General features: G+C 30.3%; 49 protein-coding genes, 2 tRNA genes and 1 other annotated feature (1 of these 52 running past the window's edge). Of the genes, 7 read left to right on the plus strand and 44 right to left on the minus strand.

Features of this window, described 5'->3' with window-relative positions:
• Positions 1–391: 391 nt before the first annotated feature.
• Together T434_RS0102985 and T434_RS0102990 are read right to left on the minus strand one after the other, a co-directional pair.
• On the minus strand, positions 392–1,549 hold the full coding sequence (locus T434_RS0102985) for a site-2 protease family protein (RefSeq protein ID WP_026399835.1): 1,158 nt from the start codon (positions 1,547–1,549) through the stop codon (positions 392–394).
• Entirely contained in the window at positions 1,539–2,231 is a 693-nt protein-coding gene (locus T434_RS0102990; RefSeq protein WP_026399836.1) for an SOS response-associated peptidase, read from the minus strand. Before T434_RS0102990 ends, T434_RS0102985 begins: the two co-directional genes overlap by 11 nt.
• Positions 2,232–2,424: 193 nt before the next feature.
• On the opposite strand from T434_RS0102990, the gene T434_RS0102995 reads away from it, so the two are divergent.
• The 4 genes from T434_RS0102995 (at position 2,425) to T434_RS0103010 (ending at position 5,065) form a co-directional block, all read left to right on the plus strand.
• Positions 2,425–3,702 (plus strand): Y-family DNA polymerase, encoded by a 1,278-nt coding sequence (locus T434_RS0102995; RefSeq protein ID WP_026399837.1) that lies wholly within the window; start codon positions 2,425–2,427, stop codon positions 3,700–3,702.
• On the plus strand, positions 3,695–4,024 hold the full coding sequence (locus tag T434_RS0103000; RefSeq protein ID WP_026399838.1) for a YolD-like family protein: 330 nt from the start codon (positions 3,695–3,697) through the stop codon (positions 4,022–4,024). Before T434_RS0102995 ends, T434_RS0103000 begins: the two co-directional genes overlap by 8 nt.
• A gap of 69 nt (positions 4,025–4,093) precedes the next feature.
• Positions 4,094–4,168: transfer RNA gene (locus T434_RS0103005), tRNA-Gly, on the plus strand.
• Between the two features lie 339 nt (positions 4,169–4,507).
• Positions 4,508–5,065, plus strand: coding sequence for a DNA-3-methyladenine glycosylase I (locus tag T434_RS0103010; protein WP_210997111.1), 558 nt, complete (start codon positions 4,508–4,510; stop codon positions 5,063–5,065).
• A gap of 125 nt (positions 5,066–5,190) precedes the next feature.
• On the opposite strand, the gene T434_RS06745 is transcribed toward T434_RS0103010, so the two are convergent.
• The 37 genes from T434_RS06745 to T434_RS0103195 all read right to left on the minus strand — a co-directional run bounded on the left by T434_RS06745 (position 5,191) and on the right by T434_RS0103195 (position 51,106).
• Positions 5,191–5,883, minus strand: coding sequence for an LrgB family protein (locus T434_RS06745; RefSeq protein WP_162150666.1), 693 nt, complete (start codon positions 5,881–5,883; stop codon positions 5,191–5,193).
• A complete protein-coding gene (locus tag T434_RS0103020) occupies positions 5,876–6,220 on the minus strand; it encodes a CidA/LrgA family protein (protein ID WP_026399840.1) in 345 nt (114 codons plus the stop codon). Before T434_RS0103020 ends, T434_RS06745 begins: the two co-directional genes overlap by 8 nt.
• A gap of 98 nt (positions 6,221–6,318) precedes the next feature.
• Positions 6,319–7,068 carry an amino acid ABC transporter ATP-binding protein gene (locus T434_RS0103025; RefSeq protein ID WP_026399841.1) on the minus strand — a complete coding sequence of 250 codons (750 nt, stop codon included), beginning with the start codon at positions 7,066–7,068 and terminating at the stop codon, positions 6,319–6,321.
• On the minus strand, positions 7,055–7,732 hold the full coding sequence (locus T434_RS0103030) for an amino acid ABC transporter permease (protein ID WP_026399842.1): 678 nt from the start codon (positions 7,730–7,732) through the stop codon (positions 7,055–7,057). The genes T434_RS0103025 and T434_RS0103030 overlap by 14 nt, the downstream gene beginning before the upstream one ends.
• Positions 7,732–8,532: a transporter substrate-binding domain-containing protein gene (locus T434_RS0103035; RefSeq protein WP_026399843.1), complete on the minus strand. Its 801-nt coding sequence runs from the start codon at positions 8,530–8,532 to the stop codon at positions 7,732–7,734. The genes T434_RS0103030 and T434_RS0103035 overlap by 1 nt, the downstream gene beginning before the upstream one ends.
• 49 nt (positions 8,533–8,581) lie before the next feature.
• Positions 8,582–8,800, minus strand: a binding site (T-box leader).
• Positions 8,801–8,867: 67 nt separating this feature from the next.
• Positions 8,868–9,380: a phosphatidylglycerophosphatase A family protein gene (locus tag T434_RS0103040; RefSeq protein ID WP_051614348.1), complete on the minus strand. Its 513-nt coding sequence runs from the start codon at positions 9,378–9,380 to the stop codon at positions 8,868–8,870.
• A gap of 14 nt (positions 9,381–9,394) precedes the next feature.
• Positions 9,395–10,069, minus strand: coding sequence for a glycerophosphodiester phosphodiesterase family protein (locus T434_RS0103045; RefSeq protein WP_084301058.1), 675 nt, complete (start codon positions 10,067–10,069; stop codon positions 9,395–9,397).
• A complete protein-coding gene (locus T434_RS06750) occupies positions 10,066–10,644 on the minus strand; it encodes a DUF402 domain-containing protein (protein WP_245588317.1) in 579 nt (192 codons plus the stop codon). The genes T434_RS0103045 and T434_RS06750 overlap by 4 nt, the downstream gene beginning before the upstream one ends.
• Before the next feature lie 105 nt (positions 10,645–10,749).
• Positions 10,750–11,598, minus strand: a complete 849-nt coding sequence (locus T434_RS0103055) for a PIG-L deacetylase family protein (RefSeq protein WP_026399846.1) — start codon at positions 11,596–11,598, stop codon at positions 10,750–10,752.
• Between the two features lie 30 nt (positions 11,599–11,628).
• Entirely contained in the window at positions 11,629–12,996 is a 1,368-nt protein-coding gene (locus T434_RS0103060) for an ROK family protein (protein WP_156934084.1), read from the minus strand.
• Positions 12,997–13,017: 21 nt separating this feature from the next.
• The gene (gene nagB / locus T434_RS0103065; protein WP_026399848.1) at positions 13,018–13,740 is read right to left on the minus strand and encodes a glucosamine-6-phosphate deaminase; all 723 of its coding nucleotides are present in this window, start codon (positions 13,738–13,740) and stop codon (positions 13,018–13,020) included.
• 2 nt (positions 13,741–13,742) lie between these two features.
• On the minus strand, positions 13,743–14,219 hold the full coding sequence (locus T434_RS0103070) for a GNAT family N-acetyltransferase (protein WP_026399849.1): 477 nt from the start codon (positions 14,217–14,219) through the stop codon (positions 13,743–13,745).
• Between the two features lie 2 nt (positions 14,220–14,221).
• Complete coding sequence (murQ, locus tag T434_RS0103075; RefSeq protein WP_026399850.1) at positions 14,222–15,136, minus strand: N-acetylmuramic acid 6-phosphate etherase; 915 nt, start codon at positions 15,134–15,136, stop codon at positions 14,222–14,224.
• Positions 15,137–15,139: 3 nt separating this feature from the next.
• The gene (locus T434_RS0103080; protein WP_026399851.1) at positions 15,140–16,030 is read right to left on the minus strand and encodes a BadF/BadG/BcrA/BcrD ATPase family protein; all 891 of its coding nucleotides are present in this window, start codon (positions 16,028–16,030) and stop codon (positions 15,140–15,142) included.
• Positions 16,023–17,597 carry a beta-N-acetylhexosaminidase gene (nagZ, locus tag T434_RS0103085; protein ID WP_026399852.1) on the minus strand — a complete coding sequence of 525 codons (1,575 nt, stop codon included), beginning with the start codon at positions 17,595–17,597 and terminating at the stop codon, positions 16,023–16,025. Before nagZ ends, T434_RS0103080 begins: the two co-directional genes overlap by 8 nt.
• Complete coding sequence (locus T434_RS0103090; protein ID WP_026399853.1) at positions 17,590–18,717, minus strand: exo-beta-N-acetylmuramidase NamZ family protein; 1,128 nt, start codon at positions 18,715–18,717, stop codon at positions 17,590–17,592. The genes nagZ and T434_RS0103090 overlap by 8 nt, the downstream gene beginning before the upstream one ends.
• Complete coding sequence (locus T434_RS0103095; RefSeq protein ID WP_162150667.1) at positions 18,714–19,361, minus strand: DUF624 domain-containing protein; 648 nt, start codon at positions 19,359–19,361, stop codon at positions 18,714–18,716. Before T434_RS0103095 ends, T434_RS0103090 begins: the two co-directional genes overlap by 4 nt.
• A complete protein-coding gene (locus tag T434_RS06755; protein ID WP_035358236.1) occupies positions 19,358–20,356 on the minus strand; it encodes a carbohydrate ABC transporter permease in 999 nt (332 codons plus the stop codon). Before T434_RS06755 ends, T434_RS0103095 begins: the two co-directional genes overlap by 4 nt.
• On the minus strand, positions 20,346–21,284 hold the full coding sequence (locus T434_RS0103105; RefSeq protein ID WP_035358216.1) for a carbohydrate ABC transporter permease: 939 nt from the start codon (positions 21,282–21,284) through the stop codon (positions 20,346–20,348). Before T434_RS0103105 ends, T434_RS06755 begins: the two co-directional genes overlap by 11 nt.
• Positions 21,281–23,857, minus strand: coding sequence for a DUF5696 domain-containing protein (locus T434_RS0103110; RefSeq protein WP_162150668.1), 2,577 nt, complete (start codon positions 23,855–23,857; stop codon positions 21,281–21,283). The genes T434_RS0103105 and T434_RS0103110 overlap by 4 nt, the downstream gene beginning before the upstream one ends.
• Positions 23,854–24,495, minus strand: a complete 642-nt coding sequence (locus T434_RS06760; protein WP_162150669.1) for a YIP1 family protein — start codon at positions 24,493–24,495, stop codon at positions 23,854–23,856. The genes T434_RS0103110 and T434_RS06760 overlap by 4 nt, the downstream gene beginning before the upstream one ends.
• Positions 24,488–26,674, minus strand: coding sequence for a hypothetical protein (locus T434_RS0103120; RefSeq protein WP_162150670.1), 2,187 nt, complete (start codon positions 26,672–26,674; stop codon positions 24,488–24,490). The genes T434_RS06760 and T434_RS0103120 overlap by 8 nt, the downstream gene beginning before the upstream one ends.
• Before the next feature lie 12 nt (positions 26,675–26,686).
• Positions 26,687–27,574 (minus strand): carbohydrate ABC transporter permease, encoded by an 888-nt coding sequence (locus T434_RS0103125; RefSeq protein WP_026399858.1) that lies wholly within the window; start codon positions 27,572–27,574, stop codon positions 26,687–26,689.
• A 1-nt stretch (position 27,575) separates the two neighbouring features.
• A complete protein-coding gene (locus tag T434_RS0103130; protein ID WP_026399859.1) occupies positions 27,576–28,502 on the minus strand; it encodes a carbohydrate ABC transporter permease in 927 nt (308 codons plus the stop codon).
• A gap of 11 nt (positions 28,503–28,513) precedes the next feature.
• Complete coding sequence (locus T434_RS06765; protein WP_162150671.1) at positions 28,514–31,426, minus strand: extracellular solute-binding protein; 2,913 nt, start codon at positions 31,424–31,426, stop codon at positions 28,514–28,516.
• 97 nt (positions 31,427–31,523) lie between these two features.
• A complete protein-coding gene (locus T434_RS0103140) occupies positions 31,524–33,134 on the minus strand; it encodes an immunoglobulin-like domain-containing protein (RefSeq protein WP_026399860.1) in 1,611 nt (536 codons plus the stop codon).
• A gap of 172 nt (positions 33,135–33,306) precedes the next feature.
• Positions 33,307–35,748 carry a hypothetical protein gene (locus tag T434_RS0103145; RefSeq protein ID WP_026399861.1) on the minus strand — a complete coding sequence of 814 codons (2,442 nt, stop codon included), beginning with the start codon at positions 35,746–35,748 and terminating at the stop codon, positions 33,307–33,309.
• A 146-nt stretch (positions 35,749–35,894) separates the two neighbouring features.
• Entirely contained in the window at positions 35,895–38,906 is a 3,012-nt protein-coding gene (locus tag T434_RS0103150) for an N-acetylmuramoyl-L-alanine amidase (RefSeq protein WP_026399862.1), read from the minus strand.
• 22 nt (positions 38,907–38,928) lie between these two features.
• A complete protein-coding gene (locus T434_RS0103155; protein ID WP_026399863.1) occupies positions 38,929–42,150 on the minus strand; it encodes a family 10 glycosylhydrolase in 3,222 nt (1,073 codons plus the stop codon).
• Complete coding sequence (locus T434_RS06770; RefSeq protein WP_162150672.1) at positions 42,147–43,367, minus strand: glycoside hydrolase family 10-like protein; 1,221 nt, start codon at positions 43,365–43,367, stop codon at positions 42,147–42,149. The genes T434_RS0103155 and T434_RS06770 overlap by 4 nt, the downstream gene beginning before the upstream one ends.
• Positions 43,357–44,502, minus strand: a complete 1,146-nt coding sequence (gene anmK / locus T434_RS0103165; RefSeq protein ID WP_051614352.1) for an anhydro-N-acetylmuramic acid kinase AnmK — start codon at positions 44,500–44,502, stop codon at positions 43,357–43,359. Before anmK ends, T434_RS06770 begins: the two co-directional genes overlap by 11 nt.
• 144 nt (positions 44,503–44,646) lie before the next feature.
• On the minus strand, positions 44,647–45,492 hold the full coding sequence (locus T434_RS0103170) for a MurR/RpiR family transcriptional regulator (protein WP_026399865.1): 846 nt from the start codon (positions 45,490–45,492) through the stop codon (positions 44,647–44,649).
• A gap of 223 nt (positions 45,493–45,715) precedes the next feature.
• Entirely contained in the window at positions 45,716–47,278 is a 1,563-nt protein-coding gene (locus T434_RS0103175) for a phosphodiester glycosidase family protein (RefSeq protein ID WP_026399866.1), read from the minus strand.
• Positions 47,279–47,292: 14 nt separating this feature from the next.
• Positions 47,293–48,069, minus strand: a complete 777-nt coding sequence (locus T434_RS0103180; RefSeq protein ID WP_026399867.1) for an InlB B-repeat-containing protein — start codon at positions 48,067–48,069, stop codon at positions 47,293–47,295.
• A gap of 131 nt (positions 48,070–48,200) precedes the next feature.
• Positions 48,201–49,415 (minus strand): L-serine ammonia-lyase, encoded by a 1,215-nt coding sequence (locus T434_RS0103185; protein WP_026399868.1) that lies wholly within the window; start codon positions 49,413–49,415, stop codon positions 48,201–48,203.
• Between the two features lie 13 nt (positions 49,416–49,428).
• Complete coding sequence (locus tag T434_RS0103190; protein WP_026399869.1) at positions 49,429–50,403, minus strand: GNAT family N-acetyltransferase; 975 nt, start codon at positions 50,401–50,403, stop codon at positions 49,429–49,431.
• A 10-nt stretch (positions 50,404–50,413) separates the two neighbouring features.
• The gene (locus tag T434_RS0103195) at positions 50,414–51,106 is read right to left on the minus strand and encodes a PIG-L deacetylase family protein (protein ID WP_026399870.1); all 693 of its coding nucleotides are present in this window, start codon (positions 51,104–51,106) and stop codon (positions 50,414–50,416) included.
• Positions 51,107–51,271: 165 nt separating this feature from the next.
• Between T434_RS0103195 and T434_RS0103200 the strand changes: the two genes are divergently transcribed.
• Complete coding sequence (locus tag T434_RS0103200; protein ID WP_035358220.1) at positions 51,272–52,015, plus strand: hypothetical protein; 744 nt, start codon at positions 51,272–51,274, stop codon at positions 52,013–52,015.
• A gap of 78 nt (positions 52,016–52,093) precedes the next feature.
• On the plus strand, positions 52,094–52,993 hold the full coding sequence (locus tag T434_RS0103205; RefSeq protein ID WP_035358221.1) for a LysR family transcriptional regulator: 900 nt from the start codon (positions 52,094–52,096) through the stop codon (positions 52,991–52,993).
• Positions 52,994–53,190: 197 nt separating this feature from the next.
• On the opposite strand, the gene T434_RS0103215 is transcribed toward T434_RS0103205, so the two are convergent.
• Positions 53,191–53,276 (minus strand) — tRNA-Leu (locus tag T434_RS0103215).
• 87 nt (positions 53,277–53,363) lie between these two features.
• On the minus strand, positions 53,364–55,043 hold the full coding sequence (locus tag T434_RS0103220; RefSeq protein WP_026399874.1) for a DAK2 domain-containing protein: 1,680 nt from the start codon (positions 55,041–55,043) through the stop codon (positions 53,364–53,366).
• Positions 55,044–55,340: 297 nt separating this feature from the next.
• On the opposite strand from T434_RS0103220, the gene rpmB reads away from it, so the two are divergent.
• Positions 55,341–55,529 carry a 50S ribosomal protein L28 gene (gene rpmB / locus T434_RS0103225; protein WP_026399875.1) on the plus strand — a complete coding sequence of 63 codons (189 nt, stop codon included), beginning with the start codon at positions 55,341–55,343 and terminating at the stop codon, positions 55,527–55,529.
• 42 nt (positions 55,530–55,571) lie between these two features.
• On the opposite strand, the gene T434_RS0103230 is transcribed toward rpmB, so the two are convergent.
• The 3 genes in view from T434_RS0103230 to rsgA are tightly spaced (at most 11 nt apart) and all read right to left on the minus strand, a layout consistent with a single transcriptional unit that may run on beyond the window.
• On the minus strand, positions 55,572–56,177 hold the full coding sequence (locus T434_RS0103230) for a thiamine diphosphokinase (protein WP_026399876.1): 606 nt from the start codon (positions 56,175–56,177) through the stop codon (positions 55,572–55,574).
• Positions 56,174–56,806: a ribulose-phosphate 3-epimerase gene (rpe, locus tag T434_RS0103235; protein ID WP_162150673.1), complete on the minus strand. Its 633-nt coding sequence runs from the start codon at positions 56,804–56,806 to the stop codon at positions 56,174–56,176. The genes T434_RS0103230 and rpe overlap by 4 nt, the downstream gene beginning before the upstream one ends.
• Positions 56,807–56,817: 11 nt before the next feature.
• Positions 56,818–57,671, minus strand: partial view of a ribosome small subunit-dependent GTPase A gene (gene rsgA, locus T434_RS0103240; protein ID WP_026399878.1) — the 3' portion only. Its footprint extends 100 nt past the window's final position; only the last 854 of its 954 coding nucleotides appear in the window; the start codon falls outside the window, past its right edge — the gene reads right to left on this strand; its stop codon occupies positions 56,818–56,820.

Consider the following 57,671-nt stretch of genomic DNA (forward strand, 5'->3'; position numbering starts at 1 on the left):
TCTTGACATATTAAACATTGAATATGATCTTTTTTTAATCTGATGTCAATAATCAATTTTCCATCTTTTCTATGAGTTTCAAGATGTTCAATTCTATTTTTGATTGATTCTAAGAATAATAGTTGTATAATATTATCATGCATGGGGCCTCCTTATAATTTACGTTACAGCTAACTACAATTATAAGACAGCTCCTTTATTTTTAAACAATAAAATCCACCTATAACATATATGGAGGTAGACCTCCCAATAAGTTATTGGGTATCGTAAACCTCCATATATGTTATATACCTAAATAAAAAAGTACTTTGACAAAAATCAAAGTACTTTTTTCATGTTATTAAGCTTTTCTATTGCCCTATTTTTTAAAAATTACTACATCTAAACAGTTTTATATTTTAAATATCGGTTTGATTTTTTCTTTAATTTCAAGTGGTTTATATACAAAATATAAACTATTTGAATAATTATTTTGGGGATTACTGAAAAAATCAGTTTCATCACTAATACCCAATAAATGATTGGTTAATTTTTCATAATAAGTCTTAATTTTTTCTTGAACTTTATAATTTGTATTTTGTATGCGATTTAACATACGATTTTTAGAATCTGTATCATTCATGGATTCATAAAAATATAAAAAATAATATGCCATTATCATTCCATCTTCGTCATTCTTAAGTTGGTTTTCTATTTGATTGAATCGACTATTAATTGCAGTTGATCCAATTCTTCCTTCAAATGCTACCTCTTCTATATACGAAGATAACAATGATAAATATTGTTTTTTATAATAATTTTTAGGATGTGATAAGGCATCGATTAATTGCGGCCAAAAATAATCTATACTTTCTTTATCATGTTCGATAAGTGTAACCGATTGAATTAAATAAGAAAGTCTAAATAACATATCTTCTTCAATTTTTCTTGCTGCAACAAAGTCTCCATAAACACCCTGAAACTCTAATTTACTCGACTTAATAGCAAGATACGTAATTATGCTTGTAATAACCATTAAAGTGAATAAAATGCCATTTAATTCATAAAAATTAAACTGTAGAAAAACGATCCACAATAATACGATAACTACACAATAAATATAAGATGCTTTAGGACCATTTAATAAAACTTTTTTGAAAATTTGTACAATTTTTGTTTCATCTTCTATATTTCTTATTTTCATCTTATCCGGTATGACAATACCACCTAACATTAATAAAAATCTAGGTATAAACTTAATTCTAAATCCTCTTTCTGTACGTACTAATCCAAATGCTAAAACATAGATTGCTTTAACAGGGATACCATAATAAACTAATGTAAAAAAATGTCCTAACTCATGAAACATAATTGCTAAAAATAAACCTATAAATACAAGTAATAAATGTATATACCAAGGTATACTAAAAACACCTTTAAAAAAATGTTCCCATACACCTTTTTGTATTAGATACGTGTTTATAAAGCCAAATAATAATGACACGAAAATAAAAATAGATATCGTGATAATTCTTTTTTTCATGTTTCTTTTTTTATTTTTATTCTTCATATATAACTCCAATATCTTTTATAGCATCTTCTTCTTGATAAAGTGGTGAATTTATTTTTTTGGTAACACGATGCATCATCATTTTTTGACTTTCATATGGTTTTAGAATATCATATAAAATTTTTTCATTCTTTTCTCTTGGATTTAACCATGTTTTTTCTGTTTCATCTGTTAAAATCACAGGCATTCGATGATGAATCTCTTTAATCAAATCGTTAGCTTCAGTTGTAAGTATACCGACTGTATGAATTTTTGTTCCATCTGATTTAATATATGTATTCCAAATACTTGCCATTTTAAAAATTTTCTTTTCTTTTAGCATAATACGTCGTGGAAAATCATTTTTTTGATTTTGATTCCATTCATAGAAACTATCAGCTAAAATAACACATCTTTGCTGAAGTGCTACTTTTTTAAACATTTCTTTTTCAAATATCGTTTCAGACTTAATATTAATAAGACTAAATGACTCATCGTTTTTTACAAAGGAAGGAATAAATCCCCATCTAAGTTCACCAATTCGATATTTACTACCATCATGAAGTAGTGATATCACTTCTGTTCCAGGTGCAACATTATATCTAGGCAAACTAAATGACTTTATATCTTCAATTGCATAGTTTTCTTTAACATAATTTTCCAATTCTTCAAATGTTAAATTTACTGTAAAGCGACCGCACATTATCATCACTTCCTTTTGTAAATATTTTATCATGTAAATGCTTAATTCATAAAAATGAATGATAAAACGATAATTAAGCGATTATAAAATATAGTCTTCAAAATGATAGTTTTTCAGTCTTTATTTTCAATTTTTTTCTCATTGAAATTCCTAATTTCTTGTTATAAAATGAGTGCACTAAAGGAGGGTATTTATGGATTTAAAATCGTATCAATTGCATAAAGAAATTTTATGTATCGACTTAAAATCTTTTTACGCATCCGTTGAATGTGTATTAAGAAACTTAGATCCATTTACAACACCTTTAGTTGTCGCTGATCAAACACGTGGTAAAGGTGGATTATGTTTGGCAATTACACCATATCTTAAATCTTTAGGTATACCATCACGTGTTCGTATTTTTGATATTCCAAAAGAAATTTCTGGAAACTTAATTTATGCAAAACCTCGCATGAAAACATATATGGAATATTCATTAAAAGTTATACAAATCTACTTAAAATATGTTTCTTATGATGATTTATATGTTTATTCCATTGATGAAGCATTCTTAGACTTAACGCCATATAAAAATATTTATAAGACTTCTGCTTATCATATTGGTAAAAGAATATTAGATGATATTTATGAAGAATTAGGATTATATGCTGCTTGTGGTGTTGGTCCTAATATGCTTATGGCTAAACTTGCCTTAGATATAGAAGCAAAGCACCAAAAAGGTTTTATTGCTGAATGGAATTATGATGATATTCCTCAAAAATTATGGCCAATTTCGCCTCTTTCAAAGATGTGGGGTATTGGACATCGTATGGAGCAAAATCTTAATCAATTAGGTATTTTTACAATTAAAGATTTAGCAGAATTCCCTGTTGATCGTCTAAAAAAACGTTTGGGTGTAATAGGTGAAGAACTTTGGTATCATGCACATGGCATTGATATGTCCATTTTGCAGCAAAAAAATCGTTTAAGAAAATTAAATAAATCTTTAGGACAGTCTCAAGTTTTATTTCAAGATTATTATCCACCAGATATTTTCATTATCATGCAAGAAATGGTTGATGAAGTGACAAGACGATTAAGAATTCATAAAAAAGAAGCTAAAACTATTCATTTATCCATCGGATACTCTAAAACAACTGGTGGTGGTTTTTCTAGACAAGTCACATTAGATTATCCAACACATTCAGAATATCAAATTTTTAAAACTTGTTTAGAAATTTTTGAACAATTTTACGAAAATGAAGCTATACGAACGATTGGCATTTCATTATCAGGTTTAGTTACTACTTCTTTTAAACAATTGTCTATTTTTGAAAATGAAGAAATGCTTGTTAAAGAAGAAAAACTGATGCATACAATCGATGAAATTAAAAATCGATTTGGAAAAAATAGTTTAAATCGTGGATCTTCACTTGAAGAAAAATCAACAATTAGACTTAGAAATACTTACGTAGGAGGGCACCATGAATAATTATCATGATCGCGGTATTATTAAATGGTTACCTTTTGATGGCTTAGCAGGTTTTCATGATATGTTATCTGAAATGCTTTTTAACATGAATAAAGCTTCTATGCCACAACTTCTTGAAGATCGGTTAGAGGATTTAAATAGAACGCTTCAAGAAGCAATTGAAACTCAAAAAGAACTTTATGTGAAATATTTTGATAATGGTCAATTTAAAGATGATTTAATTTCAATAAAATCCATCGATCCTATCAAGAAAATCATTATTTCTCGTTATAAAAAACAATATCATTTGAGTCAGATTATTGACTTAAAATTGATTGATTAAAAAAGTAAAAAAATTGTATATAAACGCTTGACATCATATTGGTTATTTGTTATCATAATAAAGCATGATGTCGGCGTCGTATAATGGTTATTACACGTGCTTGCCAAGCATGAGACGGGGGTCCGATTCCCCTCGCCGGCTCCAGTTAGATATAAACCCTCAATTGATACATTCGATTGAGGTTTTTTTATGTTTATATACAAAATATATCTATTCAAATGTTAAGGCGTTTATTAACTTTGGTCGCTATTAAAAATTAGTCTATCCGCTATTGACATAGAAATTTTAATATTTTCTTCTATATTAACGCTAAGATCGTTCCATTTTTTAATTAAGCAGATTTAATTCCATATTTTTTCAAAAAAAGATTGTAGCGATAAGAACTAAATTATTTTTAAATATGTCGCTACTTTTTTATTATAAATTGACTTATAGTATATTTACATGGTAACATGGCTTATTAGAAAAAGGGGGGTTGGCAAAATGTCTAAATGTTCTTGGGCACTATCTAGTAAAAAATATGAAGATTATCACGATTTTGAATGGGGAATTCCAACACATGATGAACATCGTTTATTTGAAATGCTAATTTTAGAAGGACAACAGGCTGGCCTAAGCTGGATTACAATTCTTAATAAACGTGAACTTTTAAATGAAGCTTACTATAATTTTGATCCATATAAACTGGCAAGTTTAACTGAAAATGATATTGAAAAATATCTAAATGATTCACGTGTGATTAAAAACCGATTAAAGATTGAAGCTGTTATCAATAATGCAAAATGTTATTTAAAACTTAAAGAAAAATATGAAAGTTTAGATAAGTTCTTATGGTCTTATGTTGATTTTAAACCTATTGATAATCAGTTGAAGTCTCTAAGTGAGGCTCCTACTAAAACAGCTTTATCTGAAAAAATAAGTCAAGATTTAAAAGCTTTGGGTTTTAAGTTTGTTGGTCCAACAATTATATACTCTTATCTTCAAGCAATCGGTATTGTTAACGACCACTTAATTTCATGTCCATTTCATGAGCATAAATGAAAAAAGAAGGCAAAAGTGCCTTCTTTTTCGTTTTTTAGATGTATAAAATAGATGGTGTAATCTATATGCCTATCAATTAGGTGGTGGTAGTACACCATCTTTTTTATAGAGCCGTACTTTTTAATTCATTTTATAAAAAACTTAATAATTTCAAGCGTTAAAGGTGCTGTTGCAACTGTAATTAATCCTGTTAAAACTAACGATAATGTTGATAAAGAACCATCTAAATCACTATATTCTAATGCTTTTGATGTTCCAAGAACATGTCCACTAGATCCCAATGCTAATCCTCTAGCAATCGGATTATCGATTTTAAATATTTTAAAGATAATTGGTCCTAACATTGCTGCAATAATACCTGTTAATATAACGATTGCAACAGTTAAATATTTGATACCACCAAGTGATTCAGAAATACCGATTGCGATAGCTGTTGTAACACTTTTTGGAATGAATGTTGCAGCTAATACATCAGATAACCCTAATACAATACTTAAAATTCCAATACTTAATGCATGTCCTACAACACCTACTAAAATTGTAATTAAAACAATTTTCCAATGTTTTTTTAATACATCTAAATTCTCATATAAAGGTACAGCTAAAGATACAGTTGCGGGTCCTATTAAAAATGTTATAAATGATGTTTCTTCTTTATATGATTCGTAAGGTATTTCACCTACGAGTAAAATAATCATTATAACTATACTTGTTAATAATAAAGGATTTAAAATAGTTAATTTAAATTTATGTTGTATACATGAAAATACAATAAATATTCCTAATGTAAGTGTCATATAAATTAGCATATTACTCATCTTTAACCCCTCCTTTTGCAGTTAATGCTGTAAGGATTAAAGTAACTATTGTTGAAACTAATAAGACAACACATATTTCAATAAAATATGTTCTAACAATATCAAAATATTCAATTAATCCAACACATAATGGGACAAATAGAAATGACATATTTTTTTGTAAATAGCATGTTAAATCTTTAATGTGTTCGACTTTTAAAACTTTTGTCCATAGTGCCAAAAATAGTAAAATCAATCCAATTAAACTTCCTGAAATACTAAAAGGAAGAATCATTGCGATTGCTTCTCCTAAAAGTGTAAAAAATATTAATATAAAAAGTTGTAGCATAATCTTCATGATGTAACCCTCGATTAAATATACCGAAACTATTATATGAGATTTTAATGCTTTTTGCACTCATATTTATAATAAATTAAAGAAAAACCATTTTATGGTTAAAAATGGTTAATCACTCGATTTAAGAAGTCTTTAGTTCGTTCATTTTTAGGATTTTCAAAAATTTCTTCTGGTGTTCCATATTCAATGATTTTACCTCTATCTAAGACAATAATTTCATCAGCAAATGCCTTTGCGAAACTCATCTCATGTGTAACAATGATCATGTTCATACCTGAATTCACTAAATCTTTCATAACCTTTAAAACTTCACCAATCATTTCAGGGTCTAATGCCGATGTAGGTTCATCAAAAAGAATAACATCGGGTGATATACTTAAAGATCTAGCAATTGCAATTCTTTGTTTTTGTCCACCGGATAATTGATTAGGATATTGATTAATTTTATCAAGTAATCCTACTTTTTCTAATAAATTTTTTGAAATTTTTGTTGCTTCTTCTTCACTACGATTTAAAACTTTAATTTGAGGTAAATTAATGTTTTCTAAAACACTTAAATGGGGGAAAAGGTGGAAGTTTTGAAATACCATACCAATTTTTCTTCTGTAGTCTGTTAAATCGAATTTTTTATCTAAAATAGAATGTCCTAAATACTTTATTTCTCCGATATTAGGGCGTTCCATCAAATTCAACATTCTAAGTAAAGTTGATTTACCAGATCCACTTGGACCAATAAACACTGTAACACCTTTTTTAATGTTTAAGTTGATATCAACTAAAGCCCGAGTACCATCACCAAATGTTTTATATAAATTTTTAATTTCAAATAGGATATTAGCGTCCATCATGGCGTCTCATCCTTTCTTCTATTTTACTCATTAATAGTGATGTGGAATATGTAAGTACAAAGTATAATATCGCAGTTACAATATATACTTCTTTAATTGCATATGTACCAACCTTAACAATACTTGCAGCATACATTAATTCGGCAATACCCAAATATGTAAAGATAGATGTTTCTTTAATAAGTGATGCAAACTCGTTTCCAAGCGATGGAATCATTTGCTTAATTGCTTGTGGTAATATAATATGTCTAAATGTTTGACCATTGGTTAAACCTAAACTTAACGCTGCTTCTTTTTGACCTTTATCAACTGCTAAAATACCTCCTCTAAGTATTTCAGCCATGTATGCGCTAGAATTAATAACTAATCCAATAACGCCTGGAATAAAACTTGATATATCTATACCTAAGACTAATTTAACTGGAAGTTTTACAATTGAATATATTAATAAAACTTGTACTAAAAGTGGTGTTCCACGAATAAATTCAACATATGCAGTTCCTAAAAATCTAAAAATTTTAATTTTAGATAGACGCATAAATGCCGGTATAAACGATAATATAGCACCTAATATAATACTTAAAATAGCGAGTAATAAAGTCAGTAATAGACCTTTTAATAGTACACCAAGATAATAAGCATCAAATAAAAATGAGAAATCCATTATTGTTCAATTAAGAAACTTTCGATAATTTGATTTAACTCGCCAGAATCTTTTAATGTTTGAATTACTTCATTAACAATATTAAGTAGCACATTATTATTTTTTGAAACAGCAACAGCCATACCACCATCTGATTCGCCAATACCATAGTCCTTAATGATAAAACCTTCATTTTTACTAATGAAACCTAATCCTACTGGTTCTTCTAATACAACTGCGTCTAAAATGCCTTCTTTAAGATTAAAGAATAAATCATTCACGCTTACTAAGAATTGTTTTTGCACATTTGTAAATACTTCTTCGACTAATTTTTGTTGAATAGATCCTAATTGTGCACCAATACGAATATTTGATTGATTTAATGCATCAACTGAACTAAAAACATCTTCTTTAGCTTGATTAATAACAACAATTTGTCTTGCTTCATAATAAAGTTCTGAAAATGAAACTTTTTTAGCACGTTCTTCGTTTGGTGTTAATGCAGATATAACAAAGTCAACTCTATTTTCGGTTAAATCATCGATTAAAAAGTCAAAATTACGATGAATAACTCTTAAATTCTTTCCTAATTTTTGAGCAATCTTTTTACCAATCTCAATGTCGATACCCACAACTTGAGTTTTATTATTACTGTCATTAGTTAGATACTCATATGGCGCATAGTCTGCTGATGTACCCATTGTAATAAATTCTTTATATGAATCATCGATGATGATTTCAAATACGTTACTTTCTGTGTCACATGCATTTAAACTTAATGCTGTAACAACCATAAAAATAATTGATAATATTTTTTTCATGTTCTTTCTCCTTTAATTTTTCCATAAAAAAAAGCCTTAAGATAAAAATCTTAAGGACGAATAAATAATCCGTGGTACCACCTTATATTCTATAGCTCTATACTATAGCACTCATTACCTTTAACGCAGGTATACGTTTAAATCTAAGGCATATGCGTTCGATTTAACACTCCAAAATGCGTTCATACACGAACTTTACTGATTTTCACCCGCCATCAGCTCTCTAAAAAAGTTAAAATGTATTACTACTTTTTTTCATCGTTTGGGAATGATTATATGCCTTTTTAGATTAAATGAAAAGCCTTTTTTTTATTTCACAAAATTTTACAAATTTACTATAAACTTTCTGCGTATTTATGTGCAACACTACTTGCTGCTGCAGCTGCGATTGCTCCAACAATGTCATCTAAAAATGTATGGCAATGACCATCATTTGATACCTTGTTATCAAGTTTTTTCATAATACCTGGTTTATTTTTATCAACATATCCAAAATTTGTTAAACCAATTGAACCATATACATTAACAATCGATAAAGCCAATATTTCATCGACTCCAAATAATCCATAATCTTTCATTAAGATGGTTTGAAGTGGTTCAGAGATTTTACCTTCTTCTGCAAGCATATCAAGTTCTATACCAACTAAAATGGCATGTTGTGCTTCACGTTTTTTAATGACTCTTTCAACATGTTCCATACAAATTTCTAATGTTAAATTTGATAAATATGGTGCTTGAAGTGAGTATGTTATTTCTGCAATATCTATTAACTCAACACCTCTATTTTTTAAACGTTCTACAATTAATTCATAACGTTTTTCATCGTATAATTGATTATTTTCTGACATTTTTTATCCTCCTATTATATGTCTTGTGTGAAATCTTTATCTGTTGTAAAGCATCGAACCCCTAATTGATGTAATTTTGAAACTAACTTTATATCATTCACTGTCCAAACATTTAATTCAATTTGATGTGTAAGTATTTTTTTCATTGTTTCTTCATTGATTGCTTGATAGTGAAGAGAAAAACCAATATTAAACTTTAAAACAAACTCAAAATTATCGTCTGTTACTTTATCATCCAATAATAACATAGGTATTTTTGGATCTAGTTCTCTTAGTGAACTTAGATTTTCACGATGAAACGAAATAACCGTGAAGTTACTAAATTGATTCTCTTTATAATAATGATAGAATGATGCAATTTCTTTAACATTCATGTATTCTTTAAGTTCAATAAATAAATGTTTATTGGTTAATTTTGCCAATTCAACAAGACTTATGAGTTTAACAACCCCAAGTTTTTTTAAAACATCATAATCCGTATACTTAATTTCATGTGAAACACCATAAATACGATCCGTTGTCTTATCATGATGACAAACAAATACATCATCACTTGTCAAATGAATATCCGTTTCAATGCCAAATATATTTTCAATCTTTGATGCTGCGATAAAAGATTCCATCGTATTTTCTGTAAATTTACTTGATAAACCACGATGCATAATCCACTTGATGCCTTTATGATTCATTTTTCTTGCCTATCCTTTTTTTGACCTTTCATTTCTTGATGATAATTAAATATTTTCTTAAATTTTTCATAATAATCCATGACATATTTTTCATCAAAAGGTGCTTTTTTAGTTTCTATCCAATGTGTCAATTTTTTTAATGCATAATTAACAATTTCTTTGACTTCTTCTGGATAATCAAATTTAATTGAGTTTGATTCATACTCTTTTTGATCTAAAATATAATGCTTACCGTTTGGATAGATCTTAATATCTAAATCATAGTCAATATATTTAATGGCTTCACCGTCATATATATACGGACTAGAAATATTACAGTAATAATGGATACCATCGTTTTTTAACATCGCGATAATATTAAACCACTCATTGGGAAAGAAAAAACAAATTGCAGGTTCTTTAGTATACCAAGAACGTCCATCTTTTTCAATGACTTTCGTTTTTTGGTTACCAGTAGCCAAATGTAAAAAACCATCTTCTATGACAAAAGATGTAATCCATACACGATGAAGCGACCCATCATGTTTATAACTATGTATTTCTATTTTTTTACCATTTTTAAGTTTTATCATCATAAATCTATCCTTTAAATAAATTATAACACATAGAAAATATAGGTTAAATGAATATATCTTGAAAGGCATAAAAAAAACCACTCTCTTTAGAAAGTGGTTTAAATATTAGAGCATACGAGTAATTTTATTTTGTACGTCTTTTTTGAAACGATCGATTGCATCAGAGATGAATTGTGCAACATCTAAGTTATCATCTTCAATTAATGGTGTTAAATCCATACCATAAATAACACTGTCAGCTGCATCAACAGCATGTGCAACTGCATAAGTAGCATTTGCATAGCGACGACCTGCTGTTGCTAAATCATAACGTTTAGCACCATCAATTTGTGAATCAAAAATTTCAATTAATGCATTTGCTAAATGTGGATTTCCAGAAACATTAAATGCAACCTTTTCATCGTCATTTAACCAGTCAAGATCACGCCATACTTCACAGCCATAAACTGCTTTTGGACGTAACTCTTTTGGCATCATACGTAGCGCTTTAATAACTTTTGTAACAACACCAATGTGTGTATCGTGCTTGTCAGCAAGGTTGTGCGTATATAAAACTTTAGGTTGAGCGTCCATTAACATTTTATACATTTCTAATACAACTTCTTGATTGTCTTTATCTTTAGTTTCTGCTGAAGTTGCATTAATGAACCCTTGAAGACCATATTCACCGATTACTGCTGCTTTTTGTTGTTCTAAGACACGAACTTGAGTCATTTCAGCATCAGTATAATTTTTATATTTTCCACCACGTGATGATCCTGAACCGTTTGTTACAACGACACCAAAGAACCATTGATCAGGATTCTTAAAACACTTTAAGATACCGTCATAAGCGGCAATTTCGATGTCATCATGGTGAGCCATGATAGCCATATGTGTAGTACGTTTGATAGCTTCTTCTAATGGAACGTTATCTGGAACAAAAAACTTAGTTTTTTCGTTATATTTTTGCATTTTAATTCACTCTTTCTTTTTATTAAATTATTATTTGACTAATTTTGGTAAGCTTGCAGCTGCAACTGATTGACCGACACGACGTGTTTTCTCATCTGGTGTAAATAAATTCATTTTCTTTCCTAATTCAGGGAATTCTTTCATTAAAGTTTCTTTTGCTACTTTAACAATAATATCTCCACCTACACCACTTAATACGCGTCCTAGTAATAAGACTTCTTCAACATCATAAAACTCTGAATAATACGCTAATCCAAATCCTAAATATGTACCAATTGTTGTATAGATATCTTGATAAATTTCTGAATTTGGATCTAAGTTTTGAACAACTTTTAATCGTTCAGCGAGTGGCATTGCATCATCGAATGTGATGCCACATTTTTCTGCTAAACGAATTACAGCATCTTGTGAGAAATATTTATTACCTGTGCCTACATCACCACTCCATTCATCAATAGGACCTTCACTTTGGAAGTCCACTGGGACGAATGCAAGCTCATTCAACCATCCTGTGATATTACCTTTTGAGTTAATATAACCCACAGCTTCACTTGTACCCATCGCAATACCTAATAATTTTGTTTTATTTAGGCTCATTGCACCTGCTAATGCAGTAACATCACCATCATTAGCTACTTCAATAGGTACACCATATTCATTAGCAATATCAATGTATATATTTTTAATGTGTTTATCAAATTCATCGTCTGGAACTTGTATAAATAATGAAGCAACTTTCGCTTGATTCTTAATATAAATACCTGCACTTGAAACACCAATTGCATCTAAACGAGGCATTTGATTTTTAGCTGTTTCGATTGCTTCACGAATATATTTTTTATGATATTCAGGATTGCTGTTTAATTTTGGATGCCATACAATTTCAGTTGAAAAAATTGGATTTCCATCTATGACAGCTGAAACTTTCATATCTGAACCACCAGCGTCAAATCCAATTCGATAACCTTCAAGATTACGTCCGATTGGTTGATCGTTAGACTTTAATGCAGGCTTTTGAGTTGCATGAAGAACTTCAAATTTCTGATCATAAACACGACCCATAAATTTTGAATCAAATACTCGAATGCCATCTTCATAGATGTCTTTAATCGCTTCATAAATCGTTTTAGATCCTACGATGATAACTTTATATCCACCATAAATCCAAAGAAGTGATTTGACTAATCTTTCAATATAGAAGAGATTTTCATTTAAATGCTCTTCTCCTTTAAAGATGAAAGTATCATAACTTTCATTAAATCCGTCTTCTCTTTCTACAACAATAGAAATTGGCTCAGCTTTGCCACTTTCTAAAACACGTTTTTTAAAATCTTTAAAAAAGAGTATTGCTGGAGAAAAATTTGGATCAAGTTTTAGTGGAAACTTTGGAATAAACATTGACATTACCTCATTTCATTATTATAGTCTTGATGCAGCGTCTTTATCAATATAAACAGTTACGTTTGGATGACGTTGTAATACAGATGCAGGAACATTTTCGCTAATATTTCCTTTAATCATTTCATAGACTGCATCTTTTTTATTTGAACCTGTTGCAATAACAATAATTTCTTTAGCATTCATGATTTCGCTAATTCCCATTGTAATTGCATGTGTTGGAACTTCATCTAAAGAATTAAATAATCTTGAATTATCAATTCTAGTTTTTTCATCAAGTTTAACAACATGTGTTTTTGTATCAAATGGTGTATTTGGTTCATTAAAACCAATATGTCCATTAGAACCAATACCTAATAATTGAATATCTACTTGATTTTGTTTTAATAATTCTTGATATTCTTTTTTAGCTGTTTCATGATCTGGATTATCACCACTTGGGATAAAACAATTATTTTGATTAATATCAATATGATTGAATAATTGATTTCTCATGAAGTAATAATAACTTTGATGATGGTTTTTTTCTAAACCTAAATATTCATCAAGGTTAAATGCTTTAACACCTTTAAAAGAAACTAATCCTTTTTTATATGCTTCAATTAAGCGATCATATAAAGGAATTGGTGTTGTACCTGTTGCTAAACCTAAATTTAAATTAGGATTTTTATTTAATCTTTCAATATAATAATTTGAAACTTCATCATATAATTTCTCTTTTGTATCAAAAACATGTACTTTCATGATTATTCATACTTCCCTCTAATTAATCTGTCGTATACATTACCTTTAAGGTCAATACGAATTGCTTGGCATGATTTTTCATAAAATGGAATTACCTTATCGTTAACACCGCCAATGATTGCGTAACCATAACCTTCATAATACATCGCTTCTAAAGCATGTAGCAATAAAGCTTTACCTATATTTTGACCACGAATTGATTCATCAACACCAATTGGTCCAAAATATCCTTTAGCTGTTGCATCATATGCAGCAAAACCAATAATATTGTTATCTTTAACTGCGATAAATACTTTGGGTGTTGTTTGATATAATGCACCTTTAATCTCTGATGCCCAACCTTTTGAGAAATGCTTTGTAACAAAATTCACTACAGCATCACTATTTGGTGATAACACACGAACGATTTTTATACTTTCATCCTTAGCGTATTTATCACTATAATCTAAGTTGTATAAAGATACTAATAAATCTTGCATGATTATCCTCCAAATTTCATTGAGTTTCTTAATGCTTCTCGAATATTTCCATTATATTGATTTAAAATCTTGTTGATTTCATTTACATCTTCAATTTTGGATATAATCGCAAAAATCGCATGTTTTACAGATTTATATTTTGCAATATATTTTTCAGCAACTTCTTGATCAACACCTGTAACTTCAACAACAATATTAACCGCTCTTGATTCTAATTTTTTATTTGACATTTGAACGTCAATCATTAAGTTTTCATATACTTTACCGAGCTTAACCATTGCTGTTGTTGAAATCATATTTAAAATAAGCTTTTGTGCTGTTCCTGATTTCATACGTGTTGAACCTGTTAATGGTTCTGGTCCTGTAATTGCTTCAATAGGATAATCTGCAATTTGTGAAATCACTGCATTTTCTGATGTTGTAATACTTGCAGTTTTTGCACCAATTGATTTAGCAAATTTTAATCCACCTACAACATAAGGTGTACGACCACTTGCAGCGATACCAATAACAAAATCTTTATTTGAAATATTGAATTTTTCTAAATCTTTTTGAGCGGCTTGATCATCATCTTCGGCACCTTCTACTGCGTGTCTTAATGCATAATCACCACCAGCAATAATGCCTATAACAGTATCTTCTTTTACACCAAATGTAGGAACACATTCAGAAGCATCTAATACACCTAAACGTCCAGATGTACCAGCACCAATATAGAATAGACGACCACCATTTGAAAGACTTTTAGTCACTTCATCAACTACTAATGCAATTTTATCTAAAACTGGTTCGATTGCTAATGGAACTTTTTTATCTTCCTCATTAATCATCTTTAATATTTCAAGTGTTGAACTCACATCCATATTCTTGGTGCGTTTATTTCTTTGTTCTGTACTAATTGACTTGATATCTACCATAATCTAATCCCTTCTATTTTGTAATCGATAAAGCTGATAGCCGCCATATACTGCTTCACGATTACTCATATTCAATTTAAATTTTAATTTCTTTTTTTCTAATATCTTTATGATTTCTTCTTTAACTAAAGGTGCTTTTTCGACAAACCCACCTTTTAAAACTAATATAAATGCTTCATTCATCTTTGATTTTTTATAAGCATTTAATATTTGAGAAGAAATCTTTTTGGCTTCATTTTTTAAAAGTTTCTGGCTATATTTTAGTGATACATAGGAAGATATCAGTGAAGCAAATTCTGCAATTTCAGACTTATTTTTTTGATATATAAATGATAATAATTCTGCTCTATTTGTTGCTTTTGCTTTTTTTAATGCTTCTTTTTGTAATGGATTTAACTTTTTATTTAAATCCAGCGTTTCAAAAATATCTTCAAATAATTTCATAGAAATACTATATGCAGAACCTGTATCACCAAATAAATGCCCATTACCACCAAAGCGATATAAATTATCATCTTTTAATGTGTAAATCATGCTGCCAGTTCCTGCAATCACATGGATTAATGGTGCATCAGATTCTTTATTTGCATATAAACCTAAATATGCATCTGGATATATATGTGTTTTGACTTGAAACTTCGATTCAAAGAATGACTTTAATTCATCAAGTTTTGAAACTGCTGAAAATCCAGCAATTCCCATGTATATATTTGAAACTTTTTCGTTAATTAACTCATGAATAACATCGACTAATACTGATTTAGCATTGTCATAATTTACTGCAAAATTACTTTGTCCAGCAAGGTATTCTTTGATGATGTTTCCTGTATCATCATATAAAACACCTTTTGTCTTGGTACCACCGCTATCAATTGAAATTATATATTTATTCATATTTTATCGGTGAAACCCCTTTTGGGATAAGTTCTCCTTTTAAGTATTCAATAATCACTTCTATAGCATTTGGTGTATATTCATAAAATGCAACATAGTTTTTAATAGCTGGACTATAGTATAAATCATATGGGTTTCTTAAAGCTAATACGTGTAAATCTTTATCTAAAGTAATAAGCTCATTTACAAGTTTAAGTTGGCTTTGATATACATTTCCGTTATATGTTGTAAAAATGATTTGATCAAAGTTTTGAGCTAATTCCATAACTTCAAGTATTTCCACTTCAGTTGGATTTACGGAAATTTCTTTAACCTTTAATGTCGGAATTAGACGTTTAATAGATTGTGACAATAAATTTTTTCCATCTGTATCATCAGCAATTGTGGTTGCTTTTGGCAATGTTGTAATAATTAATGCTTTTTCTTTTAATTTTAATGTTTCTCCTTTAATTAAAGTGACTGCATCTTTAACAACATTTTTAGCCATAACTTTATTTTCTTTATTTTCAATTAATGTCTTAACCTTACTATATGGACGATCTAAATCGATAGGTTGTAATTCTTCTTTAAATTTAAGAATACGTGATACACGTTCATTTAATGTCTCCATAGACATTTCATTTTTTTCTAGTGCTTCTAATATACGATAAACCGCACCGGTTTGATATGGTAAGTCATGACAAATACATACTAAGTTGGCACCCGCATTAACGCTCATTAATGTTGCTTCAACTGCACCATAGTGATCATCAATTGCCTTCATTTCAATACCATCAGTAACAATTAACCCTTCAAATCCCATATCGTTTCTTAACATATCTGTTAATACACGTTTTGATAAAGTCACGGGTAAATTATTTTCTGTTAAATGTGTAAAGTTAATATGAGAACTCATAATTGCTTTAACACCGTTTTTAATCGCTTCAACAAAAGGTTTAAATTCAAACTTTTCTAATTCTTCTTTTGTTTTTTCAACTGTTGGTAATGCTAAATGTGAGTCAACATGTGTATCACCATGTCCAGGAAAATGTTTTGCAGTTGCAATCACATGATTTTGTAATCCTTTAATTGCGGCAATACCATAATCACTCACCATTTGTGGATCATCACTAAAACTTCTTACACCAATGACTGGATTTTTAGGATTGTTATTCACATCCAAAACTGGAGCTAAATCCATATTAATACCTAATGCTAATAATTCTTCTCCCATTTTATCAGCAACTTCATATGCATTTTTAACATCATTTGTTGCTGCTATTGTCATTGCTCCGGGGAAATATGTAGCATCATCATATATACGAGTAACCATTCCACCTTCTTGGTCAATTGATATAAACAGTGGAATACCAATTTCTTTTAATGCAACACGTTGTAAATCTTGGGTGAGCTTATATAATTGTTCTGCGCTTTCGATGTTGCGAGAAAATAGTATAATATTTCCTACTTTATAATCTCTAATCAATGAAACAACTTCATCTGTTACTGTTGTTCCATGAAAACCTGCCATAATTAATTGGCCAATTTTTTCTAAAGTTGTCAAATTTTTGATATTAAGTTTACTCATATAAATGATACCTCTTTGAAATTTCTTTGAATTTTTCAGTGCCTTCTTTAAAATCATTAAATAACTTATCTAATGATTCACCCATTCTTAATTCGTTAGACCCTGTTAATAAGTCAATCATTGGATGCATACCTTCTTTAAATGGTGCTCTAAACTCAAATCCATCGTATTCAGAAATTAATCGTAATAATTGATATCCAAATTGTACTGGTTCAAATGCTTTACGATCTGTAATGAAAATTTCTATTCCACGACATGTTTCACCTTGATGTTTAGAAAAACTTGGTACAAAATATGCTGGACGAACCAAAATACCTGGAACATTTAATGCTCTCACCTTTTCTGTTAAATCTTCAGCATCAACAAAAGGTGCTCCAATTAATTGGAATGGTCTTGTTGTACCTCTTCCTTCAGAAACATTTGTTCCTTCAAAAATACATGTACCTGCATATGCAAAAACACTATTTAAAGTTGGCAAGTTTGGTGATGGGGCTAACCAAGGAAGTTTGTAATCATCAAAGTATGAATCTCTCTTATAATCTTCCATTGGTATAACAGTTAATTTTGCTTGAATACCATAGTATTCATTGAATAATAATGCTAATTCTCCAATTGTTAATCCATAACGTTGTGGAATGTCATAATAACCGACAAATGAACGATAATTAATGTCTAATAAACTACCTTCAATTGTACTTCCTAATGGATTAGGGCGATCAAATACAACAAATTCAATATTATTTTCAGCAGCAGCCATCATAGCATAAGCCATGGTGTAAATATAGGTATAAAATCGAAGACCCACATCTTGCATATCAAATGCTAAGATATCAATATCTTCTAAAAGTTCTTTTGATGGTTTCTTGTTTTTACCATATAAAGAATGTACAGTAAGTTCTAATTTTTCATCAAAATATGAATCTACATGAACACCCGCTTCTTTATCACCGCGAATACCGTGTTCAGGCGCAAAAAGTACTTTTAAGTTGACATGCTTCTTTAATACTTCTGGTGTTAATTCAAGTTTTGAGTTAACACCTGTTGGGTTGGTAATTAAACCAACCCTTTTATTTTCAAAAATATGTAAATATGATGTGAGTCTATCGATTCCTAATTTCATTCTTTTTCCTCTGCTATACTAATGATAAATTGTTTAACTGGTTTAAGTAATAATGCATATAGAACTGTTGGTGCTGATAAACCAACAAAGAAGAATAATACCATAGTTATTGGTGTTAAGAACATAGCAATTGGAATTAATGCAATTAAAATTGCTAATATCGTTCTAAATATATATTTACCACTTAAGAAAAATGCAAATTTAAGCATTAAACTAAAGCTTGTTTTTGGATAAACAACCATTAGTGGTAATGTGAATACAGATACAAATGCAATGAGAATAATTAATATAATCATGACATAATATCCAATAACACTAAAGACATTCGGATTAATTTCTAAATAATCTGAATAAATTGTTAAATTTAGAATACCTAAAAATAACCCAAACGCTAAGAATAATCCCATAGACATTTTATCGCCGAAGTTCTCTTTAAAGGCTTCAAAATAGCCTTTAAAGATTGGAACTTCACGTTTGTCTAAGTAATTGGTATACATTTTATAACCTGCAACAATCGCTGGATATAATGTGACAATAGGTAAAGAACAAATAATCATTAAGAAATTAATTAATATAATTCTTAATATCCAGTCTGAAACTGTATTAAGTTTTTGATAAAATTGATTTTCTTTTTTCTTACTCATCCTACGATACCTGTTCTTTCAATAGATTCAACGAATTGTCTTTGTACGAAAATGTACATAATGAGTAATGGTAACATCATCAGTAGGGCTGCAACGTTTGCAATGGTTGCTAAGAACATTGGGTTACTCCAAATATCTTGACCAATGAGGTTAAGCGCTCCAGTATAGAATAATGCAGCATAAACGTTATCAGCAGCATTTAATAATCGCATCGTTAAAATTGGGAAACTTGCTGTTGAGATTTCAAATATCTTAACAAAGTATGCATCGTTCCATTGCCATACAAATGCGAATAATGAAACTGTAACAATCGCTCCACGAGCATTTGGCAACATAACGTTCCAGAAAATTCTAAATACTGATGCACCATCAACTTGTGCAGCTTCTTCTAATTCTTTAGGAAGTCCTTGGAAGAAACTCTTAAAGATATAAATGAAAATACCACTTCGAATACCCATTCCAAGGCCACTCATTAAATAAATGGATGTTTCTTTACCAACTAAACGAATATCTCTAAAGTAGATATATTGTGCAAGTGATAAAGCTTGTGGTGGGACAACAATTGTTATGATTACAAATAAGAATAAGATATTTGATCCTTTAAATTTAAGTCTTGAGAACGCATAACCAGCTAATGCAGTTGATGCAACTTGTAAAACCATTGATATCGCACTTAATTTAAATGTATTTAATAATGCTTTCCAATAATCAAGTGTAATAACCGCAATTCGAAGGTTTTGCACAGACCAGTTTTTTGGAATCCAAATAACTGTAGGATCGTTTGCATCTTGCGGTGCTCTTAAAGCTAATAAGACTTGTTGGATAATTGGGTATAAAATGACAAAACACAATCCACCTAAAATGATAGCTCTCATTAAACTAAGTGAAAAAGCTTGGAATTTTCGAGTTCTTCTAACTTTAGCCGCTCTTTGAGCATTAACGTTTTTAGGTGATAGTTTTTGGAGTTTTAAATCTGCTTGTATATTAAGATTCATAATGACTGTCTCCAATCTTAAAGATCTTGAATATCAGCACAACAACAGATAATATTGCGAGAATTGCAATTACATAAATCCATGCCATTGCACTTGCTTCACCCCAATATTGAGAACCTTTTAATGTTTCTGCAATAATATTTGATACAGATGAAGTTAAGAATGTATCAATCAATGCATAGACAATAACGGTTAATAAATGTGGCGTGACGTTTGGTAGTGTAATTAACCAAAACTGTTCATAACTTGTTGCGCCTTCAATCTTAGCTGCTTCATATAAATGAGATGGAATTGATTGAATAGCTGCTAAGAATAAGAGAATTGGAACACCTGAATGTGTTAAGATGTCATAAATTCTATCAATTAATCCAACAACAAATGCTACTAAGAAATCTGGTATACCAGCTTGTAATAAGTAGAATTGTAAATCAAAGATTTGTCCAATACCTTGTTGATTCATAATATCGCTAATAGATGAGTTTCCAGCAAGCGCTGATGTGACAGCAGCTGAGTTTAAAATAACTGGAATAAAGAAGATTGAACGAACAATTGCTCTTCCTTTAAATTTCATATTCAATAATACAGCGATAAATAATGAGAATATAAGCAATACTGGAATATTAATTAAAACATCTTGAATCGTATTTACTAATTCAACTTTGAAGGAAGTTGAGCCTGATGTATGACTATTTAATACCCATAAATAGTTTTCAATCCCTTTGTATTCCATTTCAAGGAACCCAACTTGTGGTGTAAGTTTATAAAAACTATAAACTAATGATTCAAAGAACGGAACAATAAAGAATATTACTAACCCAACAATCCAAGGTAATAAGAATACGATTGCCCATAACATTTTTTGGCGTTCATATGTTAACTCGATTTTCTTTTTAGGTTTTTGCTGATTTAATTTGATAGTATCGTTCATATGATCGCCTCCGATACAACATAATAATTCATACTACGTACAGTCACACCATTTACAACAACATCATAACTATTATAATTAATCATAAGTTTTAAACCATTTGAATATGTAACTTGATATACGTTTGGTTGTAACCTTACGTGATCAACTAAATGTCCTTGATGAATTTTTAATTCATTTTGAATCTTTAATTCTGACTCAATTTGATCTAACCAGTTTAAATAATATGTAGACATGTAGTAGTTATAATCTGTGGTGAGTAATTTTTGTGAGTTATCGTAAGTCAATGTATATTTTAAGTTTGACCCTGTTTCAAGAGATTTTAAGAATAAATATTGACTACTACGATTACTTGTTAAGTTAATTGATGTACCACTATAATCAACTAAACCAGATAATATTAAATGGATTAATGGAATTTGATAATCAATTAACGCATATAAAGTTGTTTCAGTTGGTAAATCCTCAATAAAACTTGCATATGGTACAGCATACATTAAAGGATTAGATAATAAAATTTTCTCATCGATATTATTTAAAAAATCAATTTGAATACGTTTAGCATCTTCTTTGTAAAGTGTATTTTCGTAATCATAATGTCCTGCAAGAAGTGAACCGATATATTCTAACTTCAATCCACTCGCATGAACTGAATTACTGAACTTACCATATAGTGTTTCATAATATAAAGGATTTATAACATATTGATTTAAATCAGTTTCAGCATCATATTCAGAATAAGGTAATCTAGATGGATAATGATAACTGAAGTAAAGTGCATGTTTTCCACGAACTCTTAATGCAGTATATCGATTTACATCAATAATTCCTGAATAATTTTTTGTTGTAACAAAATTTGCTTGTTGATAAAATGCAATATTTAATTCTTTTAGATATGATTCAAAATTATTAAATCCTTCAGTTCCACCTAATACATCCGGAATGTTATTCTTATCAAACAATTGATTTGATAAACCTCCATTTGACATACCTAAGTATGAAACTGTAATCCCAGAAATATTTCTTTCTTTTAATGATTCAATAATTTCTTGAGCTTGAGAGAATGTTGTCATTGAATCAAGTGTTTTATAAGGAATTCCTAAGAAAAATTCTTTTCTATCAAATGCACCAATAAGTTCTGTGACTAATTGTGCTTCTTTTGTATTATCACTAGGTGTTAAACCTAAGTTATTAATTAAGTAGTTTCTAAATACATTTGCAATACCAACATAACTATTTTCTTCTGTTTTTAAGAAATGATATTGAATTGTAAAGTCAGTTTGAACAATATCTTTAGTTAACATTGTTACACCATATTTGTTAAAACCACTACCTAAGATAACTGCTTCAACTTCTCTTAATGCAAATGATGGATATACTTTATTATATGAATCCACACGTCCAGATACATCTGCATTAATATATGCTTGAGCGTCTCCTTCTTTAATGATTGCAGCAAACCCAGAATTTTCTTTTACCATACCAAATAATGGTAAACTAATTTTTTCTTGTTGTTCTGACATTTTATATGGTAATAATGATAAATCTTCACCATATAAACGTTTACGATATGTATTTTGTGTAATCTTTCCGTTATTAAATTGAATAACAGCACCAGATCCATCAGGTAATACAATATATCCTTGTGTATCAACACCATCTTTAACAGAAATTGCTGTACCAAAGTATGGGTAAATGCTAATTTCGCCTAATCGACCGTTCTTTTCAACAATTGAATCTCTTAATACTTTAACTTCAATACCCGTATCAAGTAATTGGATTTGAATTGCGATTTCAAAATATACGCGGTCAACTTCTAAGAAAATACCGTATGATTCATTTTCTTCAGTCGCTTGTTCAAGTGTGTAACCATACTTTTCATATAGTACTGAATATAAATCACGTTTTACTCTTAGAGTCATGCTGTCTGTATATTTAGTATCATCAATAAAATATAACTGTCTTTCTGGATCAAACTTATCGTATGCACGACGCTCAAGTAAACTTTTATCTTCAGGGTCGATTGAATCCATAAATTCAGCTGTTAAGTATTTTGGAAAGTATAAATGTGAAATTTCAATACTTCCAATTTCATATAATACTTGAACTGCATCATCTAAATATTTAATCTTAAATGTTCTATGACCTGCTGGGTTTAATACACCTTCAGGGTGACTAATAGAACGTGTATAGTTGTTTTGAGTAGTTACAGATCCAGCATCATTATAGTATGAATAAGATAATGTTGATTTTTGAGTATTTAACGCTGTATTTGTAATATCTGGTTTTGGATCTTGAACATTTGGGTTTGATAACCAAGTTTCACCTGTTAATTTATCAAATACTTCAATATATGATGTTTTTTCATCAATTGATAATATAAAACGTGCGTTTTCTGCAACAACTTTTTTACTGTCTCCCGGTTCGTTAAATCCATCTATAGTGAATTCATTAACGTTTTTGTATGAATAACTTCTAGGAGACATAGGGATTCCTATAGCTAAGAATGCGACGATGGCTACAGTAAAGAATGCAATTAATAATTTTTTATAATGATGTTTAATCCATTTCATCGTCTTAACCCCAATTCTTCAATAATTGCGGCAATAAAGCCTATGAATTGTTGAATTAAATCAAAGAATAGTAATCCAAAGAAAACCATAACCATCATTGATACAGCTGTACATAAGAAACACCATAATGTTTTAAATAAGCCGAATTCATGAATATTTAAAATACCCATAAATAACATCCATCCAGTTAGGAAGTATGCTAAACCCATAATCAGTGTATAAAATGATGATTCTTCTAATGTTAAGTAGTTGGATAAGAAAACTGCTGGAAAACCAATGATAACAATTGGAAATAATGAATAACCAGTCACCAAAAAGATTTCTTTAAAGTTTCCTTTACCTGACATTAATGTTGTAACACTCCAGTTACCAACAACAAATAATCCTAAAATGAGTGCAACTGTAAATATAATTTGGATATTGTTTAAATCTAACGGATTACGATTATTGATAATAAATCCTTCATATTGGAAGGTAATAATATTAAGAAGAGCAAATAATGCCATCATTAATATTGCTACCCACATTTTGCCTTTTTTGCCAGTTTTGAAATCATCAAAACCATCAAATGGATGGAATAATATATAGTTTGGGAATGAAATTAAGTTATAGAAAAAGTATTTAATTTTTTCACTCATCGATGTTCACTCCCTTTTTCTTGATGCGTTTAAATATTGCAAATCCTGTTGGTATAACAACGATTGCTAACATAATCCATCCAAAATTTTGTTTAATGATTGCGTTTCGATAACGTTGAAACGCTTTTGAGTAATAGTATTGGTCATGACCTAGTTTGAAATATTCCATTGCTTTTTCATATTGACCAGTTCTTAAATAATGTTTACCAATACCACGGTAAGCAACTTCATAATTTGTGTTAAGTACTAATACTTCTTCCCAAATGATAGATGCTTGTTCATAGTCGCCATCACCTTCTAAAGCAACAGCTTCATTAACTTTTTTACCAAATTCTGTATGTTCATATACAACAACAGTTTTTAATTTACGGTCAAGAACTAATAAATTGTCATTTAAGTATCCAAGTGCTACACCTTCTGTAAACTTATCAGACTGTGCTCCGTCTTCACCATTAATATATAAAAGGTTTCCTTCATTATCATATGTGAATAATCTTGAGCGTTTTTGATCGATTACAGTGTAAATACCATCCTTATAGTATGCGATATCAACTAATTTACTTGGTCCTTCAATAACATAGTTATTCATATTTTTAACATAGTGAATATCACCTTTAGGAATGTGATATCCGTTTCGTTTTAATACGTCAATACCTTTAGGATTGATATATTGAATCATGTTGTTATCGTTATTAGTTGTAGCATTACTTGTTGTGTATAAGAAGTTATTTTCATCCATAAAGACATTTGTAAAGTCTGTTGGTAAATATCTTGGTAATTTAGCTAATTGTTCTTCTGTCATTAAAGCACGAGTAAATATTTCAATTGGTGTTAATACAAGTGGGTTAACACCAGTATAACGGTTAAATTTACCATCAAATTCTAGTTCAATGACACCTTCATAAATACCTTTTGAAATAACATACATTCTACCTACAGAGTCTGTTGTTATCTTTAAAGGCTCAAATTCTAAGTCAGATTCTGTAAATGTCACATCATCGACTTCATCAAACACATTAATAACTTCGAATTGATGGTTAAGTTTTACGATTCTATAGTTTGAAGTATCTGCAATATAGATTCCTGTATCCTTAACATCAATACCGTTTGGTCTATTAAGTGTTGTATATAAAGGGTTTTCTAAATTTTCAGTATCAAAGTTTTCATGATAACTAAATTGTGTTGAATAATGAATAAGTTCATATCTGTTATTTACAACGATTAATGCGTTAGATTGTGACGTAACAATATAAATGCGATTATCATGAATAACTAAATCCTCTGGTGAAGACATTAACGGAACAGCTGTAACACGGTTTAATTCAACTTTTGTTGCAGTTGTTGAGTTTATAATTTCGTTTTCTGATACTGAATCTAAATCTTTATAATCCGCAAGTGTTTGTGATTCGAAAACATCTATGACTTCTAAATCGTAATTTAGAACAACAATACGATATGTATCTAAATTTTTTGAATCTAGAACATAGATTTTAGATGTATCAGCTTTAATTCTATCTACATTAACTAGTTTCACTGCTTCTGTTAAAGAACCAGTATATGAACTTGCTAATTCAAATTGAGATCCAGCTTTCATAAGATTTTTATTGCTATCTAATAAAGCTAAGAATGATTGATCTTTTGCAAATCTTATTTCGATTTCATCCACAACAATATGTGAAGCTTTTAAAACATTGAATAAATCAATATGAACGTTTTCTTTAATATCAATAATTTGATATGTGAAATTCAATTGAATGATTCGATAAGTTTCATTAGAACCTTCGATTGCTTTTGAGTCAAGTATATAAATACCTTCTTGATTCACAAACACATCTAATGGTGCATTTAGTCTAATTGAAGAAATTTTTTGTTCTGAATCTAATTTGTCTAAGTAGTCTTTAGAAAATGTAAATTCTTGAGTTAAAAATGTAATATTATTTGATGAATTTGTAACTAAGAATGCATTTCTTGATGAAACTACTAAATAGTTTAAACTGTTATATCTATAACCTGATTGTTCATGCAACTCAATTCCAAGTGATTGTTCATTGAAGTGTGTTGAATATGTTAAACCAGGTGCTGAATGTATTACGTCACCGTAATATGAGTAATTATATCGGATTGCTGCTAGTTGAAAAGGTAGCGAAAATAATAATGCAATTGTTGTTAATAATTTCATATAATCTACCTCCTACTTCATACCAGAATGTGAGAATGTCTCAACAATTCTAGATTGAGATAATATGAAGAATGTTACTGGAACAATCATCATAATGAATGATACTGCAGCAATTGTACCTTGACGTTCAATAGAACCTTGAGCAATTTGTTTTAATGCGTATGATAATGGTTTTAATTCTTCTGAGAAAATGTAAATACCACCATCAGCTGTCCATAATCTTTGGAATAAGAGAATAATTAATGTTAACCAAGCTGGTTTAACAAGCGGCATTACAATTTGGAAGAATATACGATATTCACTTGCTCCATCAATCTTTGCTGACTCAATTAATTCAAATGGAACTTGTTCCATAAATTGCTTCATAAGATATAATCCCATTGAAGATGCAATTGCAGGTAAGATTAATGCCCAAGGTGTATCGATTAATCCAAGCCATGAAATCATAATATAGTTTGGTGTAGCTGTTACTTGAGGTGCGAACATTAATGAATATACAACTAAACCAAAGATTAAATTTCTACCTGGGAATTTATATTTTGCAAGAGGATATGCTGCCATTGATGCAATTAAGACGTGCCCCGCAGTACCTAATGCAGTAATTAAAATTGTATTAAAGAAATATCTTGAAAATGGAATCCATGAATTACCTATTAATTCAGATAAATCTCTAAAGTTTTTGAATGTAAAGTTTCTTGGTAATAGTGTAGGTGGGAAAACGAATAATTCATCAAGTGGTTTGAAGGCATTTGATGCAGTCATTATCAATGGATAAGCACTGAAAATACCAAATAAACCAAGTAGTAAGAATAAGAAAATGTCTCCCCAAATACTACGATTAATTCTCTTTCTCTTTTTTATCTTTCGATTAAGAAGGAATTTTTGGACTGCTTGTTGCATATTATTCACCTAACCTTCTTAAGAATTTTCTTACAAGTAGGTTAGCTCCAATCATAATAAAGAATAGTACTGTTGCTATTGCAGATGCATAACCTAACTCGAATTTAATGGAACCATAGTCCATAAGGTGCGTTACAATTGTATGCCCTTCATACTGAACGGATGGGAATCCAAGTAACTGAATGGATACCTCGGCTATGGAAAGGGATGTTGTAATTTGCATAACAGCACCGAATAAAAGTTGCGGCTTCATTGAAGGTATTGTAATATACCATAATTCTTGCCAGCGGTTTTTAATTCCGTCAATTGCACCAGCTTCATATAATGTTCTATCAACACTTTGAAGACCAGCGATAAATGCTAGGAATGAAACTCCTAAGCTTAACCATAATTGAACGATGATTAATACCAATAACATCCAATCTGGATCTTTCAACCAAAGAATTGGACTATTGATCAAACCTAATTCTCTTAAGAATGCATTTGCATATCCTTGAGAATCACCCGAGAAGATTAATAACCAAATTAAGTAAGCATTACCCGAAATACTTGGAGCATAAAATACTAATGTCATAAATGCTCTTAATTTTGGTTTTAATTCATTAATTAACCATGCGAATACGAAAGCCATTAAGTAACTCACAGGACCTGTGACAATAGCTAAAATTAATGTATTTCGAATTGAAATAATGAATATTTCATCTTCCAATAATAATTTCATGTAGTTATCAAAACCAATGAATCTAGGAGCTTCAAGCATATTAAATTGTGTAAAACTAATACCTAAAGACATTAAAACCGGAATAACAGTGAAAAGAGCAAAAAGAATAACATATGGTGCTAAAAGAACATATAAGTGCTTATTTCTTTTCATATCTTCCCACGTAAGTTTGGCTTTTGTCTTAAAATCTAATTTTATTGATTGCATATGTAAACTCCTCAATCTAAGCCAAATTCACGACGTTTTTTAGCTAATTCGTCATTAATCATTTGGACATAATCATAAAGTGCATCTTTAGGATCAGCTGAATTATTGATAACAGATCTAAAGGCATTATCAAGATATCTACCAGTCATATAGCCACCCGGTACTTCAGGAATACCTCTTACCCAATCCCATTGTTCGATGAGTTTATCAAGTTCTTTAATTGTCCATGGTAATTGTTGTAAGGCTTCAATATTAGCTGTTGTGTAACGAGCTGCAGAACCTAAAATTGATTCCATTTCACGACCAAAACGAACTTGAGTTTCAGTTGAAGTCCACCATTGTAAGAATTGCCATGCGGATTCTACTTTCTTTGATTGATTTAAGATAATCGCACTTGTACCTGTTGCAACAGTATCACGACGAATATATGTATCACCATTTTCATCTTGATATTCTGTTCCTGGTATAACCATGAAATCCCATTTACCACGAATTTCAGGAGCGAATACTGCTAAAGTGTTATATGCATTATAGTATGTAATACCAATTGGCATCTGACCACTTCTAAATCTATTAACAAAGTTTGCATCAACTGGGAATGAATAGTCAGAATAGAAACTTGACCATCGCTTAAATATTTCCGGTCCTAATCCTTCGTTAAACCCTGACTCTCTACCATCATTAATATAGAACTCTCCATTTGCTTGGTAAAACATAGATGAGAAAATAGGGTTTGGAGCTAATACTGTTGTACCTACTGATTGTGGTACTGGTAAATAAACTTCTAAGTTATATCTTTGTAATGTTGGGATCATATTTACCAAATCTTCCCATGTATTAGGAGGCGTTAATCCCAATTGGTTGAAGATATCTGTACGGTAGAACATCATTAACCATGTTTGTGTATCTGGTAAAGCATAATAATTCCCATCATAATAGAACGGAACAAATGCTTCTAATTTAAAGCGTTTTGCAACTTCTTCAAATCCTTCTAATGTTGAAATTGGATAAGCAGCACTACGCATTGCATAGTTCACTGGTGTTGCATTGTCTAATCCCAATGCAACGTCCGGTCCTTTACCAGAAAGAGTTGCAGGAAGTAATGATGATTGAGTAACTAACTTTAAGTCAACTTGAATACCATATGTCGGTGCAAAAGATTCATCAATAAGTCTTCTTAAAATATTAGCTTGGTCTTGACCTTGTGTCATCCATACTGTAATTGTATCTGTTACTTCACCTGTATCACGTTTACCAACTTGAGAATAATCAGTTGTAAATGTTGCTAAAAAGGCTCTAAAATCGTACCAAAGGCTTTCAAAAATTGTTGCTGACATGCGTGGTAGTTTCGCCTCTGGTTGATGTAATATAAAGTAATCAATTTCTAAAGGTTGACCTGAAAGTAAAATAACAAGTGTTCCTAAAGATGAAATATTTGATACTAAGTCAGATAAGTTTTTATGAATTTCTCTTGGTTTTTCTAAGAAAAAGTCAAGTAAGTATATCGCTGTATCTAAAATACCTGTTTTTTCACTTCGTGATCCGGAAATTTCAATTAAAGCATTTTTAATAGAAATTAATATTTCTCTTTCTTCTTCAAATCGTTTTAATAAATTAGGAATACGTGTTGTTAATGCATAATCACGATATTGGTCAGGTTCTGGACCTGTATACATAATTATTTCACGATAAATTGTGTTTAAATTGTCAATTGCTTGTTGCAACTCAGAAATTAATTGCCCATAAATACCAAGTGACACTTCCATTTTAATTTCATGAGTTCCTGCTTCAAGATAGAATAAATAAGCTTCTTCATTTGTACCTAATGTTTGAATTCTCCAATCATCAGATTGAACAAATGGATAATTTCTCATTTCTTCAAATGGAAATTCACCGTCAATATAAATATTTCTAAATACGCTCATACCTGTAGCTAATCGTTGTTTTACACGTAAAGAAATTTCATAAAGTCCAGTCTCAGGTACTTCAAAATTCCATACAATGAAATCTCCTGCAGTATCCCAGTTAGAACCACCAATTGTATTTAATTTGATTAAGCTTGGATGTGAAGGGCTTGTTAGGGCGCTAGTTCTATCATTTAAAGCGTAAAGTGTTGGAGAAGTTGTATAACTTGGAGTTTCCGCTTGAATGAATTTTAAATCTTGATTAGCGACTTTATAGTTGTTTTGTTCATAAATTTGTTTTATTTCTTGATATGTAGGTGTCTTTTTAATTGATTCAACTAAGATATATTCAACAACCATTGGTTCTCTATAACTTTCAATTTCAATGGTATTTAATCCCTCTTCTAAATAAAAATAAAAGGGCTCTGTGATATATCCTAAAGAATCTTTTACATATGTCTCACTCCACATTGGTTTTTCCACTTGACTTGGACGAACATCATTTCCAAGAGAGTCTTGATAAATAACTTCGTCACTACCAAAGTATCTATGGAAAACAAGTTGAGATGCTGCTGTAAAAGGAGTTTCCCCATTTATCTTAATCCCTCTTTCAATAGCAGAACTTTTACCTGGATAAGTATAGTATTTTATCAATATATGGTAGAAGCCTTTTTCTTCAATATCAACTTGATATGTAAAAGATCCTGCTTCGTAAGTCAGTAATGACTCAGACACACCATGATAATTGTTTAAGATTTCATAATCCCCTTCAACATTAATGAAATCAAGCGCTGAAATCGTATAACGATATCCCTGCGGGAACAGTTGTTCTTTTGATTCAACGTAATTTCGATAGTTTTGCACATAAGAATCTTCAGAAGATACTCTATTTGATTCAACATTTATCTGTTGATTTAATCTCAACGTGTTAACATTTGTAAACGCAGAAACTGTATCAAATATAATCCATCCAAATAGTGCAATTCCTATCACGATGAGTGTTATATATAATTTCTTCATGTTTCACCTCATGAAAATGGCACAACCTTCCTCCTTAAAAAAGTCGGAAGGTTGCTACCACTAATTTTTGTTTTGATTTATTTTGTGAGCTTAATTTTTATTTATATAGTTCTTCTAGTTTAGCATTGTATGTAGGTAAGATAGATTCCATAGCGGCTCTTGGAGAATCACCAATACCTTTAATAGCATTGTTAATCTTAATGAACCAACTATTTGCATCATATGTACCAATACCTAATGCAAAGATCAATTCTAATTCAGCTTTATCATAGATTTCTAAGATTGCATCAATATAAATATCTTTATTGTATGATTGGATTAATGCATCTTCAAATTCGTTTTTGAATTCTTCATCTGTTTGCCAAATTTGAATTTCATTCCATACTTTAAATGCTAATTCTTGAATGTCTGCTGAATAACCAGCTGCTAAGTTATATACTGCAACACCTGAAACCGGTGATACGTATTTACCTTTATATGAATCACTTCTTGGATAAGGAACGAAACCTAAATCAAAGTTTAAGTTCTTCCATCTGTTATCCGCGTTCTTGAACCATAAAGCACCTGGATGCATTAATACTTTACCAGCTTGCCATGCAGGTGAGCCTGCATCATATTGACCACTAGTTTCGAATAGTTTAGCTTGCCATAATGACACTAAGAAATCATATGTATCTAAAGCAGTTTTTTGAGCAAACCCTACAGTTAATGTACGACGATTAATTAACGTACCACCGTTTAATGGAACCATGTATTGAGCGTAAACGTTAGGGTTACCACCTAATACAGCATAATCATCGCCTTGAACTGCTAATTTAGTTTGTGCTTGTTTTGCCCATGCTTCAAATTTTGACCAAGTCCATTCACCATCTAAGAATAATTGAGCAGGGTTCTCAATTCCTAATTCTTCTAATAAATCATCATTGAAGAATAATCCGTTTTCAACGGTAGGTTTACCTGTTTGGAATGCATAAACTTTCTCTTTGAATGTGCCTAATGTTTTAGTTTCTTCAGTAATATTTTTACCAATTGTTGATAAATATTGATCAACCGGAACAATTGCATTACCTGAAACTAAAGCTTGTGTCCAGTCTGAAGTTGTCCAATAAATATGAGCCATTGGATTACCTGATCTACTTGCGTTAATAATTGCTTGAACACGGTCATTACCCCAAGGAGCATTTGATGGATATTCAATATATCTTACACGGACATTATATTTTTCTTCTGCTTGTCTTTGAAGTTGTTGTCTAATAGCTTGTTGTTTACCAGTATAGTCTTGTCGGAATGGATCAACTTCATATGGAGCTCCGTGCATAATAACGATATCAACTTTAGCTGAAACTTCTTGAACTGTTAATTTACGATCCACACTAACTTCTTTACCATCTGAACCAACAACTGTATAAGTGATTGTGTATACACCTTTTGTGTTAGTTAGATATGTACCAGTTATTTCAATACTGTTTGTTAAATCTTCGCCAGTAACTCTGTCTTTAGCAGTTACACCTGCTTTAGGATCAAAATCGTCACCAACATTGATTGTTGTATCAACTACACCAATGATTTCAGCAGTTGGTTTATCATCCCCATTATCACCGCCGCCATTGTTGCCACCACCATTACCGCCACCAGCGTTGTTATTGTTACATGCAACTAAGAAGATTGCGAATAATGCTAATGTTAAAACAGCATATATTTTTTTCATTTTGTACCTCTTTTCCCTTTTTATATGGATATTTTTACACCTACATTATACTATATTACAATATAGTATGAAATCGCTTTCGCATATTTTTCAACTTATTAAAAGTTTTTTCACATACTTTACAAAAAAAGCCTAACTAAAAATAGTTAGACTCTTTCATTTTTAAAGTATATTATTTTTTCTTAACGAAGAATAATACAACTGATCCACCGAATGCTAATACAGCTGCACCAAGAGACATTAATACTGCCATTAATACAGAAACTGTATTTTGAGGAATTTCGTTCTTAGTTTGATCTAATGTTTTTTCTAAATCTTCGATTTGGTTACCTAATTGATCTTTAGTATCAACTAATTCTTTTTCTAAATCTTGTAGTTGATCTTTTAGGTTTTCATTTTCTTCAGTTAATTCATCAATAATATCTTGTAATTCTTCAACTTCACCACGGTTTGGAGTTGGTTCAATAACTGTTACTTTGAATTCAACTATTGTTTGGTTACCAGCCATATCTGCAACAGTAACTTCAACATTGTAAGTACCAGGGGTGCTTAAATCAAGTCCACCGTAACTTGATACGTATTTATCAAGTTCGTTATTAGCAGTTGCGTTATCGAATGCAATGATGTTTGATAATACAGCTATATCTCTATTTGTATAGATAGCTGGGTCAACTTTTACGTTATTTTCTTTAACGATAACTGTTGGAGCAGTAATGTCATCAATTGTAAATTTGAATGTTTGAGAAGCTTCTACAGTTTTAACAACACTTGGGTTAATACCTGCAACTGAAACATCCGCATTTAATTGAATACCAGAATATGTACCAATATTTGCTGATCCAAATGTAACCAATACAACAGCTCCATCAGGAATTGTGAATGATTGTTGCCATGCTTCAGCATTTGCAGCTGCCCAACCAGATGTAACTGTTTGAGAATCACTTAAGAATCTACCGCCTAGACGATCTGAAACAGTGATAACTTTATTGTCTTTAACAACTAATACTAAAACACCATATGATCCGATACCTGTAGCAGCACGGAATGCTGTAGTATCTGTGAAGATTGCAAAACGTCCATATGCAGTACCATTGTTTAAAACGGTAACTGTATCAACTTTATCTTTAGTAACTGCAGTAACATTGTCACCATAAGTAATAGTTAATGTATCATCGATTGTACCTTCGAATACAACATCATATGAGAATGATAATTCGATATCATAAACACCTGGTTGAGGATTATATTGGTTGAATCCTTCAGGAAGTTTGATGTTAATATTTTCTGTTCTATCAACTGCTTGGCTGTTTGCATCAAATGCAGTAGCTTTTACATCATATAATAAGTCAAGTAGAGGAACACCTTCGTCAGATGCTCTATTCTTAACGTTAGTGAATCTTGGAGGAATAACACCAACGATTAATGTAGCATTAACTTCGTTAACTAAGCCACTTTCAGTTTGTGCAATGAATTTAACGTCATATTCGTCACCAAATACGTTAGTATCGATTACAGTTTGAGCATTCTTAGTATAAGTTGTGCCTGAACCGCTGTAAACATAATTAATAGTTTCTAATAATTCGCCATCTTTAGAAATTTCAACTTTAAAGTCAACATATTGATCAGTAAATACTAAGTTATTATTTTCTTCAACTGTCATTTTGCTGAATGCTGCTGTTAAATTTGATGGGAAATCAAATGATGTTCTATATGGAGCAACCATTTGAATACCAGCTTGAGATGGATCTTTATCTAATGAAGATACACCCGTATAAACAATTGGAGCATCAAAAGTAAATTGAGCTGTTTCAGCTTCTTCCTGAATCATTGCATAAGGTAATGATTTAATCCATTCAGTTGTTTTAGCATTTGCAGTACCACGGTCTAATGTACCAAATGATACAACTGTATGACCTGCAGGAATTGAAACTGAGTTTGGTTCATCATCTAATAAGATTGATTTAACAGGATTAGTTTCAGCGTTGTAAGCTTTATGATACCAAGTTAAATAACCTAATGGTTCAATTTTGTAACCATCATCATCTGATTCGTCTAATACAACACGAACATGAGTGCTTAACATATTTTCTGGTTTAGCTTCAGCATCTGCTTCGTTGTAATCTGCGATTTCTTGTTCTGTTGAGAATCTCCAGTCTTCAGCTTCAGCTGTACCATCATTAGTGATGAAATATGTGCTGATATGGTCTTCGAACATGTACATTTTACCGTTTTCATCAAAGTATGCATACATACGATGAACAACAGTTGTTAAGTCTGTACGAGCGTTAGTTGTTGTGAATTCCACATCTCTTTCAGTATCATTAATCCATAATGCTGCGAAAGCATTAAAGCTTAAACCTGGTAAATCTGCTGCTACATAAGTATCTTTGTTAGCTAATTTAGATACATATCGAGCTGCACCGCGAACAAAGTGATAACGATGTCCGTTATATACTAAGTCCCAGTTAGAGTCACCATAAGTTGTTTGTAAGTCTGTGATTTTATCGTTTGGATAAAGATCAACTATATCATCTGTCTCAGCTGCAAAAGTCATAGGTGCCATAACCATAAGCATCGCGAAGACAAATAGAACAAAAGTAGTTAATTTCTTCATTTTTTACTCCCTTACCTTATTTTTTTGTTTTGTTTCTTACCTTTATTTTAGTTCATTGTGTAAGCGCTGTCAACTTAAAGCTCAGCCACTTACAGAAAACGCTTTACTTTTTTTAATTTTTGATTAATTTTTTCATACTTTGTAAATTATCTAATTGAACCAGGAACAAATGTAGAGAAAGTTCTTGATTGAGTTTGGCCACCATAAGTGACTGTTACTGTATATGAAACTGTTTGTGAGTATTGAGGAATACTAATAATTCGACCTGTATTATCTAAAATATCTGGATTGTTTGAAACCATGCTAATTTGAGCATTAGAGAACTCTTTAGCGATTCTATATTCAATAGATAAATAGCGTTGGAAATATTGCTCCATATTGGAATGGAATAATGTGTTTGGACATGATTTTCCACTAAAGTCTCTATGGAATCTAATATGATCTTGTGGAAGGTTATATTGAACAGCTTTTTTTGAAGTAAATTTAGCAGTTCTTTGCCAAATACGTACTAAATCATAGTTTTCACTTACTGCTGTTTCTAACCCAATACCATTTCTATTACCACCACCAAGATATGAACCTTGTCCAGGTAATGTCGAACCATCTCCTGCATGGTATGCAATTTCATTATCAGGAATATGTTGAATAAGCATTTGATCATCTAATGTATAATGCCATGAAACATATGTTGGTGTATTGTTTTTAACTAAATTTTTCAAGTAATTACTATGAGAAAGCGCACCACTATTTGGATCGGTATTTGCTGTATCATGGAACACAATCCAGTACACGTTATCTGAATTATATTGTGTAATACCAGATGGATGATTAGGTTTTAAAGTACCTGGACGTTGATAATCATTTTTATCAATAATATCCGGTGTAACAACAACATCACCAAAGTAATAAAGTGAAACAGACGCATAGCTTACCTTACGATATGAGAATCCTGTACCAATCGCATAAATATTATGTTCTTCAGAGAAGGCTAATTGATTCATTGTGAGTAAGTCTAATAAATTATCCTTATCTAAACTATCAAAGAATTCAACTGTATATTCAACCTTTACAGATTGGTCATTTGCTAATTTCATAGTAAATGTAACTTTTCCAGCTTTTTTATTTGTTACAACACCAGAATTATTAATAGAGGCAATAGATTCATCACTTGATGAAAATACGATTTCTTCGTTTTCATGAGTATACGGGAAAACAGATGTCTCAAATGATAATGGCATGCCTGTTAATAATGCATAATCATAAGTGGATGGTGTAACTAAAATACCTGGATCTGTAAGAATTCCAAATTCAATTGATGCAAACACATCACTGTTTCGACTTGAACTAATTGTTACTGTTACTAATCCACTTCTTAATGCAGTCATTTGACCAACACCAGAAATAGAAAGTTTATCCGCATCACTAGATGCAAATCTAAAACTTGGGTTTTTCAATTCATATGGTAAATATTCGTATTTAATGCGAACACTATCATTAACCCACATTTCAGAAATATCTGAAGTAATATAAATTTTTGCTGGACCTTGTGGGTCATAATCTTCTTCTGAAATTATTGATTCTTTTGTTTCATAATGCCCTCTTAAATATTTAGGTTCAACATTTAAGAAATCATTTAAATCTAATTCTTCTTTACCCCAATGGTTTAATGTGTAATCAACTTGTAAAGTTTCGCTAGTTTTAGCTGCATATTCAGCATAATTTGTCACTGAATTAAATCTTGCATAAGCTAAAATTGATAACCCTTCAAGGGTAACATCAAATCCATTTTTTACTTGATCAATATCATTTCTTACTAATTGTAATTGAGCATCTTTATGATAGTTTGCTCCATCAACTAAAATTGCTGTTTCAACGTTAGTAATTTTATTTTTTTGGACAATAATCTTACCTTGATTAAATTCATTAATTTCAATTGCTGTACCAATAAAGTTTGTAATTTCGTTACCTTCAATTGTTAAGTTCGAAGGATTATTTACTTTAATAACAGCAGATTTATTTGTATTAGAATTAACAAATTTACTATTTAATACTGAGATACCATTTAAGTTATCATCAATAATTAATTCTGCATCACTATCAAATACAAAACCTGAAATAGCAACGTTATTCGCTTTAATATGAATATTTTTTTTCATACTTAAGTTATCAGCATATAATTTAATGCCTTCTAAATCGATAACTAAATCTTCAGTTTCACTTGCTCGAATCATACGAATTGTTGAGTTACTATTTGGCATATGATCATGTAAATCTTGAAGATTATTAAATAATCTTTCACCATATACAAAATCTAATCCATCTAATAATAAAACATCATCTTCTTTAGCTTCTAAATCATATACCATTTCATTAACAATCACGATTTCATGACGATATAAAACAGTATTATCAGATGCTAACTTTGCAGTTACAGTGACTTTACCAGTTTTAATGAATGTTACTTTACCTGTATCAGATAATGAAGCAAGATCGCTGCGGTTAATCGTCCAAATAACATCTTCTTCAACGGGTATTCCTGCTTTTTTAACTGCAACTAATTGTCTTTCCGTACCAATGTTAGCTTTTGAAACGCCTTCGATAGAAAGTTCAAATACTTCAATAGGTATTTCACGCTTAACAGATGGTCTATCTTTAGATGCAACAGTAATTGTTGCTTCTCCTGTTCCAACTAAATATAATGAACCGTATTCTGTAACAATAACAACCTCTTCATTTGAAGATTTGAATGTTACATCAGTATCAGCATCAACTTTTAGTTGATAACTCATACCTTTCCAAAGTGTAACATCAATCGGTTGAACGTTTAAATTAATCTTTTCGATGACGGTAACATTAACAATAACATATACAGTTTCATCACTTTTAGCTGTGAAACGAATTGTTGTAGATCCAGCTTTTAAAGCTGTAACTTCATTGTTATTTACTGAAACAATAGAATTATTTTCTACTGTAACAGTATATCCCAATTCATCATTTGTTGAAACTTGAATCGTTGCTGAATCGCCTTCTTCAAGTTCTAAGGTACCTTGTTGATCAACAGTTAATGTAATAGTTTCTTTTACTGGTTCATCGTTACCAGTACATGAAACCAATACTAAACTGAAAATCCCAAGCAGAATCCAAATGATTTTTTTCATGATTTCCCCTTCCTTTCATTTTTTATCTTTTCTTTTTTTTAATTCCCCAAAAAGTGAATACACTAGCTAATACAGTTACTAAACCGCCTATAGTTGCGATCATTACTACCGTTAAGTAGTTATTATCCGTTGGAAGTTCTCCAGGATGATTTGTATCTATAACAATTAGATTGTTATCCCATGGGTGTTTTGGTGTTTCTAGCCAGTATGTTGAAGCAAGTCTTAATGTTGCCTCTTTAACAAATATATGTTCACTTTCTAATACTGAATAATCAAGAATTGAAGAACCTATAACAGATCCATATATTTTTAGGAATCTTAATTGTTCTAGCAATTCACTTGAGTCAATCCAACCATTTTCTCCAAGTTCATATAACCCTAGGTCATGACTCATGATTAATTTAACATTCGAATCACTGACTGCATCATTCCACCATTTTACAATATCTGCAAATGGTATGTCTTCATTATCAAAAGATGTATAAAGTTGTGGCATGATATAGTCAACTAAATTATTTTCAATCCAAGTTAAACTATCTAAATATAATGTGCTATAACCTTCTAAACCTTTAGTGTTAGATCCCAATTCATGAGATGACTTATTTTGCCAAATAGCTGTTGGTGCAACACCTAATTTAATATATTTACCTTCACTCTCATTATAATCCTTAATTACAGAATTAACTGATTCGATGGTTAATGTAACATTATTTCTTCTGATATCGTCAGCTGAAAGTTCATCTTGTTCAATAATGCCATCAACTGTTGAATCTATTTGGTGAGCATAAAATTCATGGTCTAATAAAATACCATCAACATAATATTTAGAAATGATTTCTTCAACTACAGAAACTAAATATAAACGAACAGCTTCAATATTTGGATTTAGCATCAATGATTCATCTTGATATTGAATGACATGATTTGGATTTTGTTTAGCATAGTTTTCATTATCAAGTAATGAAAGTTGTGTTTCTTTTAATCCTTTAGAATTTGTTACTCTAAATGGATTTAACCATGCATGAATTTCAATACCACGTTTATGTGCTTCATTGATTAAATATGGTAAGAAATCATATTCAAATTGAATCATAGATGAAATAGGTGCAAGATTTGATGGATAAATTGCATCATTTTGATAACGGACCTTAAAGTAAAGTGTATTTACTTTCATTGATTCAAGATTATCTAATAAATCATTAATAACATCTTTTACTTGAGATTCTGTTTGAGCATTTTTGAATGCTTCGTTGTTTTCAATTGAATACCAAACTGCACGAACTTCTTTTTTTGATTCAAAATAATATTTTGGTAACTCAACTTTTGTATTCGTACCATTGAAGTATACGTATTCGCCATTTCTTTCAACAAACTGATTATCTTCAATAAATGGAACACGCAATTCAATGATTTCAGATCCAACGGGTGATTCTTCATCTAAAGCATTTTTAGATTTATATTCAATTGTATATTTACCATATTTATTGATTTGAATTGGACCATCATATTTTATCCATTGTGACCAAACTGAACCATTATGAATTCTATAGTAAATCGATAACGCTGGTTCGCTTGTTGATAATTCAATTTGAATTGGTTCATTGTAAAAATCACCAGTTTTGTTTTTATCAATTGAAATGACTGGTTTTTCTGTATCAGGAATTGTAATTGAAGGAAGTTCTCCTAAATCATTCGTATGTGATAAAGCACGAACTCCATAAATATATTTACCTGTTGTATCGTTTGTTATGTATTTGATGATATCTTCATCTGTATCACCAATAACACCAACGATTTCACTATTTTTAAATGTAGGAATGCCTTCACTGCGATAAATATAGTAAAATTTAGCTCCTTCGACACGATTAAATGTTAATTCACCATTTGCATGTTGAATATTTTGAACCGCAGGTAAAATAATTGGATCCATGGATTTAATTCTTGGTAGTACAACAACATTGTCCATTAATGGCTTTGCGTTGTTAATTTGAGTTGTAGAAAGTCTAGAAGTATTTGTATATCCATAATTGACTTCTTTATATGAATATATACTATACCCTTGTGTATTTTCTAAGCCTCGTAAGTAATTAAGTTGTTTAACAAATTGTTGCATATCGCTCTTCCATCCGTAAGTATTACTAGATGAATCAGCCATATATACTCCAATTCCTGAATAAAGATTAACATCAAGGTTTTTAACAACTTTATTCCACCAGCCCATAACATTATAATAACCAGCAGCTGGATGATCTATCGCCCAGTAACTTTGTGGAAGAATGTAATCTAACCAACCTTCAGTAATCCATTTTAAGCTATCCGCATATAAGTAAGATGCATAGTGTTCTTGTCCACGTGTATCAGAACCATTTGTAATTGGTTTTCCATTTGCATCATATGTTACAGTACCGGTACCGTTTCGATAAATCCCTGTAGGAGAAATACCAAATTGAACTTTTCGACCGGTACGTTCGTTAAAATCACTAATTGTTTCATGAACTAATTCAACCATTTTGTTTACTTGTTCACGACGCCAGTTCGCTTTATCAGCCGCACTATTTGTATTATAACCTTGGCCATATTGAACAAATGTTTCTTGGTCTGGTTCAGTTAAAATTGATCCACTTGAGCCACCATTTGTACCTAAATTCATGTAAAAATAGTCGTCAAAATGAATTGCATCAACTGGATATTGTTCTAAAATTTCAACAATTGTATCAGCAACAAATTCTCTAACATTTGGTAATCCTGGATTTAATATTTTATTACCACCATAACTAAGTATGTTACTGCTATCACTTGCAGGGTTAGCAGCAGGATAATTTCCTGCAATTTTTCCGTCTTCAACGCGATATGGATTTAACCATGCGTGAACTTCAATACCACGTTTATGCGCTTCTTCAGTCAACCATAACATTGGGTCAAACGTATCAAAATCAACATTAAGAAACCAACTTGCTTTCGGGTTAAGTTCCGATTTATAAAGTGCATTATTATGTGTTCTAAAGTGAATAATCATCGCATTGATATTGTAATATTCTAATGAATCTAACACATTTGTTGCTTGTTGTTTAAATTGAGCTTCTGTTGTGTAATTTGGAAATGATCCAATAAAATGAGAGAGCCATGCTGCTCTAAACTCTGGTTTGGTATCTTCTAAATTTGAATCATCTGCATAAACTGGAAATTGAATAAAAATAGTTAATGCCGTTAAAAAACTTAAAATAACTAAAAGGATCTTCTTCATATTATCTTTTTCCCTTCATTTAATAATGTCTTGACGAGATCCATACTAGTTTTTTTAGACTCATCAATAAATGTTTTGTATGTAAAGAATACGTTACCTGATACTTCATCAAACTGATTTGCAAATTTTAATTGATCTGCAACTTCTTCAACATTAGAATAACCACCTTCTGAACCAATTCTATATGGTCCATGCCCTATATAAAGTTTTACATTTGTATCTTTAACAACATTAGCCCACCATTTTGCCAAATCTGCAAATGGTGCTAATGGATGTTCAAAGTCCCAATAAAGTTGTGGAACAATATAATCAATATATCCTTCTTTTACCCAAAGGTATGTATCAGCATATTGATTATCATAACTTTGTGAACATTTCGGATCTGTATTTGATCCAAGTGGTGTTGAACTTGAGTTTTGCCAAATACCAAATGGAGAAATACCAAATTGCTTATTTGGATATTTTTCTTTAATGATTTTATGTAATCTTTTTACAATATCAGTAATGTGATATCTTCTAAAATCATCTAATGACATAGATTTATCTATTCTATTTTCAAAATCTTTTAAGTCATTATCGTGTTCTGATAAACCTGCATAAGGATAAAAATAATCATCAAAGTGGATACCAGCAACATCATAGTTATCCAAAATTTCTAACATTGATTCAATAACAAATAATTTAACTTCTTCTTTTGTAGGATTTAAGATAAGTTGATTATTTTTATCTGTTATAACAAGTCCGGGATTTTTCTTAGCAAAATTCATGTCATCAAGCGTACTTAAGTATTCATCTTTTGACATATTTTCAAGTTTCATTGAAACGCGATACGGATTACACCATGCATGAATATCAATTTGACGTTTTTTGGCTTCATCGATAACAAATTTAAATACGTCATATTCGGGTTTCTTACCTTCTTTACCCGTTAAGAAACGTGAATATGGATTTAATTTTGATTCATAATAGGCATCGTTTAATGGTCTAACTTGAAAGAATATTGTGTTGATATTGAATTCAACTGCAGTATCAAGCATTTTTAATACTTTATTTTTAAATTCACTATCTTCCATATTAGGAAGATCAATATTAACAACATTGGATACCCAAAAAGCACGAAGTGGTTTTAGATTGAATTGTTCTGGAATTTCTACTTTTTCATTTGTATTAAAATAAGTTAAATATTCATTTGAGTTTTGTTTAATTCTATATTTCATGGTTTTCTCCTTTGAAGTAATATTGTATGCTGCCACCAATGACTTGTTTTTTTGCACCTGTTGCAGAAATTAATGTATTTGGTCTTTGATTTAAAACTTGATTACCTAATATAACAAATCCAATTGCTTCTTTAAAATCACTTGATACTCCTAATTCATCAGAAGAAATAACTTTGATTGGTGTTAATAATTTTTGTAATAATTCCATTAAAAACGCATTTTTAACCCCACCACCTGATACAATTAGTTCATCAATTGATTCAACATAAATATATCGTTTGATAGCATCTGCCATTGTATATACAGTTGCATAAGTAATTGTATGAATAATATCTTCTTTTCTTTCATGTAAAAATGGGTGAATTATCTTTTCTAAATAAGGTAACCCAAATTGTTCACGTCCACATGATTTAGGTGGTTTTTCATTATAGAATGGGTGATTAATCAATATTTCAAATAAAGGTTGAATGAGTTTTCCTTTTCTTGCAGTTAATCCTTTATCATCAAATGATTTTTGATATAGATATTCCATTCCTGCATTAATTAACATGTTCCCAGGGCCTGTATCAAATGCGATAACTTCATCTTTTTTTGTAATAAGTGAGATATTTGAAATACCACCTATATTCTGAATAATTCGATTTTTATTTTTATCATAAAAGAGTACTTTGTCAACAAAAGGTATTAATGGTGCTCCTTGTCCACCCTGTGCCATATCATGTTCTCTAAAATTAGTAATAACAGTTGTTTGAGCGAGTTCTGCCAAAACAGCACCCGATCCAAGTTGTAATGTTGAACTTCTCTTTTTATCATCACTTTTACCTTGATGATAAACTGTTTGTCCATGACTTGAAATAAATTGAATATCATTCATTGAGTAATTTGTTTCATTAATTAACTTTTTTACTGAATGGCTATAGACTTCTGCAAGACGAAAATTCAGATATGCGATATCTGATACGATTGCTTGGTTATGTACTGCTTTTTGAATTTCAAGTAACACATCAGATGGATATGGAAAAGTTTTCCCGTAAAGAAACTTTATTTTCGTTGAATCATCAACACCTTCAATATCACATAAAGCAATATCTATACCATCTAATGAAGTTCCAGTCATAATTCCGATTGCAAGCATTTATTTTCTCCTACATAATAATTCATTATCATTATATAATAATGAACTATCAATAATATGTAAACGCTTTTATTTTGATTAATCTTTTCAAAAAAAGAAAAAAACATCCGGCAAAAAGGATGTTTTTTTTCTTTTTTTACATAATTATCGTTTAAATTTCTTAAATGTACGATATGTTGTTTCTAATGCACTAATTGATCGATCGATATCAAAATACGCACATTTTGCAAATAATGCATCAATAACTGACATTTGTGAAATACGAGATGTCATTGCTGCGCTTCTAAATTCGCCTTCAAGTGCAGATGTGTATAAAATAACATCTGAAAGATCTGCAAGAATTGATGAACCCACACTTACAACAGAAATAATTGGTATTTTATTTTCTTTAGCTAATAAAGCAGCACTAATAATTTCTTTTGTTTTTCCTGAATTCGAAATTAATATAACCACATCTTTTGGAGTTAAGAATGAGGCATCAATTAATTGGTCATGAGATTCGCTTTGAGCGATACAAAATTTATTAATTCTTCTTAATTTCATTTCAAGGTCTTTACAAACTAAATGACTGGAACCTTTACCAAAAATTAATATACGACGTGCATTCATAATTAATGAGGCAGCTTTTGTATATTCCGCTTCATCATATAGTTTGATTGTTTCTTCTAATGCTTTAATATTATTTTCTATTGCTTTTCTACCACCTTGAGGATCCTTTATTAGAATAATATCTTGATACTCTTGATTTTCTGGTAGTTCAACTTTTGAATTTGCTAAAATAAAATCAATTTTAAAATCCTTGAATCCATTATATCCAAGTTTTTTACACATTCTTACAACAGAGGCAGGTGAAGTATACGCAGCTTCAGCAATTTTTTCAACGCTAAAGTCTTTTAGAATTGTTTTATTTTCGATAAGATAATCTAACACAACTCTTTCTGCTGTACTTAATGATTCTTTATTTTTGAGCATATTAAGCATGACACTCATGACTGTACACCTCTTTTAAATACGTTTTTCTTTACTCATGCACTTATTATATCACGGTTGAAAGCGTTTCATATTTTTACATAGCATTTTTAGATAATTATACAATATTTGCACATAATTTCATATTTGTAAGAAGAAATTGAACATATATTCATAATTTTATCACTTTTTTCCAATTATAAAAAAACAAGGAGATTGAAACTCCTTGTTTTATTTCAATGAACTAAGCGATATTTTTGAATAAATCTAAAAGTGAATTAATTTCATCGCTATGTACATTATAGATAAATGGTGCACTCCATTCAGATCCACTAAATTGACTGTTACCTCTAATTCGAACTTGGATGCTATAAGTACCACGATTTAGTTTAATAAGCGATAATTGTTCTTTTGCTACTGTATACTGCGTTGTGTAAGCTGTTAAAGTATTGACAACCTTAACATCATAATATGCACTTTCAACACCAGTGAAACCTAAAACACCTTCATTTGTTACATATAAGTTTGAAGGACTATCAAATGGTGAACGCATATCAGGATAACTCACTTCTGTAAACATTGGAGCAAAGTCACCTTTAATAAATAATAAACCATTTGAAATTGAACGTAATCTACCATCAGATAATGTATTTAATACTTCAAAGTCACCTTCTCCAGTTTTATCAATCATCATTGTTGATGATCCACCACCATCTAAATTATACGCAGATTGAGCTCCATGTGACTTCATGATATATGCTAATTCTTCTAACGTTACACCGTCTTTACCTTCTTGTGCTGCACGTCCATCAACAACAACAAAGAATACAATACCTTCTTTTGTTAAACCAATAGCTGTTCTTGGATGGCGTCCGGTCGGTGTTGCATTTTTAACATTAGCATCAATATTTCCATTAACAACTAATGGTGCACCGACACCAACAGCAAATCTAGCATTTTCAAATCCATTTCCAAGTAATTCTTGTATTAAAATTGTATCAGAATCAGTTACTAAGTTATCATCTTGGAATGTTTTACCAACCAAAACAAATGTTCTTTCTTTAACAGTTACAGCTTCAGTTGTATGTTCTAGTAAAACACCTTTTGCATAGGATCTTGTACCATCACCTGCAATTTTAATATCAGAAGCTTTAACAACTACTTTAGGTAATTCCGCAGGAATTTCTAAACCATAATTTTCAAAGAAAATTGCTACTTCTAAATCATTTTGTGGTAATTGGTTTGTTCGATCAATTTTAATTCTATTTTTCAATTCACTATCTTTACCTAAAATATTAATGTGTTGCCCTTGGTGAGTCGGATTCCCAAAAATAACTGACCCATCATCTAAAAAACCAACAGCATTAGCGTTTTTTCCACCCCTATGATAAACTTCAAAGTTTATAATATGATGATTTGTTGCACGACCTGTATTGTTTATATCATAAAAGTCAGCATTAATACCACCATAAACTTGAATTTGAGGAAATCTATTTTCTGCATTGTAAATTAATCCAGTTAATGGACTCATCCCCCATGCAAATGGCTGATAGTTATCTGCAGCTATAACACGATAATCTGAGTTTTTTAAATTTGCACCGATATAGTTATAGTGTTGATTAGTTGTAGTTGTACCTAAAGTCATCTGACCAATCATTCGGATATGAACAATATCGTTATAGTTGTTAACTTCTCTAGTTGTGGCACTAAACTTATACTCTAAATCAGCAGCATGGGTCGTTTGTGTCCCAATGACAACAACTAATAATAAATAAAATATTGCAATAAATAGCTTTTTAATTTTCATTTATACATACCCCCTTAGGCAGGTAAGGCGATACTAACTTCGCCTATATTGCTAAATGTCATTGTAACAACAAATTTAATAGTATCAACTTTTGCATCAAATACAATTTGATTCAAAGTTCCTTCTTCATTCAATGTTAATGAAAGATTAGCCATTGTAATACCTTCAGAAAAACTTAAGAATGAATCTAAAATACCATATTGATTGTTATTTAAAATATACATATTATTTACATAAGTGAACATTTCTTCTGTAAATTTATAATAAAATTGATTTTTTGATGATTCTATTTCTTTTTTCACATAACCTTCACTTGAAGGATAATATCCATAATGTTTTCTTGCAGAGCGATCGTAATATTCTATATAATCCCCATCTTGGAACTTAGAGATTGCTCCATCATATTCAAATGTCACGATAGTGTCGGTATACATTTGTAAATCTTTAATAGCAACCGTTAAAGTATAATTGTTTTCTTCATGCAGAAAGGCTAATGCTTTTTTTAACGGTGACTCATATATTTCCCATAACGCATAAATCGTTATATTTTCCGTGATAGGTTTTGTAAAGTCAAAACTTTCTGACTCATTTTCTGAATACCAACGGATAAAAGTATACCCTTCTCTAATTGGTGTTTCCGGTTCTTCAAATAACGCTCCCACTTCTAATGTAAATTCTTGTGGTGTAGAACCGTCTGTTAAATCTAATGTAACTTTAACTATATTTGCTTCATTACAAGCAACCAAAAAAACTAAAAATGAAAATAATAATACACTTAGTAGTTTTTTCATAAACTACCCCCCTACTCTTTTGAATTATGCTTATATGAGTATATTGTATAACTTACGACACGAAAAAAATTTTTAATATATGAAATCGCTATCATTACATGAAATAAATAAAAAGTCGGTTTGACCGACTTTTACCAACAATTATCATCTTTGAAATATTCATACTGCTTAGCTAGGCCACCCTCGGATGTTTCTTTATAACCTGTGTGCATATCAAGACCCGTTTGATACATAGTTTGTATCACCATATCAAATGAAATTTTTCTTGAATCTGATAAAAAATATGCTAAACCACAGGCATCAATTGCTCTTAAAGCTGCTACAGCATTTCTCTCGATACAAGGAATTTGAACAAAACCGTTAATCGGATCACATGTTAATCCTAAATGATGTTCCATAGCAATCTCTGCAGCATATTCAACTTGATCAATTGATAAATTAAATAATGTTGCATGAGCTGCTGCTGCCATTGAACATGCACTTCCAACTTCTGCTTGACATCCTGCAACTGCGCCTGATATTGATGCATTATGTTTAATAAGATTACCAAACAAACCAGCAATAGCTAAAGCTTTTATGATACGATTTTCATCAATAAATTTATGTTTTTGATGCATATAATATAATACTGCAGGAACAACGCCACAGGCACCGCATGTTGGCGCTGTAACAACAATTCCACCTGCTGCATTTTCTTCACTTACTGCAAAAGCATAAGCACTCACTAATCGATTTTCTTTTACTTCATCTGGTTCATTTTTAAGTTTTTTATTGATGAGTGTTTTTGCTTTTCTTATAACTTTTAATGGTCCAGGTAATACGCCTTCTGCTTTTAATCCATTTTCAACTGAATGCTTCATTGTTTCCCAAACTATTTTTAAATAGTCAACAATTTCTATACCTTCAACTTCAATAACATAGTCATATAAGGAAATTTGTTTTTTCTTACAATAGTTTTTTATTTCATTAAATGTTTGATGTGGATATATATGTGGTGCTTTTTCTTCTATATTTCCAAAAACAATTTGGCCACCACCAATACTTTTAACTTCTTCTTCAAAAATGAATTCATCATTAAAATATCCTTTAAAAATTAAAGTGTTGGCATGTTTTTTTAAATCAATTTGATGTTCAAATTCAACTTCTATAGGTTTAAAAACATCCATAATTGCATCATGTGTTAAATGCCCTTTACCGGTTAATGCTAATGAATTATAAAGAATAACATGTACTTTATCTAAATTTGGATATTTTTCTTTTAAAATTTTAGCTGCATTTCCTGGTCCCATTGTATGTGAACTTGATGGTCCATAACCAATGTTATATAAATAACGAATAGATAACATAAACTGCTCCTTTTTATAAATCTTTTCTCATAATAGCAAAAGACTCAATAATTTTAAATCCTGCATTCAAATATATTTTTCTTGCCGGATTTTGTGAACCTGTAAATAGCGTCATAAAATGAGCACCATTGTTTTTAGAATGTAAAATCAATTCTGCAAATAAACTTTTACCTAAACCTCTTCCTTGAGCATTAGGATGTATACCAATACCTGCAAAATATCCACGTTTTGAATTTTCTGTTTTAAGTGGTCCTGTCCAACCTAAAATTTCACCATCTTTATGAACAACAAGCATTTTTAATGGGTTTTTCAATGCTAAATTATTATTTACTGTTTGAAGCCACAAATCATTATTTAATGCTTTAAAAAGTGATTCAAAACCGTGATGTTTATTTGGATCATATTCAGTAATATAATATCCATCATTCATATTTTTACAATTTAGTTCTTCAATATGTTTAGGTAATTTATATTTTCTAATGTCTTGATAAAATGCGTCTTGATTTTGTCCATCAATTATATACCCATTATTAATTAAGAAAAAATAAAATGGTGAATGATAAGGTATAGCAGGTGCATTCGGATGATCATGGGGTTCATGTCCTGGTATATACCATTCTAGTTGGAACGGATTTAAAAATAACTCACGAATAAATTTTTTACCCATTTTTTTTAGTCTTAACTCTAATTCATGAAGCATTTTAGTCCCAAAACCTTGTCTTTGAAAAGCGTTTTTTACAACAACAAATGTAATAAATCCGGGTGTCGTACTTTCTAAATTTTGATATGCGCCATGTCCAAAACCAATTACTTCTTCATCTTTTTTTAGTATTAAAAATAAATTGGGATCAAATAACGGATGATTGATGAAATGTTTCACAAACTTTTCTTTTGTGAAAGATTTATAGATTGATTGTGGAGCAACATCCATATTCCATATTTCAACAATTTGATCTAAATATTTGTCTTGATAATTTATAATTTCCATTTTTGACCTCTTATAATTCTCTTACAATTTTCTTTTGATATTCTAAAACAGCAAAAGCTTGAGCATATGTTTTACGAGCTAATGCTCCACGTACAAAAGCTAAATGTGTATAATAATCATAATATTTGAATGACTTACTATTTGTTACAAACCAATGTGTTTGAAGTGCTTTTTTCCATAACTCATATGCTTCTTCACTACACGGTATATAAATATACGGTACAAAACCTTCTGAATCTTCCCAATTTTCTGAAAAATATGTTGGAGAAAAATGCCTTTCTCCTTTTATTTTATTCCCCATATCAATACCTGCATAAAAAGTTGCGTCTTGCACAATCTCACTACATTTCTTATGATCAATATGCATTGATTCTTTCCAGTGTGTAAAAATTAATGTAGGTTTATATTTTCTTATTAATTCAGCAACTTCAAAACGAACTTTTTCATTATTAGGTAGTTCTCCATCATTATAGTCGAATACAATAGCTTCTCCATTTAACAGACTTGCAAATGCTTTTGCTTCATTAATTTTTTGTTTACGATATGTTTCTACATCCATATGTGGTGGGTTACCACGTTCCCCTGCAGTTAACGCAACAGTAATTATTTTATGTCCTTTTAAAGCTAAATCTGCTAAAACTAAACCTGAAGTCAATTCAACATCACCGATATGTGCACCTATTGCCATATAAACAGAACTCATAATTTATACTCCTTTATTGCTTCATAATTTGATTATAAACGATTTAGTATAAGTTTACTTTTGATACGATAAATAAAAATGTAATCGATTACACATATAATTTTAATGCATCTTCTTATTTGAATTGATACAAACTGATAAAATCAAATCAAAGGAGATAAGTTAATGAAATCAATTAAAAATATGTATTTATTAAGCAATCGTGTTGCTTTATACAACGAAGTTTTATGTTTATTAGGTTTAGGAAGCATGTCTGAAACCAAAAGAGCTGATGAATATTCAGATATGGATTTTTTCTTAGTTGTTAAAAATGGATCTAAAGATCGCTTTTTATATCAACTTGATTGGTTAGAAATTCATCCCATTTTATTTACATTTAAAAATTCTAATGATGGTAATAAAGTACTTTTTAGTGATGGTACTTTTGCAGAATACGCTGTATTCACTGAAGATGAAATATTAAATGCTACTTATACAAAAGGAAAAATTTATTATCAAAAGGAAACATATCTAGAGAATATTTCTGATTGTAAAAATATAAAATTCAAAAAACCAATTGATATATCCTATCATGTAAACGAAGCATTATCAAATCTATATATTGGTTTAAAGCGTGAAAAACGTGGTGAGTATGCTTCTGCTACAACATTCATTCAGTCTTACGCATATCAACTTGTTGTTCAGTTATTTCCATATTGTTTCGAAAATACAATAGAGTTTGAGGATTACTTTGTTTATGAAAGACGTATTGAATTTCATTTTAAAGAAGCAAAATCTATTATTTCTAATATGCGTCAGGGGTATCTTAAAAATAAAGAATCTGCTTCAGAAATATTAAATTTTTTAATTAAATACTTTAATCCTAATGAATTTATCGTAAAAGAAATTAAAGATATGATTCATTCATAAAAAATCAAATAAATTTTCATTTAACTTTTGTGTTATATAATAAAGATATATAAATTAATTATTTTTGGGGTAAAATTTATGGATATCAAGTTAAAAACTTTACTATCCGTTGTAGAAACGGGTAGTTTTACTAAAGCCGCTTATAATTTAGCACTTACGCAACCAGCGGTAAGCCAACAAATTAAAAGCTTAGAACAAGAATTTAAAATTGTCATATTTGATAAAAGAAAAAAGAAGCTTGAGTTAACCAAAGAAGGAGAACTCTTGGTGCGTTATGCAAAAAGAGTAGATCAGCTAACCCATAACTTAACTATAGCCTTGGATTCAATACGTAAAAATATTTCTATGAAAAATACATTAGTTATAGGAATTACACATACTTTAGAATCCAATATCATCGCAAAAGCAATCGCTCAATACACCTCCGAAAATAATGCATTCCATATTCGATTGATTTCTGATTCAGTTAAAAATCTTTATCAAAAAATGAAAACATATGAGATAGATATTTGTATCATTACAGGTAATATTTCTGATAAAGATTTTTCATTTATTCCACTTGATAATGATACATTAGCTGTGGCAGTATCAAACGATAATCCAATTTCAGAATTTGAAAGTATATCATTAGAAAAACTTAGACATGAAAAATTAATTTTAAGATCAATTTCTTCTGATACACGTATTTTATTTGAATCTCATCTAAAAACTAAAAATTTCGATATCTCAGATTTCAATGTTGTTTTAGAACTTGATAACGTTGAAGTTATTAAAGATTTAGTACGAGATAATTTTGGAGTATCCATTTTATCTCGTAAATCTTGTATCAAGGAAATTAAGAAAAATAAATTCAAGTTAATAAATATAGATAACATTGATATGACACGTCAAATTAATTTATACTTCCATAAAGATTTTCAATTTATCAACGAATTAAAACGTATCATTTCAATATACAACCACTTATTGGTCAATTAAAGCACTTGTTGAAGTGCTTTTTTATATATATAAAGCTTTAAAAAATAAAAAAACTTGATATATGATCAAGTCAATTTAATTTTCTTTAGATATTTTAATGCAATTATTTTGATAAAATCACGACTCATAATAAACTTGATACATCAATTGCACTTGTCAAGATAAAGTGGACACGTATCAAACTTATGCATTCAATATGGTGCTCGGGAAGGGATTTGAACCCTCATGGGATTTCTCCCACTACCACCTCAAGGTAGCGTGTATACCATTTCACCACCCGAGCATGCTATAAAATAATAGCATAATTTATACTAAAAATCAACATTCATAAACCAAAAAAGGGGTACAACCCCTTTTATATTTTAATCAATTATTCAACTGATAAAATGTATGAATAAATATCTTGTTCACCAGGGATTGCTTCAACTTCACAATCACCATTTAATGTTGAAACAAATGCTTCAACTTCTTCAATTTCTTCAGTTGATACATCAAGACCATAGAAGATAGTTACAATCTCAGAATCTTCATCAATTAATTGAGTTAATAATTCTTTAATTGCTTCCAATCTATTTGGTGTTGAAACTAATAATTTAGATTTAGAAATACCGATGAAATCACCTGTTTTAACTTGAATGCCATTCATTTCTGTATCACGAACAGCGTAAGTTATTTCACCAGATTTCATATTTTCTATGACTTCTTGCATTGTCTCAATGTTTTCATCCAATTCTAATGTTGGATCAAATTGTATTAATGCAGAATAACCTTGTGCAGGTGTTTTAGTTTTCAATACAGCAATATTAACACCTTCAGTTATCTTAGCAGCTTGTTCAGCAGTTAAGATAACATTCGAGTTATTTGGTAAAATAATAATATTTTCTGCATGAATTGATTGGATCGCTTTTACAAAGTCTTCTGTTGGTGGGTTCATTGTTTGACCACCGTCGATAACAACGTCAACACCTAACTCCTTAAGTGCAGTTTTGATACCTTTACCTTGTGCAACAGCAATCATACCATATTTAGATGGTTCTTTTTTCGCTTCTTTTGTTTCAGTTGTTTTTTCATGACTATGATGGTGATGTTCTTGGCCAGTAATATTGGAATGTTGTGAGCGCATATTTTCTACTTTAATTGTTTTTAATTCACCAAATTTTTGAGCTAATGTTAATGCAACCCCGGGTTGATCTGTATGTACGTGTACTTTTAATAAATCATCATCTGTTACAACGACCAATGAATCACCCATTTGTTCTAACGGTTCTCTAACACTGTTAATATCAAATGATTTCCAATCGTAAAGTTGTACGATGAATTCTGTACAATAACCATATTTAATTTCAATTTCACCTAGATTATGTGCACCCACATATTCATTATGTTGCTGTTGTTCTTGTTGAATTTGCTCAACTTCGTTTAAGATGTGACCTTCAAGTGCCATAAGCATACCTTCAATAATTTTAACGAAGCCTGCTCCACCTGAGTCAACAACGCCAGCTTCTTTTAATACTGGTAATAATTCTGGTGTTTTAATTAAAGTTTCTTTTGCTTGCTCTAAATACACTTTTAATACATCTTCAATCGTATTTAAATTCTTCTGTTCTTTTAATACACGTTCAGCAGATTCTCTAACTACAGTTAAAATAGTTCCTTCAACAGGATCCATAACTGCACGATATGCCATTTGATATCCACCAACTAATGCTTGGATAAATTCTTTAATATTTACTGAACCGTTATTAATTTTAGAGATCTCAGCATATACTCCACGGAAGAACTGAGAAAGAATAACACCTGAGTTACCTCTTGCTCCCATGAGTAATCCACGAGATAATATTTTACTTATATCTACGATTGAATCTGAATTTACTGTTTTTACTTCTTTAATTCCAGCCATCATTGTCATTTGCATATTTGTTCCCGTGTCACCATCTGGTACAGGAAACACATTGAGGTGATCCACTTCTTTATGATTGTTTTTTAAGTGGATTGCCCCATTGGTGACCATCTTTTTAAACAGGTCGCCACTGATTTTCTTATTAGACATATTTTTCCTCCGTTTCACCCTTAAATCAGGCGAACATTGTCATATACATTTGTTGTAATTTTTTCAATAATAAGAGTCTGTCTCAATTACGCACATAAGTATAACATAATTAAAACATAAACTCAATACATATCCACTACTTCTGCTTTCATATTATATCATATTTTTACATGTTTTCACGTAATTTATCTTATGACGTAATTAACATTTTATATATATTTATATAATTGTCTTTTTTATTATTGCAATTTATATTGTAATGTGTTAAGATAAATAAGGCAATAAAGGAGTGATATTATGGCTAAATGCTATGTTACTGGTAAAACTACATCATTTGGTAATAAACGCAGCCACGCATTAAATGCGACTCGTCGTAAATGGAAGGCAAATCTACAAACCGTTCGTATTAAAAATGAAGATGGTAAAGTTGTAAAGGTTAAGATTTCTGCTAAAGCTTTAAAGAAACTCTCTTTAGAACGCGCATAATTAAAACCGAACGTATAAATCAAGGCTAATTTGAGCCTTTTTTTATTTTTTAGACTCAATAACCATGATTTTACCCTTTTTAACCTCTATAGTACCTATATCACCGTTTAATTCATTTGAAATGCCAATTGTATTAAATAATGTAAGTTCATATTGATTTAAAGGATATTTAAAGTTTTTAAGAGAAATTACTGAATCTATCATGCTAAATATTGATATATACCCTTTGAATGATGTTTGATATGTTCCTTCACTCAATGTATAAATTTTTGAATAGTCAGTAATTATCTTTAAATTAGGAAACTCGTTTAATAATGAAATGTTAGCAATTGAATGTTCAATTCTCTCTCCACCAATACCACCTAATACAATGACTTCATCTGGGTTTTGTTGATATGCATATCTTATAGCAGCTAAGGTATCCGTCTCATCTTTTTCAACATTCAAGGTAATATGATTTATATCATTTAATACAATTTTATCTTTTATAGAATCAAAATCCCCAATGGCTAAGCTAATGGGGATATTTTTTTCAATCAGAAAATGTGTTGCTTGGTCAACAGAAATAAGTTGATCATATTTTATATCATCAAGCACAGTTTCTATATTTGATAAAATTGGATAAACACAAACAACAATTCGTTTCATTTTAAACTTTCAATGCGCTCTTTTCGATTTTCGAAATTAAAGATAAATGTACCTGCAACAACGATTGTTGCACCTGCTTCTTTACATTGTTTTGCAGTTGATGCATTGATTCCACCATCAACTTCAATTTCATATATATAACCATGTTTTTCTTTTAAATCACTTAATTGCTTGATTTTTTCAAGTTGTGATTGAATAAACATTTGTCCGCCATACCCAGGTTCAACACCCATAACTAACACTAAATCAACTTGTGGTAAATAAGGCATAATGGTTTCAACGCTTGTACTTGGTTTAATACAAACACCAGCTTTCTTACCAATAAATTTAATACGTTTAATACTTTCAGCAAAGCGATGAGCTTCAGCGTGTACAGTAATGAATTCTGTAGTTGGAAAATTTACTTTATCAACCCAATTTAATGGATATTCAACCATTAAATGGATATCCATAGGTAATGGTGATAGTTTTCCAATTTGTTCAACAATTGCAGGTCCAAATGAAATATTTGGCACGAAATGACCATCCATAACATCAACGTGAATATAGTCAGATCCCTTTTCAATAGATTTTAATTCATCTTCTAATCGAATAAAATTCGCAGTTAAAATCGAAGGTGCTACTTTCATGTTTTCCTCCTTTAATATTTGACTTTTCGTTCTTTTAATTCATTTACAAAATCTAAATAGCTTTGATAACGTGATTTTAAAATATCACCCTTTATAACATTTAATTTTACCATACAATCTGGTTCTTGCAAATGATTACATTTAGAACCAAACTTACAATTACTACTTAATTCAACAAAATCGACAAAATAATTCTTAATCATTTCATAGTCATGGAACTCAAATTCTAATTTAGAAAATCCCGGTGTATCTGCAATATATCCATCTTTAAATGGATAAATTTCAGAGTGTCTTGTTGTATGTTTGCCGCGACCTAGTGCTAAAGAAATTTCTTGAGTTTTTAGTTGTAATTCTGGAATTAATGCATTAAGTAATGTTGATTTACCAACACCAGTTTGACCAGCTAAAACAGTAATTTTATGACTAAATACATTTTCTAATATATCAAAACCAATTTTTTGTTTACTATTTACATAGTATATTTCGTAATAAGATTCATAATGTTTGAGTTGATTTTTTAATTTTTCTAATTCATCATCAGTCAATAAATCAATTTTACTTACAACAATAATCGGTTTAAGCTCATGATACTCTAAAATAACTAAAAACTTATCTAGTAATCGAAAACTAAACTCTGGTCGAGTTGCAGAAAAAACCAATAAAACTTGGTCAACATTAGCTACATCAGGACGAATGAGTTCGTTTTTTCTTTGATGTATATGGGTGATAATATATTGACCTGATACATATTCATAATCAATTAGATCACCAACTTTAGGGCTTAAAGTAATATCTTTAACTTCTTTTTTTGTGCCTCGAAATTTATTTTTATTAAAACTTGAAGTTTCATCGACTTTAAATTTTC

This window comes from Acholeplasma equifetale ATCC 29724 (genome assembly GCF_000687735.1).
Taxonomy (GTDB): Bacteria; Bacillota_I; Bacilli_A; order Acholeplasmatales; family Acholeplasmataceae; genus Acholeplasma; species Acholeplasma equifetale.

What these genes read in the sequence shown, in the direction of transcription:
- T434_RS0102985 (WP_026399835.1), bottom strand. Translation starts at nt 1,549, where the DNA reads ATGAAGAATAAAAATAAAAAAAGAAACATGAAAAAAAGAATTATCACG.
- T434_RS0102990 (WP_026399836.1), bottom strand. Translation starts at nt 2,231, where the DNA reads ATGTGCGGTCGCTTTACAGTAAATTTAACATTTGAAGAATTGGAAAAT.
- T434_RS0102995 (WP_026399837.1), top strand. Translation starts at nt 2,425, where the DNA reads ATGGATTTAAAATCGTATCAATTGCATAAAGAAATTTTATGTATCGAC.
- T434_RS0103000 (WP_026399838.1), top strand. Translation starts at nt 3,695, where the DNA reads ATGAATAATTATCATGATCGCGGTATTATTAAATGGTTACCTTTTGAT.
- T434_RS0103010 (WP_210997111.1), top strand. Translation starts at nt 4,508, where the DNA reads ATGTCTAAATGTTCTTGGGCACTATCTAGTAAAAAATATGAAGATTAT.
- T434_RS06745 (WP_162150666.1), bottom strand. Translation starts at nt 5,883, where the DNA reads ATGAGTAATATGCTAATTTATATGACACTTACATTAGGAATATTTATT.
- T434_RS0103020 (WP_026399840.1), bottom strand. Translation starts at nt 6,220, where the DNA reads ATGAAGATTATGCTACAACTTTTTATATTAATATTTTTTACACTTTTA.
- T434_RS0103025 (WP_026399841.1), bottom strand. Translation starts at nt 7,068, where the DNA reads ATGATGGACGCTAATATCCTATTTGAAATTAAAAATTTATATAAAACA.
- T434_RS0103030 (WP_026399842.1), bottom strand. Translation starts at nt 7,732, where the DNA reads ATGGATTTCTCATTTTTATTTGATGCTTATTATCTTGGTGTACTATTA.
- T434_RS0103035 (WP_026399843.1), bottom strand. Translation starts at nt 8,532, where the DNA reads ATGAAAAAAATATTATCAATTATTTTTATGGTTGTTACAGCATTAAGT.
- T434_RS0103040 (WP_051614348.1), bottom strand. Translation starts at nt 9,380, where the DNA reads ATGTCAGAAAATAATCAATTATACGATGAAAAACGTTATGAATTAATT.
- T434_RS0103045 (WP_084301058.1), bottom strand. Translation starts at nt 10,069, where the DNA reads ATGAATCATAAAGGCATCAAGTGGATTATGCATCGTGGTTTATCAAGT.
- T434_RS06750 (WP_245588317.1), bottom strand. Translation starts at nt 10,644, where the DNA reads ATGATGATAAAACTTAAAAATGGTAAAAAAATAGAAATACATAGTTAT.
- T434_RS0103055 (WP_026399846.1), bottom strand. Translation starts at nt 11,598, where the DNA reads ATGCAAAAATATAACGAAAAAACTAAGTTTTTTGTTCCAGATAACGTT.
- T434_RS0103060 (WP_156934084.1), bottom strand. Translation starts at nt 12,996, where the DNA reads ATGTTTATTCCAAAGTTTCCACTAAAACTTGATCCAAATTTTTCTCCA.
- nagB (WP_026399848.1), bottom strand. Translation starts at nt 13,740, where the DNA reads ATGAAAGTACATGTTTTTGATACAAAAGAGAAATTATATGATGAAGTT.
- T434_RS0103070 (WP_026399849.1), bottom strand. Translation starts at nt 14,219, where the DNA reads ATGCAAGATTTATTAGTATCTTTATACAACTTAGATTATAGTGATAAA.
- murQ (WP_026399850.1), bottom strand. Translation starts at nt 15,136, where the DNA reads ATGGTAGATATCAAGTCAATTAGTACAGAACAAAGAAATAAACGCACC.
- T434_RS0103080 (WP_026399851.1), bottom strand. Translation starts at nt 16,030, where the DNA reads ATGAATAAATATATAATTTCAATTGATAGCGGTGGTACCAAGACAAAA.
- nagZ (WP_026399852.1), bottom strand. Translation starts at nt 17,597, where the DNA reads ATGAGTAAACTTAATATCAAAAATTTGACAACTTTAGAAAAAATTGGC.
- T434_RS0103090 (WP_026399853.1), bottom strand. Translation starts at nt 18,717, where the DNA reads ATGAAATTAGGAATCGATAGACTCACATCATATTTACATATTTTTGAA.
- T434_RS0103095 (WP_162150667.1), bottom strand. Translation starts at nt 19,361, where the DNA reads ATGAGTAAGAAAAAAGAAAATCAATTTTATCAAAAACTTAATACAGTT.
- T434_RS06755 (WP_035358236.1), bottom strand. Translation starts at nt 20,356, where the DNA reads ATGAATCTTAATATACAAGCAGATTTAAAACTCCAAAAACTATCACCT.
- T434_RS0103105 (WP_035358216.1), bottom strand. Translation starts at nt 21,284, where the DNA reads ATGAACGATACTATCAAATTAAATCAGCAAAAACCTAAAAAGAAAATC.
- T434_RS0103110 (WP_162150668.1), bottom strand. Translation starts at nt 23,857, where the DNA reads ATGAAATGGATTAAACATCATTATAAAAAATTATTAATTGCATTCTTT.
- T434_RS06760 (WP_162150669.1), bottom strand. Translation starts at nt 24,495, where the DNA reads ATGAGTGAAAAAATTAAATACTTTTTCTATAACTTAATTTCATTCCCA.
- T434_RS0103120 (WP_162150670.1), bottom strand. Translation starts at nt 26,674, where the DNA reads ATGAAATTATTAACAACAATTGCATTATTATTTTCGCTACCTTTTCAA.
- T434_RS0103125 (WP_026399858.1), bottom strand. Translation starts at nt 27,574, where the DNA reads ATGCAACAAGCAGTCCAAAAATTCCTTCTTAATCGAAAGATAAAAAAG.
- T434_RS0103130 (WP_026399859.1), bottom strand. Translation starts at nt 28,502, where the DNA reads ATGCAATCAATAAAATTAGATTTTAAGACAAAAGCCAAACTTACGTGG.
- T434_RS06765 (WP_162150671.1), bottom strand. Translation starts at nt 31,426, where the DNA reads ATGAAGAAATTATATATAACACTCATCGTGATAGGAATTGCACTATTT.
- T434_RS0103140 (WP_026399860.1), bottom strand. Translation starts at nt 33,134, where the DNA reads ATGAAAAAAATATATGCTGTTTTAACATTAGCATTATTCGCAATCTTC.
- T434_RS0103145 (WP_026399861.1), bottom strand. Translation starts at nt 35,748, where the DNA reads ATGAAGAAATTAACTACTTTTGTTCTATTTGTCTTCGCGATGCTTATG.
- T434_RS0103150 (WP_026399862.1), bottom strand. Translation starts at nt 38,906, where the DNA reads ATGAAAAAAATCATTTGGATTCTGCTTGGGATTTTCAGTTTAGTATTG.
- T434_RS0103155 (WP_026399863.1), bottom strand. Translation starts at nt 42,150, where the DNA reads ATGAAGAAGATCCTTTTAGTTATTTTAAGTTTTTTAACGGCATTAACT.
- T434_RS06770 (WP_162150672.1), bottom strand. Translation starts at nt 43,367, where the DNA reads ATGAAATATAGAATTAAACAAAACTCAAATGAATATTTAACTTATTTT.
- anmK (WP_051614352.1), bottom strand. Translation starts at nt 44,502, where the DNA reads ATGCTTGCAATCGGAATTATGACTGGAACTTCATTAGATGGTATAGAT.
- T434_RS0103170 (WP_026399865.1), bottom strand. Translation starts at nt 45,492, where the DNA reads ATGAGTGTCATGCTTAATATGCTCAAAAATAAAGAATCATTAAGTACA.
- T434_RS0103175 (WP_026399866.1), bottom strand. Translation starts at nt 47,278, where the DNA reads ATGAAAATTAAAAAGCTATTTATTGCAATATTTTATTTATTATTAGTT.
- T434_RS0103180 (WP_026399867.1), bottom strand. Translation starts at nt 48,069, where the DNA reads ATGAAAAAACTACTAAGTGTATTATTATTTTCATTTTTAGTTTTTTTG.
- T434_RS0103185 (WP_026399868.1), bottom strand. Translation starts at nt 49,415, where the DNA reads ATGTTATCTATTCGTTATTTATATAACATTGGTTATGGACCATCAAGT.
- T434_RS0103190 (WP_026399869.1), bottom strand. Translation starts at nt 50,403, where the DNA reads ATGGAAATTATAAATTATCAAGACAAATATTTAGATCAAATTGTTGAA.
- T434_RS0103195 (WP_026399870.1), bottom strand. Translation starts at nt 51,106, where the DNA reads ATGAGTTCTGTTTATATGGCAATAGGTGCACATATCGGTGATGTTGAA.
- T434_RS0103200 (WP_035358220.1), top strand. Translation starts at nt 51,272, where the DNA reads ATGAAATCAATTAAAAATATGTATTTATTAAGCAATCGTGTTGCTTTA.
- T434_RS0103205 (WP_035358221.1), top strand. Translation starts at nt 52,094, where the DNA reads ATGGATATCAAGTTAAAAACTTTACTATCCGTTGTAGAAACGGGTAGT.
- T434_RS0103220 (WP_026399874.1), bottom strand. Translation starts at nt 55,043, where the DNA reads ATGTCTAATAAGAAAATCAGTGGCGACCTGTTTAAAAAGATGGTCACC.
- rpmB (WP_026399875.1), top strand. Translation starts at nt 55,341, where the DNA reads ATGGCTAAATGCTATGTTACTGGTAAAACTACATCATTTGGTAATAAA.
- T434_RS0103230 (WP_026399876.1), bottom strand. Translation starts at nt 56,177, where the DNA reads ATGAAACGAATTGTTGTTTGTGTTTATCCAATTTTATCAAATATAGAA.
- rpe (WP_162150673.1), bottom strand. Translation starts at nt 56,806, where the DNA reads ATGAAAGTAGCACCTTCGATTTTAACTGCGAATTTTATTCGATTAGAA.